Annotated in this window: 53 protein-coding genes and 2 pseudogenes (1 of these 55 cut by a window edge); 26 read left to right on the top strand and 29 right to left on the bottom strand. The window is 73.6% G+C overall.

Annotation, left to right across the window (positions count from 1 at the left end; all coding sequences use genetic code 11):
- Window positions 1-280, bottom strand: partial view of a GntR family transcriptional regulator gene (locus tag ACFYXU_RS13150; RefSeq protein ID WP_376516152.1) — the 5' end (the start) only. The gene continues 461 nt to the left of window position 1, outside the view; 280 of the gene's 741 nt are visible here — the first part of the coding sequence; it begins with the start codon at window positions 278-280; its stop codon lies beyond the left edge, outside the window.
- A 259-nt stretch (window positions 281-539) separates the two neighbouring features.
- Entirely contained in the window at window positions 540-1,439 is a 900-nt protein-coding gene (locus ACFYXU_RS13145; RefSeq protein WP_389457689.1) for an RNA polymerase sigma-70 factor, read from the bottom strand.
- A gap of 155 nt (window positions 1,440-1,594) precedes the next feature.
- Here ACFYXU_RS13145 and ACFYXU_RS13140 point away from each other — a divergent pair, with 155 nt between their 5' ends.
- Window positions 1,595-2,422 (top strand): alpha/beta fold hydrolase, encoded by an 828-nt coding sequence (locus ACFYXU_RS13140; protein WP_376516156.1) that lies wholly within the window; start codon window positions 1,595-1,597, stop codon window positions 2,420-2,422.
- A gap of 42 nt (window positions 2,423-2,464) precedes the next feature.
- Here the strand turns inward: ACFYXU_RS13140 and ACFYXU_RS13135 are convergent.
- A pseudogene (locus ACFYXU_RS13135) lies at window positions 2,465-3,301 on the bottom strand (EamA family transporter); the annotation flags it as partial.
- Window positions 3,302-3,492: 191 nt separating this feature from the next.
- Between ACFYXU_RS13135 and ACFYXU_RS13130 the strand changes: the two are divergent.
- The 5 genes from ACFYXU_RS13130 to ACFYXU_RS13110 all read left to right on the top strand — a co-directional run bounded on the left by ACFYXU_RS13130 (window position 3,493) and on the right by ACFYXU_RS13110 (window position 11,884).
- The gene (locus tag ACFYXU_RS13130; protein ID WP_376516158.1) at window positions 3,493-4,005 is read left to right on the top strand and encodes a GNAT family N-acetyltransferase; all 513 of its coding nucleotides are present in this window, start codon (window positions 3,493-3,495) and stop codon (window positions 4,003-4,005) included.
- A 122-nt stretch (window positions 4,006-4,127) separates the two neighbouring features.
- Window positions 4,128-5,534, top strand: a complete 1,407-nt coding sequence (locus ACFYXU_RS13125; RefSeq protein WP_376516160.1) for a PLP-dependent aminotransferase family protein — start codon at window positions 4,128-4,130, stop codon at window positions 5,532-5,534.
- A 201-nt stretch (window positions 5,535-5,735) separates the two neighbouring features.
- Entirely contained in the window at window positions 5,736-7,325 is a 1,590-nt protein-coding gene (locus ACFYXU_RS13120; protein ID WP_376516162.1) for an alkaline phosphatase D family protein, read from the top strand.
- Between the two features lie 304 nt (window positions 7,326-7,629).
- A complete protein-coding gene (locus ACFYXU_RS13115) occupies window positions 7,630-10,365 on the top strand; it encodes a DUF6493 family protein (RefSeq protein WP_389457686.1) in 2,736 nt (911 codons plus the stop codon).
- 88 nt (window positions 10,366-10,453) lie between these two features.
- Complete coding sequence (locus ACFYXU_RS13110; RefSeq protein WP_376516167.1) at window positions 10,454-11,884, top strand: GNAT family N-acetyltransferase; 1,431 nt, start codon at window positions 10,454-10,456, stop codon at window positions 11,882-11,884.
- Here the strand turns inward: ACFYXU_RS13110 and ACFYXU_RS13105 are convergent.
- The gene (locus ACFYXU_RS13105; protein ID WP_376516169.1) at window positions 11,799-13,022 is read right to left on the bottom strand and encodes a trans-sulfuration enzyme family protein; all 1,224 of its coding nucleotides are present in this window, start codon (window positions 13,020-13,022) and stop codon (window positions 11,799-11,801) included. The two genes, ACFYXU_RS13110 and ACFYXU_RS13105, sit on opposite strands and share 86 nt — an antisense overlap.
- Window positions 13,023-13,081: 59 nt before the next feature.
- On the opposite strand from ACFYXU_RS13105, the gene ACFYXU_RS13100 reads away from it, so the two are divergent.
- The 3 genes from ACFYXU_RS13100 to ACFYXU_RS13090 all read left to right on the top strand — a co-directional run bounded on the left by ACFYXU_RS13100 (window position 13,082) and on the right by ACFYXU_RS13090 (window position 15,997).
- Entirely contained in the window at window positions 13,082-13,579 is a 498-nt protein-coding gene (locus ACFYXU_RS13100) for an Lrp/AsnC family transcriptional regulator (protein WP_329852287.1), read from the top strand.
- A 49-nt stretch (window positions 13,580-13,628) separates the two neighbouring features.
- Entirely contained in the window at window positions 13,629-15,329 is a 1,701-nt protein-coding gene (locus ACFYXU_RS13095) for a DUF885 domain-containing protein (RefSeq protein WP_389457683.1), read from the top strand.
- Between the two features lie 218 nt (window positions 15,330-15,547).
- Window positions 15,548-15,997 carry an Lrp/AsnC family transcriptional regulator gene (locus tag ACFYXU_RS13090; protein WP_329852283.1) on the top strand — a complete coding sequence of 150 codons (450 nt, stop codon included), beginning with the start codon at window positions 15,548-15,550 and terminating at the stop codon, window positions 15,995-15,997.
- Here the strand turns inward: ACFYXU_RS13090 and ACFYXU_RS13085 are convergent.
- The 3 genes from ACFYXU_RS13085 to ACFYXU_RS13075 all read right to left on the bottom strand — a co-directional run bounded on the left by ACFYXU_RS13085 (window position 15,987) and on the right by ACFYXU_RS13075 (window position 21,067).
- Window positions 15,987-19,031 (bottom strand): AAA family ATPase, encoded by a 3,045-nt coding sequence (locus tag ACFYXU_RS13085; RefSeq protein WP_389457681.1) that lies wholly within the window; start codon window positions 19,029-19,031, stop codon window positions 15,987-15,989. The two genes, ACFYXU_RS13090 and ACFYXU_RS13085, sit on opposite strands and share 11 nt — an antisense overlap.
- Window positions 19,028-20,197, bottom strand: coding sequence for an exonuclease SbcCD subunit D (locus tag ACFYXU_RS13080; RefSeq protein ID WP_389457679.1), 1,170 nt, complete (start codon window positions 20,195-20,197; stop codon window positions 19,028-19,030). Before ACFYXU_RS13080 ends, ACFYXU_RS13085 begins: the two co-directional genes overlap by 4 nt.
- Window positions 20,198-20,440: 243 nt before the next feature.
- Window positions 20,441-21,067, bottom strand: a complete 627-nt coding sequence (locus ACFYXU_RS13075) for a YigZ family protein (RefSeq protein WP_329852279.1) — start codon at window positions 21,065-21,067, stop codon at window positions 20,441-20,443.
- Window positions 21,068-21,189: 122 nt separating this feature from the next.
- Here ACFYXU_RS13075 and ACFYXU_RS13070 point away from each other — a divergent pair, with 122 nt between their 5' ends.
- Window positions 21,190-21,630, top strand: a complete 441-nt coding sequence (locus ACFYXU_RS13070; RefSeq protein WP_389408957.1) for a CoA-binding protein — start codon at window positions 21,190-21,192, stop codon at window positions 21,628-21,630.
- Window positions 21,631-21,643: 13 nt separating this feature from the next.
- On the opposite strand, the gene ACFYXU_RS13065 is transcribed toward ACFYXU_RS13070, so the two are convergent.
- Both ACFYXU_RS13065 and ACFYXU_RS13060 read right to left on the bottom strand, forming a co-directional pair.
- A complete protein-coding gene (locus ACFYXU_RS13065; RefSeq protein WP_389457677.1) occupies window positions 21,644-22,207 on the bottom strand; it encodes a YbaK/EbsC family protein in 564 nt (187 codons plus the stop codon).
- A 155-nt stretch (window positions 22,208-22,362) separates the two neighbouring features.
- Window positions 22,363-22,935: an XRE family transcriptional regulator gene (locus ACFYXU_RS13060; RefSeq protein WP_361401021.1), complete on the bottom strand. Its 573-nt coding sequence runs from the start codon at window positions 22,933-22,935 to the stop codon at window positions 22,363-22,365.
- Window positions 22,936-23,039: 104 nt separating this feature from the next.
- On the opposite strand from ACFYXU_RS13060, the gene ACFYXU_RS13055 reads away from it, so the two are divergent.
- A complete protein-coding gene (locus ACFYXU_RS13055; protein WP_389457675.1) occupies window positions 23,040-23,903 on the top strand; it encodes an EamA family transporter in 864 nt (287 codons plus the stop codon).
- Between the two features lie 78 nt (window positions 23,904-23,981).
- Here ACFYXU_RS13055 and ACFYXU_RS13050 read toward each other — a convergent pair whose 3' ends face one another.
- On the bottom strand, window positions 23,982-24,749 hold the full coding sequence (locus tag ACFYXU_RS13050) for an acyltransferase (protein WP_376516186.1): 768 nt from the start codon (window positions 24,747-24,749) through the stop codon (window positions 23,982-23,984).
- 131 nt (window positions 24,750-24,880) lie between these two features.
- Between ACFYXU_RS13050 and ACFYXU_RS13045 the strand changes: the two genes are divergently transcribed.
- Complete coding sequence (locus ACFYXU_RS13045; RefSeq protein WP_376516188.1) at window positions 24,881-25,408, top strand: gamma carbonic anhydrase family protein; 528 nt, start codon at window positions 24,881-24,883, stop codon at window positions 25,406-25,408.
- Between the two features lie 166 nt (window positions 25,409-25,574).
- Here ACFYXU_RS13045 and ACFYXU_RS13040 read toward each other — a convergent pair whose 3' ends face one another.
- On the bottom strand, window positions 25,575-26,228 hold the full coding sequence (locus ACFYXU_RS13040) for a DedA family protein (RefSeq protein WP_361401010.1): 654 nt from the start codon (window positions 26,226-26,228) through the stop codon (window positions 25,575-25,577).
- 178 nt (window positions 26,229-26,406) lie between these two features.
- The gene (locus tag ACFYXU_RS13035; protein ID WP_329852265.1) at window positions 26,407-26,859 is read right to left on the bottom strand and encodes a DUF4442 domain-containing protein; all 453 of its coding nucleotides are present in this window, start codon (window positions 26,857-26,859) and stop codon (window positions 26,407-26,409) included.
- Between the two features lie 94 nt (window positions 26,860-26,953).
- On the opposite strand from ACFYXU_RS13035, the gene ACFYXU_RS13030 reads away from it, so the two are divergent.
- A complete protein-coding gene (locus tag ACFYXU_RS13030; protein ID WP_376513669.1) occupies window positions 26,954-28,102 on the top strand; it encodes a hypothetical protein in 1,149 nt (382 codons plus the stop codon).
- Between the two features lie 196 nt (window positions 28,103-28,298).
- A complete protein-coding gene (locus ACFYXU_RS13025) occupies window positions 28,299-29,624 on the top strand; it encodes an MFS transporter (protein WP_389408954.1) in 1,326 nt (441 codons plus the stop codon).
- Here the strand turns inward: ACFYXU_RS13025 and ACFYXU_RS13020 are convergent.
- Both ACFYXU_RS13020 and ACFYXU_RS13015 read right to left on the bottom strand, forming a co-directional pair.
- Complete coding sequence (locus ACFYXU_RS13020) at window positions 29,586-30,431, bottom strand: spermidine synthase (protein ID WP_389408953.1); 846 nt, start codon at window positions 30,429-30,431, stop codon at window positions 29,586-29,588. The two genes, ACFYXU_RS13025 and ACFYXU_RS13020, sit on opposite strands and share 39 nt — an antisense overlap.
- An 80-nt stretch (window positions 30,432-30,511) precedes the next feature.
- On the bottom strand, window positions 30,512-31,213 hold the full coding sequence (locus ACFYXU_RS13015) for a DNA alkylation repair protein (RefSeq protein ID WP_389408952.1): 702 nt from the start codon (window positions 31,211-31,213) through the stop codon (window positions 30,512-30,514).
- A gap of 95 nt (window positions 31,214-31,308) precedes the next feature.
- Here ACFYXU_RS13015 and ACFYXU_RS13010 point away from each other — a divergent pair, with 95 nt between their 5' ends.
- Together ACFYXU_RS13010 and ACFYXU_RS13005 are read left to right on the top strand one after the other, a co-directional pair.
- Window positions 31,309-32,064 (top strand): TVP38/TMEM64 family protein, encoded by a 756-nt coding sequence (locus ACFYXU_RS13010; protein ID WP_389408951.1) that lies wholly within the window; start codon window positions 31,309-31,311, stop codon window positions 32,062-32,064.
- Window positions 32,065-32,162: 98 nt separating this feature from the next.
- Window positions 32,163-33,038 carry an undecaprenyl-diphosphate phosphatase gene (locus ACFYXU_RS13005; RefSeq protein WP_376513679.1) on the top strand — a complete coding sequence of 292 codons (876 nt, stop codon included), beginning with the start codon at window positions 32,163-32,165 and terminating at the stop codon, window positions 33,036-33,038.
- Window positions 33,039-33,186: 148 nt separating this feature from the next.
- On the opposite strand, the gene ACFYXU_RS13000 is transcribed toward ACFYXU_RS13005, so the two are convergent.
- Complete coding sequence (locus ACFYXU_RS13000) at window positions 33,187-34,041, bottom strand: class I SAM-dependent methyltransferase (RefSeq protein ID WP_389408950.1); 855 nt, start codon at window positions 34,039-34,041, stop codon at window positions 33,187-33,189.
- A 135-nt stretch (window positions 34,042-34,176) separates the two neighbouring features.
- Between ACFYXU_RS13000 and ACFYXU_RS12995 the strand changes: the two genes are divergently transcribed.
- Together ACFYXU_RS12995 and ACFYXU_RS12990 are read left to right on the top strand one after the other, a co-directional pair.
- Window positions 34,177-34,761: a TetR/AcrR family transcriptional regulator gene (locus ACFYXU_RS12995; RefSeq protein ID WP_389408949.1), complete on the top strand. Its 585-nt coding sequence runs from the start codon at window positions 34,177-34,179 to the stop codon at window positions 34,759-34,761.
- Between the two features lie 102 nt (window positions 34,762-34,863).
- Window positions 34,864-35,448, top strand: coding sequence for a S1 RNA-binding domain-containing protein (locus ACFYXU_RS12990; protein WP_389408948.1), 585 nt, complete (start codon window positions 34,864-34,866; stop codon window positions 35,446-35,448).
- Between the two features lie 407 nt (window positions 35,449-35,855).
- On the opposite strand, the gene ACFYXU_RS12985 is transcribed toward ACFYXU_RS12990, so the two are convergent.
- Window positions 35,856-37,040 (bottom strand): FAD-dependent oxidoreductase, encoded by a 1,185-nt coding sequence (locus ACFYXU_RS12985; protein WP_389408947.1) that lies wholly within the window; start codon window positions 37,038-37,040, stop codon window positions 35,856-35,858.
- Between the two features lie 99 nt (window positions 37,041-37,139).
- Here ACFYXU_RS12985 and ACFYXU_RS12980 point away from each other — a divergent pair, with 99 nt between their 5' ends.
- The 3 genes and pseudogenes from ACFYXU_RS12980 to ACFYXU_RS12970 form a co-directional block, all read left to right on the top strand.
- Window positions 37,140-37,763, top strand: coding sequence for a TetR/AcrR family transcriptional regulator (locus ACFYXU_RS12980; protein WP_389408946.1), 624 nt, complete (start codon window positions 37,140-37,142; stop codon window positions 37,761-37,763).
- 195 nt (window positions 37,764-37,958) lie between these two features.
- The gene (locus ACFYXU_RS12975) at window positions 37,959-38,135 is read left to right on the top strand and encodes a CsbD family protein (RefSeq protein WP_376513697.1); all 177 of its coding nucleotides are present in this window, start codon (window positions 37,959-37,961) and stop codon (window positions 38,133-38,135) included.
- Between the two features lie 410 nt (window positions 38,136-38,545).
- Window positions 38,546-38,716: pseudogene (locus tag ACFYXU_RS12970) on the top strand (transposase family protein); the annotation flags it as partial.
- Window positions 38,717-39,519: 803 nt separating this feature from the next.
- Here the strand turns inward: ACFYXU_RS12970 and ACFYXU_RS12965 are convergent.
- From ACFYXU_RS12965 to ACFYXU_RS12955, 3 genes are all read right to left on the bottom strand, one after another.
- Window positions 39,520-39,909 (bottom strand): hypothetical protein, encoded by a 390-nt coding sequence (locus ACFYXU_RS12965; protein WP_389457673.1) that lies wholly within the window; start codon window positions 39,907-39,909, stop codon window positions 39,520-39,522.
- A gap of 112 nt (window positions 39,910-40,021) precedes the next feature.
- Window positions 40,022-40,672: an NAD(P)-dependent oxidoreductase gene (locus ACFYXU_RS12960; protein WP_384564061.1), complete on the bottom strand. Its 651-nt coding sequence runs from the start codon at window positions 40,670-40,672 to the stop codon at window positions 40,022-40,024.
- A gap of 407 nt (window positions 40,673-41,079) precedes the next feature.
- A complete protein-coding gene (locus tag ACFYXU_RS12955) occupies window positions 41,080-41,673 on the bottom strand; it encodes a flavin reductase family protein (protein WP_361405547.1) in 594 nt (197 codons plus the stop codon).
- Between the two features lie 306 nt (window positions 41,674-41,979).
- On the opposite strand from ACFYXU_RS12955, the gene ACFYXU_RS12950 reads away from it, so the two are divergent.
- A complete protein-coding gene (locus tag ACFYXU_RS12950) occupies window positions 41,980-42,423 on the top strand; it encodes a nuclear transport factor 2 family protein (protein ID WP_361405544.1) in 444 nt (147 codons plus the stop codon).
- 7 nt (window positions 42,424-42,430) lie between these two features.
- Here the strand turns inward: ACFYXU_RS12950 and ACFYXU_RS12945 are convergent, their stop codons facing one another.
- The gene (locus tag ACFYXU_RS12945) at window positions 42,431-43,336 is read right to left on the bottom strand and encodes a Gfo/Idh/MocA family protein (RefSeq protein ID WP_376513710.1); all 906 of its coding nucleotides are present in this window, start codon (window positions 43,334-43,336) and stop codon (window positions 42,431-42,433) included.
- 59 nt (window positions 43,337-43,395) lie between these two features.
- Window positions 43,396-44,622, bottom strand: a complete 1,227-nt coding sequence (locus tag ACFYXU_RS12940; RefSeq protein ID WP_389457671.1) for an FAD-dependent oxidoreductase — start codon at window positions 44,620-44,622, stop codon at window positions 43,396-43,398.
- Window positions 44,623-44,746: 124 nt separating this feature from the next.
- On the opposite strand from ACFYXU_RS12940, the gene ACFYXU_RS12935 reads away from it, so the two are divergent.
- The 3 genes from ACFYXU_RS12935 (at window position 44,747) to ACFYXU_RS12925 (ending at window position 46,873) form a co-directional block, all read left to right on the top strand.
- A complete protein-coding gene (locus ACFYXU_RS12935; protein ID WP_389408942.1) occupies window positions 44,747-45,364 on the top strand; it encodes a TetR/AcrR family transcriptional regulator in 618 nt (205 codons plus the stop codon).
- Between the two features lie 363 nt (window positions 45,365-45,727).
- Window positions 45,728-46,255 (top strand): DinB family protein, encoded by a 528-nt coding sequence (locus ACFYXU_RS12930; protein WP_376513716.1) that lies wholly within the window; start codon window positions 45,728-45,730, stop codon window positions 46,253-46,255.
- A gap of 129 nt (window positions 46,256-46,384) precedes the next feature.
- The gene (locus ACFYXU_RS12925; protein ID WP_389408941.1) at window positions 46,385-46,873 is read left to right on the top strand and encodes a hypothetical protein; all 489 of its coding nucleotides are present in this window, start codon (window positions 46,385-46,387) and stop codon (window positions 46,871-46,873) included.
- Between the two features lie 49 nt (window positions 46,874-46,922).
- Here ACFYXU_RS12925 and ACFYXU_RS12920 read toward each other — a convergent pair whose 3' ends face one another.
- The 8 genes from ACFYXU_RS12920 to ACFYXU_RS12885 all read right to left on the bottom strand — a co-directional run bounded on the left by ACFYXU_RS12920 (window position 46,923) and on the right by ACFYXU_RS12885 (window position 54,518).
- Window positions 46,923-47,396 carry a hypothetical protein gene (locus ACFYXU_RS12920; protein ID WP_329852235.1) on the bottom strand — a complete coding sequence of 158 codons (474 nt, stop codon included), beginning with the start codon at window positions 47,394-47,396 and terminating at the stop codon, window positions 46,923-46,925.
- A gap of 70 nt (window positions 47,397-47,466) precedes the next feature.
- A complete protein-coding gene (gene ung / locus ACFYXU_RS12915) occupies window positions 47,467-48,150 on the bottom strand; it encodes a uracil-DNA glycosylase (protein WP_329852234.1) in 684 nt (227 codons plus the stop codon).
- 81 nt (window positions 48,151-48,231) lie between these two features.
- Window positions 48,232-49,809: an ABC transporter substrate-binding protein gene (locus ACFYXU_RS12910; protein ID WP_376513720.1), complete on the bottom strand. Its 1,578-nt coding sequence runs from the start codon at window positions 49,807-49,809 to the stop codon at window positions 48,232-48,234.
- 148 nt (window positions 49,810-49,957) lie between these two features.
- Window positions 49,958-50,725 (bottom strand): SDR family oxidoreductase, encoded by a 768-nt coding sequence (locus ACFYXU_RS12905; RefSeq protein WP_329852232.1) that lies wholly within the window; start codon window positions 50,723-50,725, stop codon window positions 49,958-49,960.
- 31 nt (window positions 50,726-50,756) lie between these two features.
- Window positions 50,757-51,518: a 3-oxoacyl-ACP reductase FabG gene (gene fabG / locus ACFYXU_RS12900; RefSeq protein WP_329852231.1), complete on the bottom strand. Its 762-nt coding sequence runs from the start codon at window positions 51,516-51,518 to the stop codon at window positions 50,757-50,759.
- 168 nt (window positions 51,519-51,686) lie between these two features.
- Complete coding sequence (locus tag ACFYXU_RS12895) at window positions 51,687-52,070, bottom strand: DUF3037 domain-containing protein (protein ID WP_389457668.1); 384 nt, start codon at window positions 52,068-52,070, stop codon at window positions 51,687-51,689.
- Window positions 52,067-52,912 carry a HipA family kinase gene (locus tag ACFYXU_RS12890; RefSeq protein ID WP_389408939.1) on the bottom strand — a complete coding sequence of 282 codons (846 nt, stop codon included), beginning with the start codon at window positions 52,910-52,912 and terminating at the stop codon, window positions 52,067-52,069. The genes ACFYXU_RS12895 and ACFYXU_RS12890 overlap by 4 nt, the downstream gene beginning before the upstream one ends.
- A gap of 259 nt (window positions 52,913-53,171) precedes the next feature.
- Window positions 53,172-54,518, bottom strand: coding sequence for a DUF4157 domain-containing protein (locus tag ACFYXU_RS12885; RefSeq protein ID WP_389457666.1), 1,347 nt, complete (start codon window positions 54,516-54,518; stop codon window positions 53,172-53,174).
- Window positions 54,519-54,895: 377 nt separating this feature from the next.
- Between ACFYXU_RS12885 and ACFYXU_RS12880 the strand changes: the two genes are divergently transcribed.
- A complete protein-coding gene (locus tag ACFYXU_RS12880; protein WP_361392824.1) occupies window positions 54,896-55,057 on the top strand; it encodes a hydrophobic protein in 162 nt (53 codons plus the stop codon).
- The last annotated feature ends 70 nt before the right edge of the window (window positions 55,058-55,127 follow it).

The following is a 55,127-nucleotide window of genomic DNA, read 5'->3' as shown; positions in this document are numbered from 1 at the left end:
CACCGGGCCAGGCGTGCTGCGTGGTGGAGACGTCGACGCCGACGCGCGGCGGGGCGACCGTGGTGCCGACGCCGCGGCGTCGTTGCAGGCGGCCTTCCAGCTCGAGCTGCTCCAAGGCCTGGCGGAGCGTGGCGCGGGCCACGCCGAAGCGTGCCGCGAGCTCGCGCTCGTTGGGCAGGATCTCGCCGACGGCGAAGTCCGAGTCGAGCGCTTCACCGATGACTGTCTTGAGGTGCTGGTACTTCGGCTCCGGTACCGATGCCAGCTGCGTGGTCCCCACCCTGATCCTCCGCAATTCGCCGTGTCCCGCGGCGTTTTTCCGCGCCCTTGTTTATTAAAGGTTCCTGCACTAACTCTGCGACCATAAGGCGAGCCACCCCCTTGGTCAAGACCAATCCTCCGTCGAACGCCCCTGAATGTGACCCTCTGACCTAGATCGTTCACAGGACGTTCGCGCCCCCGTGAGCCCGGCGCAGCAAAACGCCCCGCGTCCGGGGAGGGGAGGCGGGGCGAGATCGCGCCGGATGGCGTGATCGCGGTCAGTCGTGGGCGGCGTCTTCGAGGCCTTGGAGCTTGTCGGGGTTGCGCACGATGTACAGGCGCTGGACGAGACCGTCGCGGATCTCGATCTGGAAGACGGAGTCGGGCTTCCCGCCGACGAGGACGAGCGCGGCCGGGGCGCCGTTGAGCTCCAGGAACCGCACCTCGTACAGGTCCTCCCCGCCCTGGGTGACGGCGGCGAGGAAGCGGCCGACCTTGTCGGCGCTCTCGATGATCCGCAGCGGGGCCTTGGACTTGCCGCCGCTGTCGCCGACGAGCCGCACGTCCGGCGCGAGCAGCGCCAGGAGCTCCCCGAGGTCGCCGCCCGCGGCGGCGGCGAGGAAGCGCTCGGTGAGGTCGCGGCGCTCGGCCGGGTCCACGTCGTAGCGCGGCCTGCCCTCGTCGACGTGGCGCCGGGCGCGTCCGGCGAGCTGGCGCACGGCCGCCTCGGAGCGGTCGAGGGCGGTGGCGATCTCGGCGAAGGGGAAGCCGAAGGCCTCGCGCAGCACGAAGACGGCCCGCTCCAGCGGGGAGAGCGATTCGAGCACCACGAGGACGGCGAGCGAGACCGAGTCCGCGAGCAGCGCGCGCTCGGCGGTGTCGGGGGCGGCGGGGCCGAAGTCGGTGACGAGCGGTTCGGGGAGCCAGGGGCCGACGTAGGACTCGCGGCGCGCCTGCGCCTGGCGGAGGCGGTCGATGGCGAGCCGGGTGGTGACGCGTACGAGGAAGGCACGGGGCTCCACGACGGCGGCCCGGTCCGCGGCGGTCCAGCGCAGCCAGGCCTCCTGGACGACGTCCTCGGCGTCGGCGGTGCCGCCGAGCATCCGGTAGGCGACGCCGAGGAGCATCGGCCGGTGGGCCTCGAAGAGTTCGGTGAGGGTGTCGGTGTCGGTGGGCACGCGCCCATCCCAGCCCACCCCACCGGCCCTGTCCAGTTTCCGGCTCCCGTCTTGAACTCGCGGCTACCGAACGGTAATTCTTGCTGACGAGACGTCTAAAAGCAGCTTCGGCATCGATGCTCACACCGCGCCCCACGAGGAACCGAGGAGTCCGCATGCCCGCACGGACCGCGTTCACGATCGAGACCCCCGCGGGTCCCCGCACCACGTCCCTGACGTACGAGCGCAGGGGCTCCGGCGAGCCCCTGCTGCTGCTCCACGGCATCGGCCACCACTGGCAGGCCTGGGAACCCGTCCTCGACGTCCTCGCGGCCGAACGCGACGTGATCGCCGTCGACCTGCCCGGCTTCGGGACCTCCGACGGGCTGCCGGAGGGCCTCCCGTACGACCTGTCCACGGTCGCCCCCGTGCTGGGCGCCTTCTGCCGGGCCGTCGGCCTCGACCGGCCGCACGTCGCGGGGAACTCGCTGGGCGGACTGCTCGCCCTGGAGCTCGGCCGGGAGCGGCTGGTGCGCTCGGTCACCGCCCTGTCCCCCGCCGGCTTCTGGTCCGAGGGCGAGCGGCGGTACGCCTTCGGGACGCTGCGGGCCATGCGCGGCGCCGCCCTGTCGCTGCCCGTGCCCCTGATCGAGCGCCTCTCGCGCACGGCCGCCGGGCGCACCGCCCTCACCAGCACCATCTACGCGCGGCCCGCCCGCCGGTCACCCGAGGCCGTCGTCGCCGAGACGCTCGCGCTGCGGGAGGCCACCGGCTTCCACCAGACCCTTGCCGCGGGCCGGACCGCCCTCTTCCGCGACGACGTGACGGTCCCCGTCACCGTCGCCTGGGGCACCCGGGACCGGCTGCTCCTGCGCCGCCAGGGCGTCCGCGCCAAGCACACCCTGCCCGCCGCGCGCCTGGTCCGGCTGCCCGGCTGCGGTCACGTGCCGATGAACGACGATCCGGCCCTGGTCGCGCGCGTGATCCTGGACGGCGCCCGCTGACCCCCGCCGCCGGGTGAAGAGACCGGTACCCAGGGCCGCGCCCGCGCCCACCAGGAGGCTGCCGGCCGCCTGCGGGACGCCGAAGACGGCCCCTCCGACCAGGGCGGCGCTGAGGGCGGCGGCGACCGGGATCGCCCCGGTGTAGAGCGTGGCCCGCTCCATGCCGACGCGCTGGACGCCCATGTAGAAGAGGACGAACCCGACGACGGTGGCCAGGGCCGCCTGCCAGACCAGGGCGCCCGCCTCCACCGCCGTCGGCATCCGTACGAGCCCGGCTCCGTCCACCACCAGGCCGACGAGCGCCGCCTCGGCCGCGCCGATCCCGCACACGACGGCCGTCAGCAGCTTCGGCCCGAGCAGCCGCAGGACCGGCACGGCGAGGACGGTGAAGCCCACCTCGCCCGCGAGCGCCGCCACCGACCAGCCGATCCCGGCCAGGTCCGTGCGCCCCCACCCCTGGACGGTGAAGGCGCCGGCGGCGACGAGCAGCGCCCCGTACAGCACGGCGGGGGCGGGCCTGCGGCCCTCGGTCAGCGGCACCAGGACGGCGACGACGACCGGGGCGCAGCCGACCAGGACGCCGGGCACGGCGGGCTCCGCGGTCCGCTCGGCTGCCAGCACGGCGAGGTTGAAGCCGACCATGCCGACGGCGGCGAGGGCCGCGAGCCGCATCCATTGGCGGGTGGACAGGAGCCGCAGCGGGGCGAACCCGCCGCGGCCGAGCAGGGGCAGGAGGAGCAGGCAGGCGGCACCGTAGCGGAGCGCCTGGCCGCCCGCGTACGGGTAGGAGCCGAGCAGGCTGTTGGCGGTGAAGGAGGCGCCGACGAGGGCGTAGGCCAGGGTCACCAGGAGGACCCCGCGCAGGGCGTTCGCGTTCATGCCTCCGACGTTAGGAAGCGGGGCGGTCCGCGTGGAGGTCCACTTCCGGCACGCCATCGGGGACCACTTCGGCGGGCGGTACGGGTCGTGGGGGCCGGGCGGGCGGCGCGGACCGGGCAGGCGGGGCTTGCGGTGCGGGCGGGGCGGGCCGGTGGTGCCTGCGGTGCGGGCCGCGCGGCAGACTCCGGCTCATGACGACCGACACCGTGCGCCCCTTCTCCGTGGTGCCGCTGACCGCCGACCACGCCGAGCGGGTCCTGGCGATCTACCGGGCCGGGATCGAGGAGGGCGACGCCACCTTCGAGACGGCCGTCCCGACCTGGGCGGAGTTCGACGCGGCCAAGTTGCCCGGACTCCGCTTCGGCGCCCTGGACGCCGACGGGACCCTGCTCGGCTGGGTCGCCGCGTCCCGGGTCTCCGAACGCCCCGCGTACGAGGGTGTGGTGGAGCACTCGGTCTACGTCCACCCCGACGCGCGCGGCCGGGGCGTCGCCACGGCCCTGCTCCACGCGTTGATCGAGTCCAGCGAGGCGGCGGGCGTCTGGACCGTCCAGTCCGGCATCTTCCCCGAGAACACGGCGAGTCTCGCCGTCCACGCGCGCGCGGGGTTCCGGGTCGTCGGCACCCGGGAGCGCGTCGGCCGGCACCACGGCGTCTGGCGCGACACCGTCCTGGTCGAACGCCGCAGCCCCCGCGTCGGCTGACGGACGCCGGGCTCCCGCGCCGAGTCCGGTGGACGGGGCACGGTCCCGGCCGGGCATCATGGACCGCGCACGGAGCCGGCCGGTGAACTCCCCTACCGGCGGCGCGAGAAGGGGCGGGCGACATGACGAGCCAGGGGCAGGCGGCCTGGGAGCTGCTCCTGCCGGCCGCCGCCGCTCCGGCGCGGCGGCGCGGGCGGGCGTTGCAGGAGGCCCTGCGGGAAGCGGTGCGCGCGGGGCGGCTCGCGGCCGGGACGCGGCTGCCGTCGACCCGCGCGCTCGCGGCGGACCTCGGCGTGTCACGGGGCCTCGTCACCGAGGCGTACGAACAGCTGACGGCCGAGGGGTACCTCCGCAGCGACCGGGGCTCCGGGACCTGGGTGAGCGGCGCGGCCCGGGCGGCCTTGCCCGGGGCCCGTCCGACGGTGGGGGCGCCCGGGGTGCGGGTGGACTTCCGCCCGGGGACCCCCGACCTGTCGCTGTTCCCGAGGAGCGCCTGGGCGGCCGCGCAGCGTTCCGTGCTCGCGCGGCTCCCCCACCCGGCGCTCGGCTACCCGGATCCGCGCGGGCTGCCCGTGCTGCGCGAGGCGCTCGCCGCGCTGCTGGCACGGCGGCGCGGCGTGGTCGCCGACCCCGGGCGGCTCGTCGTCTGCTCGGGTGTCGCCCAGGCGTCGACGCTCTTCGGATGCGTGCTGCACGCGCGCGGGCTGCGCCGGATCGGCATCGAGGATCCCGGCAGCCCCGAGCACGGGCGGCTGTTCGCCTCGGCCGGGGTGGAGACGGTGTGGCTGCCGCTGGACGAGGAGGGGCTCCGCCCCGGGCCGCTCGCCGCTTCCGGGGTGCGTGCGGTGGTGGTGACGCCCTCGCACCAGTTCCCCTCGGGGATCAGCTGGTCGGCGGAGCGCCGCGCCGCGCTCCTGGACTGGGCCCGCGCGGTGGACGGCTACGTCCTGGAGGACGACTACGACGGCGACTTCCGCTACGACCGGGCCCCGGTCGGCGCGCTCCAGGGCCTCGACCCGGAGCGGGTCGCGTACGCGGGCTCGGTCAGCAAGTCGCTGGCCCCGGGGATGCGGCTCGGCTGGATGCTGGTGCCGGAGGAGCTGCTCGACGAGGTCGTCGAACGCAAGCGGACGATGGACCTCGGCAATCCCGTGCTCGACCAGGCCGTCCTCGCCGAGTTCGTGACGCGCGGCGGGTACGACCGGCAGCTGCGCCGCTGCCAACGCGCCTACCGGGAGCGGCGGGACGCGCTCCTCGCCGCGTTCGACGAACACCTGCCGGGCACCCGGGTGAGCGGGATCGCGGCCGGGCTCCACGTCATCGCGCGCGTACCGGAACGGTTCGGGCCGCCGGCCCGGTTCCTGGCGCGGGCGGCGGAGGCGGGCGTGGGTCTGCGGCCCCTGGACGCGTACGGCACCGCGCGGCCCGCCGACGGGGACGTGCGGCTCGTCATCGGGTACGCGCACCTGACGCCGTCGGCCGTCGCGACGGGCATCCGGCTCGTGGCGGAGGCGCTCCGGCGGGAGTGAGGCGCGGCCGGGACCGCGATCTGTCCACGCGGGTTCACACGGTTCGCGCGGGAGTGGCGCGCGGCCGGGACCGCGATCTGTTCACGCGGGGTTCGCGCGGGCGCCGCACCCGGCCGCTAGGCATGGGGCGGCGCACCCGGCCGTGAGGCCCGGGAGGCGCACCGACCGCGACCTGAACGCCCCGACCCCGGAGGTCCTTTCATGTCCCTGCCCGTGCCCGGCTCCTCCTCCCCCACGCGCCGCGGCGTCCTGCGCGGCTCCCTGGCCGCGTCGGCGGCGCTCACCCTCGGCGGCACCGGCCTCGCCGCCCCGGCCTTCGCGCTCTCGGGACGGCCCCGAGCCGAGTGGGGCGTGCAGGCGGGTGACGTGTCGGCTTCCTCCGGCCTGGTGTGGGTGCGCGCGGACCGCCCGGCGCGGATGCTCGTGGAGACCTCGGCGACCGAGTCGTTCCGGCACGCCCGCCGCCACCTCGGGCCGCTGATCGGAGCGGGCACGGACTTCACCGGCACCACCACCCTGCGCGGCCTGCCCTCGGGCGAGCAGATCCACTACCGGGTCACGCTCGTCGACCCGGACGATCCGCGCCGGACGGGCGAGCCGGTCTCCGGCACCTTCCGCACGGCCCCGTCCCGGCGCCGGGACGGGGTGCGCTTCCTGTGGTCGGGGGACATCGCGGGGCAGGGCTGGGGCATCAACCCGGACATCGGGGGCTTTCGCGCGTACGAGGAGATGCGCCGGCTCGACCCGGACTTCTTCCTGTGCAGCGGCGACACGATCTACGCCGACGGGGTCATCCAGCCCAGCGTGACCCTGCCGGACGGGCGGATCTGGCGGAACGTCACGACGCCGGAGAAGGCGAAGGTCGCGGAGACCCTCGACGAGTACCGGGGCAACTTCCGCTACAACCTCCTCGACCACAACGTCCGGGCGTTCAACGCGCAGGTGCCGTCGGTGGTGCAGTGGGACGACCACGAGGTCCGGAACAACTGGTATCCCGGGCAGATCCTGGACGATCCCCGCTACACGGAGAAGGACGTGGACGTCCTCGCGGCCCGTGCCTCGCGCGCGTTCGGCGAGTACTTCCCGGTGTCCACGCTCCACGCGCGCGGTGACGGGCGCGAGCGGCGAGTGCACCGGGTGGTGCGGTACGGGCCACTGCTCGACGTGTTCGTGCTCGACATGCGCTCGTACCGGAACGCCAACTCGCCCGGCCGGCAGGCCGACGACACCACCGGCATCCTCGGCGCCGAGCAGCTCGCGTGGCTGAAGCGGGAGCTGGCCGCGTCCCGGGCGGTGTGGAAGGTGCTCGCGGCGGACATGCCCATCGGTCTGGTCGTCCCGGACGGCGCCGCGAACTTCGAGGCGATCGCCCAGGGCGACCCGGGTGCGCCGCTGGGCCGGGAGCTGCAGATCGCGGAGCTGCTGCGGTTCGTGAAGCACCGGCGGATCACCGGCACGGTGTGGCTGACGGCCGACGTCCACTACACGTCCGCGCAGCACTACGCGCCGGAGCGGGCGGCCTTCCAGGACTTCGCGCCGTTCTGGGAGTTCGTGTCCGGGCCGCTGGCGGCGGGCGGGTTCCCGGCGAACGCGCTGGACGCGACCTTCGGTCCGGAGCGGGTGTTCGTGCGGGCGCCGGAGCGGGCGAACCTGTCGCCGATGGAGAGCCCGCAGTACTTCGGCGAGGTCGACATCGACGGCCACAGCGGCGAGCTGACGGTGCGGCTCCGGGCCGAGGGCGGGACGGTGCTGTTCAGCAAGGTGCTCCAGCCGGGCCGCGTCGGGCAGTGAGACCGCGGGCGGGGGCGGTGCGCCGCCCGGATTCCGGCGCTTGTCAGTGGGGCGGCCTAACGTCGTTCCCATGACCAACGGGGGCGGCAGGACGCCAGGAGCAGAGGCCGGACACCGGGACGCGGACATCCGGACGGGGGGCGGTACGGGGGCGGGAGGCGGTACGGGGCCGGGGGCCGCAACGGGAACGGGAGGCGCTGGGGAGCCGGGAGGCGGTACGGGGGCGGGGAGCGGTTCCGGCGCGGGCGGCTCGCCCGTCGGCGTCCGGCCGCCCGGTTCCCCTGTCGACACCCTGCTCGCGGCCGTGCTCGCCGGTGCGAGCGGCGAGGTGCCCGCGCTCCTGGCGCCGCTCGACGCCGCCGGGCGCAAGGCCGCGCTCACGCGGCTGAGGGCGCTGCGCGCCGAGGTGCGCGACGGCAAGTGGGCCGAGCCTCCGCACGTACCGAGCCGCATCCGGAGCGCGCTGTACGTGGCGGGCGCGGGCTGCCTCACCACGCCGGAGTCGGCGGCGAGCTGGCTCGGGGCGCGGGACCTCTCCGCCCGGGAGGAGGACGGCCCCCTGGCGCTCGCGGCGCTCGGGGACCCGGACCCGGAGTGGGCGGCGGACCTGGCGCGGCGCCTGTCGAGACGGCGGGCCGTGGCGGAGGACAGCTATCCGCTGCTGCGCGGTCTCGTGGTCCGCTCCGGGTACGCGGTCCCCCCGACCGACGGCTACGTCATCGGCTGGACCCGGCACCTCACCGGCGACCGGCTCGTGGAGCGGCTCAGGGCGGACCCGCAGACTCCGGTCCTGGTGGCGCACGCCCTCGCGATGGCCGAGCCGCCCGAGCAGTTGACCCGGCCGGTCGACCGGCGGCCGGAGGCGCAGTGGCCCCCGGCGCTGCGGGCGCTCGTCGGCGAGGGGGTCCTGGAGCGCGCCGAGGTCCTGGACGCGTGCGTGTCCCGGCTGGTGCGCGGCGGGCCCCTGCGGAGCCTGCGCCTCGCGCTGGAGACGGTGCGGCTGCTCGCCCCGGGAGCGGCGGAGCTCCGGGCGCGGATCCCGGACTGGGTCGGCATCGCGGCCGACGCTCCGTCGCTGGTCGCCGGGTACGCCCAGGACCTCCTGGCGGAGCTCGCCTCGGCGGGTGCGCTGCCGGTCGGGGCCCTGGCGGAGCTGACGACCGGGGTGCTGTTCCGTACCGAGAAGAAGCTCGTACGCGCCCAGTTGGCGCTGGTCGGTCACGTGCTGGAGCGGGAGCCCGACGCGGCCGGGGAGCTGCTGCCCGCGCTGACGGAGGCCTTCGGGAACGAGGACACGGAGTTGCAGGAGCGGGCCCTCAGGCTGGTCGGGCGTCATCTGGCGGACGTGTCGCCCGAGGTGCGGCGCGAGCTGGGCGGGGCGGCGGCGCTGCTGAGCCCGGCGCACCGGCGGGCGGCCGAGGAGCTGTTCGGTGCGGACCTGATCCGGGAGGCGGCGCTTCCGTACGAGGAGATCCTGCCGCCGGTGCCCGAGACGCGACGGCCGGCGGCCCCGGCGACGACCGTCGAGGAGCTCGTCGCCGAGCTGGTGGGGCAGGGGCTCGCGGAGGATCCCGTCGCGTTCGAGCGGGCGCTCGACGGTCTGGTGCGGCTCGCCCACCGGGACCGGGCGGGCGTCGCGGCGGCGGTGCGGGAGGCCTTCCCGTCGCCCGGGTCGGAGCAGGAGACCCACTCCTTCGCCCATGAGGCGCAGGGGATCCACGTGGTGCTGGCGGGGCTCATCGGCCTGCTGGACCCGGCACTCGCCGACGTCCACCGGACGAAGGGACACGGCACGGACGCCTGTCTCCACCAGGCCCTGTCGGGCGTGCTCGACGCCCGGTTGCGGGAGACCGCCGTGCTCGTCGGCACGGACGCGCTGCCGTTCCTCCTCGCCGCGCCGACCCGGCTCACGGGGGCGATCGACCCGCCGGTCCTGGTGGAGCGGCTGCGGGAGTACCGGGACACGGACGTCGAGCCCGCTCCGGCCGATCTCGCCCAGGCCCTGCTCCGGGTGCTGCGGGGCGACCCGTCGGCGGGGCGGGCGGCCGAGGAGGCGGCGGCGCTCGGCACCCCGGCCGGCGACCGGCTCGCCGCCTGGCTGCGGGACGAGGCCGCCGTGGGGGTGAGCGTGCGTCTGCTCCGGCGGGACGACGAGGCCGCGCGGTACTCGTTGGAGGACCGGCTCGTGGTCGACGTGGGCGCGCACCAGGCGGTGCGGGCGGAGTTCCCGCCCGCGTTCCAGTGGCTCGGCGGCGTCCCGGAGGCGACGCCCCGCCGGTGTCACCACGGGATCGGGGGCCGCGCGCAGTGGGCTCCGGTGCTGCCGGCCGACCGTGAGCTGCTCGCGGCCTGCCTGCTGCCGACCCTCACGCACGGCGTCGACGGGGACGCGCGCGATGCGACGGAGCCGCTGACCGCGCTGGTGGAGGCGGGCGGCCCGGTCGGGCGGGCGGTCCTGCTGGCCCTGGCGTTCGGTCTCGGCTCTGTGGACGCGGACGACCGGCTGCGCGCGGTGGACGCCGTGCTGGTCCTGGCGGCGCGGGGCGAGTTGGACGCCCGGCGGCTCGGCGGGGAGCTGGCACGGCTGGTCGCGGAGGGCTCGGTCAAGCCGAACCGGCTGGCGGACGCGGCCCGGACGGCCGCCGCCACGGGGGCGTACGGGACGGTCTGGGCGATCCTCGCGGCGACGCTTCCGCGCCTGCTCGGCGCGGCGGAGCCGACGACGGGGGCGGAGGCGGCGGCGGAGACGAAGACGGCGCCGGAGACGAAGACTGCGATGGAGTCCGAGACGGAGGCAGAGTCGGAGACGGAGGAAAGGGCAGAGCCGAGGACGGCGGCTACCGCGCGGCCGGTGCGGGGGCTCGGTGAGGTCCTCTCGGTCGCGGCCGACTGCGTGGAGCGCTGTGGCGCCCGGGAGGAGGTCGCCGGGCTCGACGCGCTGGCCTCGGAGCGGTCGTCCACCCGGCTGGTGGTGCAGGCCAAGCGGCTGCGGAACGCACTCCGCCAGAGAGCCGATCAGCCTCCGACACAATCGGCCTGAATCGGTCACTAAGCCACCAGATCGGCGCTTAACCCGTCAGTCACAAAGCGTTCGTGATCACGCAACACCGCTGGGTCACAGTGAGGTCATGACTGATGTGACGTCTTCGAAGAGCACCCGCCGTCCGCACCACTGGCGGCACGACCTGATCGAGCTCGCCGCCCTGTTCACCGCCGTGGTGGTGGCCGACACGATCGCCAAGACCGTGGTCAAGGGCCCCGACGGGCCCTACCTCCTGGTCTTCTCGGCGATCGCGCTGGCCGCCACCGCCACGTTCCACACGTGGTGGGCGCGGAAGCACGGCCATGCCGGCCACGCACCACCCACCGACGACACCGGCGGGCATCCCGCTCCGGAGCCGGCGGCCACGGCCGCACCCGCGCGGGACGCGTCCGCGCCGCCCGCCGAGACGACGCTCTGGCGGATGCGGACCACCGTCGCCGACACCCCGGGCAGCCTCGCCGCGCTGTGCACCGCCCTCGCCCGTCTCCGGGTCGACATCCTCACCCTCCAGACCCATCCCCTCGGCGACGGCACCGTCGACGAGTTCCTGCTCCGCGCCCCGGCCGACCTCTCCGCGCGGGCCCTGGCCCGCGAGACGGCGGCGGCCGGCGGCCGCGACACCTGGACCGAGCGCGCCGACACCCACGACCTGGTGGACACCCCCACCCGCGTCCTCGGCCTCGCCACCCGCACAGCGCTCGACGCGGCCGAACTGCCCCTCGCGCTGCGCCAGCTCCTGGGCCGCTGCACGCTCCACTCCGTGCCGGCCGTCTCCCTCACCGGCCGTCCCGCCGGCGAACAGGCCCCGGTCGAAGGCGTCCTGGAGGAGACCGTGATGCGGCTGCGCGACCCGCACGGCGGCACCCTGATCATCGAGCGCCCGTACCTGCCCTTCACGCCGACCGAGTTCGCCCGGGCCCGCGCCCTCGTCGAGCTCGACGCCAGGCTCGGCCCGCGCGTCCCGCGCAGCCAGGACGTGCTGACCCTGCCCGAGGGCAACGAGATCACCGTCCGCCGCGCCGACCAGCGCGACCTGACCGCCGCGCGCGCCATGCACGACCGCTGCTCGCCGCGCACCCTCGGCCTGCGCTACCACGGCCCGGTCGGCGACGCCGACCGTTACCTCGACCATCTCCTCAGCCCCCGCTTCGGCCGGACCCTCGCCGTCCAGACCGCCTCCGGCCGTCTCGTCGCCCTCGGCCACCTGCTGTGGGACGGCGACGAGACGGAGGTCGCCCTCATGGTCGAGGACGACTGGCAGCGGCGCGGGATCGGCGCCGAGCTCCTCGGCCGACTCGTCGCGATGGCCGAGGAGGCCGGCTGCGACAGCGTGTACGCCGTGACGCAGGCCTCCAACACCGGGATGGTGGCCGCGATGCGGGCGCTGAACCTGCCGCTCGACTACCAGATCGAGGAGGGCACCCTCGTCATCACCGCACGGCTGGACCGGGGACCGCGGCCGGCCGACCGGACGCGGGAGCAGTCACCCGAAGGGGCCCGGCGGGCGGAGCGCTGAGCGCCTGCGTCAGGTCGCGCCACAGGTCCTCGACGTCCTCCAGACCGACGGACATCCGGAGCAGCCGGTCGCTGACGCCCGCCGAGCGCCGGTCCCCCTCGGCCACGATCCGGTGGCTGATGGACGCCGGGTGCTGGATCAGGGTGTCGACGCTGCCGAGACTGACCGCCGGGGTGATCAGGCGCACCCCGGCGATCACGTCGTGCGGGTCGCCGTACACCTCGAAGGCGATCATCGCGCCGCCGATCCGCGGGTAGTGGACGCGGGCGACGCGGGGGTCGGTGGCGAGCCGGCGGACCAGCTCCGCGGCCGTCGACGAGGCCGCCCTGACCCGGACCGGAAGGGTGGAGAGCCCGCGCAGGAGCAGGTAACCGGCGAGCGGGTGGAGCACCCCGCCGGTGGCGAAGCGGACCTGCCGGAGCGTACGGGCGAACTCCTCGTCGCAGGCGACGACCCCGCCCATGACGTCGCCGTGACCGCCCAGGTACTTGGTGGCGCTGTGCAGCACGATGCGGGCGCCCTGCTCGACCGGGCGCTGAAGCACCGGCGTGGCGAAGGTGTTGTCGACGAGCAGCGGGACGGAGCCGCAGGAGTGGGCGATCGCCCGGATGTCGGCCTCGGCGAGCGTCGGGTTGGCGGGCGACTCGACCATGACGAGCCCGGTGTCGGGGCGGAGGGCGTCGGCGATGCCCGCCGGGTCGGTCCAGGTCACCTCGGTGCCGAGCAGCCCGGCGTCGAGGAGGTGGTCGCTGCATCCGTACAGCGGGCGGACCGCGACGACGTGGCGCAGGCCCTGGCTCGCCCGGGCGAGGAGCACGGCGGTGAGGGCGGCCATCCCGCTGGCGAAGGCGACGCCGGCCTCGGCGCCCTCCAGACGGGCGAGGGCCTCCTCGAAGCGGGCCACGGTCGGGTTGTCGAGCCGGGCGTAGACGGGCGGGCCGTCCAGCCGGGCACCGGTGGTGGCGAACTCGTCGATCCGGGCGGCCTCGGCCCGGGCGTCGTACGAGGGGTAGGTGGTGGACAGGTCGAGCGGCGGGGCGTGCAGACCGAGTCCGGCGAGGTCTTCGCGGCCGGCGTGCACGGCTTCGGTGGCGAGGGCCCTCGGGGTGACCGAGCGGCCGTGATCCATGGCGTCCATGGCGGCACTGTGAACGGATACCGGGAAGTAGCGAGAAATCGCCGTGCTACGTTCGCCAGATGGCCGATTCTGTCGTACTGGACACGGTCGATCTGCACATTCTTCGCCTCTTGCAGAACGACGCCCGGAGCACGTACCGCGAACTCGCCGCCGAGGTCGGCGTCGCACCCTCCACCTGCCTCGACCGGGTGGCCCGGCTGCGCCGCACAGGTGTGATCCTCGGACACCAGCTACGACTGGATCCGGCCAAACTCGGGAGGGGGCTCGAAGCGCTGCTTCTCGTCCAGGTCCGCCCTCACCGGCGTGAACTGATCGGTCCGTTCGTCGACCGGATCCGTGCCCTTCCCGAGTCCCGGGCGCTCTTCCACCTCACGGGGCCCGACGACTACCTGGTGCACGTGGCCGTGGCGGACCCCGCCGACCTGCAACGTCTCGTCCTCGACGAGTTCACCTCGCGCCGCGAGGTGGCGCGCGTGGAGACCCGGCTGATCTTCCAGCAGTGGGAGTGCGGCCCGCTCCTGCCGCCTTCTCCCGGCCCTTCCTTGTCAGCCGACTGAGCCCCGACGAGGGTGACGCGGGCCCGCCGGAGACGCCAGGATGACATCCATGCCAGACACATCCAGCCCGCTGCCCCGCCAGGTCGCCGACGACCACGTCGACGCACTCATCGCCCTCGACCCGATCACCGGTACGTACCTGGGAGTCAAGGAGAGCGCCGGACGGCTGCCGGACTTCTCGCCCGCCGGACAGCGTGCGGTGGCCGACCTCGCCCGCCGCACGCTCGCCCGGCTCGACGCGGCGGAGCGCGTTCCGGGTGCGGACAGCGACGCCGAGCGGCGCTGCGCGCGGCTGCTGCGGGAGCGGCTCACGGCGGAACTCGCCATCCACGAGGCCGAGGAGAACCTCTGCGCGGTGAGCAACATGCGCTCGCCCGCGCACTCCGTCCGCATCGTGTTCACCGTGATGCCGACGGAGACCGAGGAGGACTGGACGGCGGTCGCCGCCCGGCTGCGCGCGGTTCCCGGGGCGTTCGAGGGGTACCGTGCCGCGCTCGCGCTCGGACTGGAGCGCAAGCTCTTCGGCGGGCCGCGCGCCACCGCCACCTTCGTCGAGCAGCTCACCGAGTGGGCGGGCGGGGAGAGCGGGAAGCCGGGCTGGTTCGAGGAGTTCGCCGCCGTCGGCCCGGGCACGCTGCCGGAGGCGCTGCGGGCCGAGCTCGCGGCGGCCGCGCGGGGCGCGACCTCGGCCGTCGCGGCCCTTCGGGACTGGATGCGGGACGCGTACGCCCCGGCGATCGTCGGCGCTCCGGACACGGTGGGCCGCGCGCGCTACCAGCGCTGGACCCGCTTCTTCAACGGCACCGACCTGGACCTCGACCAGGCGTACGCGTACGGCTGGGCCGAGTACCACCGCCTCCTCGCCGAGATGCGGTCCGAGGCCGAGCGGATCCTGCCCGGCGCAGGTCCCTGGGAGGCGCTCGCCCACCTCGACGAGCACGGTACGCACATCGAGGGCGTGGAGGCGGTCCGGGTCTGGCTCCAGGAGCTGATGGACGAGGCCATCGAGGCGCTCGACGGCCACCACTTCGAACTCGCCGACCGGGTACGCCGGGTGGAGTCCCGGATCGCCCCGCCGGGCGGCGCCGCAGCGCCGTACTACACCGGTCCGTCCGAGGACTTCTCGCGCCCCGGCCGCACCTGGCTGCCCGTCGACGGCACCACCCGCTTCCCGGTGTACGACCTGGTGTCGACCTGGTACCACGAGGGCGTGCCCGGCCATCACCTCCAGCTGGCGCAGTGGGTGCACGTCGCCGACCGGCTGTCCCGCTACCAGGCGACCATCGGCAAGGTCAGCGCGAACTCGGAGGGCTGGGCGCTCTACGCGGAGCGCCTGATGGACGAACTCGGCTTCCTGCCCGACGCGGAGCGCCGCCTCGGCTACCTGGACGGCCAGATGATGCGGGCCTGCCGGGTGATCGTCGACATCGGCATGCACCTCGGTCTGGAGATCCCCGCGGAGTCCCCCTTCCACCCCGGCGAGCGGTGGACGCCGGAGCTGGCCCAGGAGTTCTTCCAGCTGCACAGCAGCCGCCCGCCGTCGTTCGTGGAGAGCGAGATGACCCGCTACCTGTCGATGCCGGGGCAGGCGATCGGCTACAAGCTGGGCGAGCGCGCCTGGCTGCTCGGCCGCGCCAACGCGCGGGCCGCGCACGGCGAGACGTTCGACGCGAAGGCCTGGCACATGGCGGCCCTCTCCCAGGGGCCGCTGGGTCTGGACGACCTGGTGGACGAGATCTCCCGCCTCTGAGCCGTTCGGACGGCGGGAGTCCCCGGCGGGCGAGCCCCCGGCCCGGCCGACACCGCGATCGGACGGCGAGAGTCCCGGCCGACACCGTGACCGGACACCGAGAGTCCCGGCCGACACCGTGACCGGACGCCGGGAGTCCCGGCCGATACCGCGATCGGACGCCGGGAGTCCCGGCCGATGACTTGATCGGCCGGGGATTCCCCGCCAGGCTCTCCCCCATGAGCAGCGCATACACCCCCGACGCCACCGACTGGCGCATCCTCGAAGCCCTCCAGGCCGAGGGCCGTGCCAGCTTCGCCGAGCTCGCCCGCGCGGTGTCGATGTCACCGTCCGCGGTCACCGAGCGGGTGCGGCGCCTGGAGGAGGCCGGGGTGATCAGCGGGTACACGGCGATCGTCGACCAGGACCGTCTCGGCCTGCCCATCCTGGCCTTCGTACGGCTGCGCTACCCGCACGGCAACTACAAGCCGTTCCACGACCTGCTCGACACGACGCCGGAGGTCCTGGAGGCGCACCACGTCACCGGGGACGACTGCTTCGTGCTCAAGGTCGCCGCCCGCTCCATGCGGCACCTGGAGGAGATCACCGGCAAGATCTCCACGCTCGGCGCGGTGACCACCAGCGTCGTCTACTCCTCGCCGCTGCCCCGGCGCTCCCTCAGCCGCTGAGCGCGTCGCCCCCGGTGCGCAGCCGCACCGCCGAGCCCTGCCGCGCCTTGACGACCTCCAGCTGGGCCGGGATGCGGCGGCGCAGGTCGCCGACGTGGCTGACGATGCCCACGCTGCGGTCCCGCTCGCGCAGGGAGTCCAGCACGTCGAGGACCTCGTCGAGGGTCTGCTCGTCGAGGCTGCCGAAGCCCTCGTCGATGAAGAGGGTGTCGAGCCTGACCCCGCCGGCCTCGTCGGTGACGACGTCGGCGAGCCCGAGGGCGAGGGCGAGCGAGGCGAAGAAGGTCTCGCCCCCGGAGAGCGTGGCGGTGTCGCGCTCGTTGCCGGTCCAGGCGTCGACGACGTGCAGGCCGAGGCCGGACCGCTTGCCGCCGGAGCGCGCGTCGGAGTGGACGAGGGTGTAGCGGCCCGAGGACATCCGCTGGAGGCGGGCGCTCGCCGCGGCCGCCACCTGTTCGAGGCGGGCGGCGAGCACGTACGACTCCAGGCGCATCCGGCGCTCGTTCTCCGCGGAGGTGCCGGCGGTGAGGGCGGCGAGGCGGGCCACCCGGTCGTACTCCTCGCGCAGCGGCCCGAGCCGGCGGACCTCGGCGGCGGCCTGCCGGGAGAGTCCGGCGAGTCCCTCGGTCCGCTCGCGTGCGGCGGCGAGGGCCGCGTCGGCCTCGCGGAGCGCGCGTTCCGCCGCCGTGTGCGCGGCGTGCGCGCCGGCCGGATCGGCGGGCGGCAGGGCGGCGGCCTCGGCCGTGCCGGGTTCGGCGAGCCGGTCGGCGACGGCGGCGGCCTCGGCCCGCCAGGCGTCCACGCGCTGCTGGAGCGAGCGGCGTTCGCCCTCTCCGAGGAGGGCGCCGGCCGCCTCGGCGGGGGTGGTGAAGCCCGCCCGGTAGGCGGCGTCGGCGAGCCGGTCGTCGGCCTCCTTGAGGCGCTGGGCGGCGAGTTCGGCGGTGCGCGCGGTGCCGGCGGCGTCGACCAGGAGGGCGATCCGCCGCTCCAGGAGGGTGGCGTGTTCGGCCACGGTGGCGAACGCGCCGCGTCCCCGGGCGAGTTCCTCGTCGAGCGCGGCCCGCTCCCGCTCCAGGGCCTCGCGCCGGGAGGTCCGCGCGGCGACCCGCCGCTCGGCGGCGCGCTGCGCGTCCGTCCGCTCCTCGTGCTCCCGCTCGGCCCGGGCGAGCGCCTCCCGCGCGCCGTGCGTCTGCCCGGCGAGCGCCTGGGCCTCGGCGTGCAGGTGGGTCAACTCCTCGACCTCGGCGTCGAGTTCGGACACGGTGGGTGCCGTCTCCGGCTCCTCGTCGGCGGTGCCGGTCAGGACCTCCGCGCACGCTCCGGACCAGGACTCGCGGGTGACGGCGAGTTCGCGCTCGGCGGCGGTGCGGACCTCCTCGGCGCGGGTGTAGGCCGCGTAGGCGGCGTCCTCGGTGGCGCGGTCGACGTGGTCGGCGGTGGTACGGGCGGGGGCCGGGTGCGCGGTGGAGCCGCAGACCTGGCAGGGGTCGCCCGGGGCGAGGGTGACGGCGAGTTCGGCGGCGATGCCCTCCAGGCGGCGGGACTTGACGTCGAGCCAGCTCTCGTGGGCGTCGTTGCGCCGCTCCCTGGCCCGGGCGAGGCGGGTCTCGGCGAGGTCCGCCTCCTCGGCGAGGGAGTCGCGGCGGCGCGCCGCGGCGAGCCGGCGGCGGGCGGGCTCCAGACGCCCCGCGAGGTGCTCGGCGCGGGCGGCGGCGTCGCGGGCCGTCTCGACGCGGGCGGTGAGGTCCGCGCGGCGGGGTTCCCAGCCGGCGAGCCAGTCGGCGGCGTCGCGGAGGGCGTCGTCGTCGGCGCGCGCCTCGCGGGCGAGTACGGCGTGTTCCTCGGCGACCGAGGCGGCGCGGTGCTCGGCGCGGCGGGCCGCCTCGAGGCCGCCGAGCTCCTCGCGCAGCCGGTGTTCGAGCGTGGAGAGGTGGTCGGCGCCCGCGTCGACCAGCTCGGGCGGCAGCTGGGCGCGGGCCCGCTCCCGTGCCGTGTGCGCGGTGGTGTGCTCGCGCTCGGCGTCCCGGCGCAGCCCCAGCGCGGGGGCGACCCGGTCGGCCTTCAGGCTGCGGTCCAGGGAGTCCTGGAACCGGTCGCGCTCGGGCTCCTGCGCGGTGAGCCGCTCGCGGCGCCGGAGGGCGTCGGCGTGCCGGGACTGCCGGGCGGCGAGGTCGTTCTCGGCGTCGAGCGCGGCGCGGGCGGCGGCCCGGCCGCCCTCGGCCGCGGCGAGGCGCACGTCCGCGATGTCGAGGGCCTCACGGGCCTCGGTTCGGGCGACGGCGGCCCAGGTCAGGACGGACGCGGCGAGCCCGGGGTCGCCGGGCCGCCCCTCCACGGGGGTACGGGCGGCGGCGAGGCCGCCGGCGGCCTGGGTCATGCGGTGCGCGAGGGTGAGCAGCCGCGCGTCCCCGTCCTCGACCTCCTGCTGCGCGGCGCGGCGCAGCTCGGCGAGGCGGTCCTCGACGGCGGCGAAGCGGCGGGTGTCGAAGAGCCGCCCGAGGAGCTTGCCGCGGGCCTCGGCGTCGGCGCGCAGGAAGCGGGCGAAGTCGCCCTGCGGGAGGAGGACGACCTGGCAGAACTGCTCGCGGCTCATGCCGACGAGCTGGGTGACCTCCTCACCGATCTCCTGGTGGGAGCGGCTGAGCCCGGCCCACTCGCCGGTGGCGGGGTCCAGCTCGCGGAGCCACGTCTGGGCCTTCTCGGTCGTGAAGCCGCCGCCGCGCTTCTTGGGCCGCTGCTGGGCGGGACGCCGGGTGATCTCCAGGCGCCGGTCGCCCACGGTCAGTTCGAGGAGGACCTCGGTGGAGGTGCCGACGGGGGCGTGGTCGCTGCGCAGCGACGTGCCGGGGTTCTGGCGGACGCCGGGCACGCTCCCGTACAGGGCGAAGCAGACGGCGTCGAGGACGGAGGTCTTGCCGGCGCCGGTCGGCCCGTGGAGGAGGAACAGCCCCGCGGCGGACAGGGCGTCGAAGTCGACCGTCTGCGTGCCGCCGAAGGGCCCGAACGCGGTGATCTCCAGGCGGTGCAGCCTCATCGGCCCACCTCGCGCTCGACCGCGTCGACGCGGACGTCGTCGAAGGCGCCGTGCAGGACGGCCCGTTCGGCGCCGTCGAGGGCCGCTCCGCCGCGTACGTGGGCCACGAAGTCCTCCGCGATCTGCTGGTCGCTGCGGTCCCTGAGCCGCTGGGCGTAGGAGGCACCGGGGTCGTCCCCGGTCCGCTCGGGGTCGAAGACCAGGTTGAGGGTGTGCGGGAAGCGCTCGGTGAGCCGCGCCATGGGCTCGGCGGGCCGCACCGGGTCGGTGAGGGTGGCCTCCACCCAGGACTGTTCATGCGGGGCGAGCGCCGGGTCGGCGAGGAGGTCGTCGAGCCGGCCCCGGACGCGGGCGAGGGGACGCGGGACGGGGCAGTCGAGGCGGACCTCGCCGGTGATCGCCCCGTCCTCACCGAGGTCGATCAGCCACATGGTCTTGCGGTGGTCGGCCTCGGAGAAGGAGTACGCGAGCGGGGAGCCGGAGTAGCGGACGCGGGGGGTGAGGGTCTGGCTGCCGTGGAGGTGGCCGAGGGCGACGTAGTCGACGCCGTCGAAGACCGCGCAGGGGACGGCGGCGACACCGCCCACCGTGATGTCCCGCTCGCTGTCGCTGGGGGCGCCGCCCGCGACGAAGGCGTGGGCGAGGACGACGGAGCGGGTGCCGGCGGGCCGGCGGGCGAGGTCGGCGCGGACCCGGTCCATGGCGGCGCCGAGGACGGCCTCGTGTCCGGCGTTCCCGGCGCCGAGGCGCTCGCGGACGAGCGCGGGTTCCAGGTAGGGCAGCCCGTAGAGGGCGACCTCGCCGTGGGCGTCGGTGAGGACGACGGGGGTGCCGATGCCGTCGGGGTCGGTACGGAGGTGGATGCCGGCCCGGCCGATGAGCCCGGCGCCGACGCCGAGGCGGCGGGCCGAGTCGTGGTTGCCGGAGATCATGACGGTCGGCACCCCGGCCTCGGCGAGGCGGTGGAGGGCGGTGTCGAAGAGCTCGACGGCGGGCAGCGGGGGCACCGCCCGGTCGTAGACGTCTCCGGCGACGAGGACGGCGTCCACGTCGTGCGCGTGGACGGTGGCCACCAGGTGGTCGAGGAACGCGGCCTGGGCGTCGAGGAGGCCGACGCGGTGGAAGGACCGGCCGAGGTGCCAGTCCGAGGTGTGCAGGAGCCTCACGATGCCGTCCTACCCCGCATGTGTCCCGCTCCTCACCGCCGGTTCCCGTCCCTGTGCGCCCACCACGCTATCCCGAGCGGGCGGGTCGGCGGGGCGGGTCCGCGTGCCCGGACCCGCGGCCCCCCGGCGGGGGCACGGCCACCGGCGGGGCGGGTGAGACGCGTCACGCGCCGCGGAGCGCCTCGTGGTGGGGCCCCCGCTTACCGGCTCGGGCGCCACCGCCCGCCCACGCCGCCCCACCGGTCACGCGTCGCCGTACGCCTCGCCGCCGAGTTCGAACGTGGCCGTGCCCGCCGTCGCGTCGGCGAGCCAGCCGCGGAAGGCCGGGACGTCCGCGTCCGGGAGGCCGATCTCGAGGGTCACGGCCTCGGCGTACCGCACGTCACGGACGGTGCGGCCGGTGGCCCGCAGGTCGTTCTCCAGCTTGCCCGCGCGCTGGTGGTCGACGGTGACGGTGGCGAGCCGGAAGCGCTGCCGGGTGATCGTGCCGACCGCGTCGAGCGCCTCGCCGACCGACCCTCCGTAGGCACGGATCAGGCCGCCCGCGCCGAGCTTCACCCCGCCGTAGTAGCGGGTGACGACGGCGACGACGTAGCGCATCTCCCGGCGCAGCAGCATCTGGAGCATCGGAACGCCGGCCGTGCCGCCGGGCTCGCCGTCGTCGCTCGCCTTCTGCACGGAGGCGTCGGCGCCGAGGACGTACGCGAAGCAGTTGTGGCTGGCGGTCGGGTGCTCCCTGCGGATCCGCGCGACGAACTCCTGCGCCTCCCGCTCGTCGGCGACGGGGGCGAGCGCGCAGAGGAAGCGCGAGCGGTTGATCTCGGTCTCGTGCACGCCCTCGCGGGCGAGCGTGCGGTACTGCTCCTGCATCCGACCAGCCTACGTTCCCTTCCGGACTGCCCTCCCCGCCGATCCTCCCGCGCGGGAATCACGGCCCGGCGCGGCTCGTTCACGCAAGGGACGGGCCGCGCCGACGAGAGGCAGCAGAAGCGATGAGCACAGACAGCACGACGACGGACCCCGCCGCCTACCCGGCGTCGGAGGCGGTGCGGCGGATCCTGACCTCCACGGGCGACACCTGGGCGGTGGTGGGCCTCTCCAACAACCGGGCCCGCGCCGCGTACGGGGTGGCGGCGGTGCTCCAGCGCTTCGGCAAGCGGATCGTCCCGATCCACCCGAAGGCGGAGACGGTGCACGGCGAGCCGGGTTACGCGTCGCTCGCCGACGTCCCCTTCCCGGTCGACGTCGTGGACGTCTTCGTGAACAGCGACCTGGCGGGCGCCGTGGCCGACGAGGCCGTCGCGGTCGGCGCGAAGGCGGTCTGGTTCCAGCTGGACGTGATCGACGAGGACGCGTTCGCCCGGACCCGCGCGGCGGGCCTGGACATGGTCATGGACCGGTGCCCCGCCATCGAGATCCCCCGCCTGGGCTGAGCCCGGGGAGGGGTCAGCCGACGGGGACGCAGAGGCCCTCCAGGACGACGGCACCGGGGAGTTGCGCGAACGCCTTGCCGGGGAGGATGAGCTTGCCCCGGCGGCTGCCGCTGCCGACGAGGACCCACTCGGTGTCGACGACGGCGGCGTCGACGAGCAGGGGCCAGTCGGCGGGGAGGCCGACCGGGGTGATCCCGCCGTACTCCATGCCGGTCTCGCCGGTCGCGGTGTCCATCGGGGCGAAGGAGGCCTTGCGGGCGCCGAGGTGCTTGCGGACGACGCCGTTGACGTCGACGCGGGTCGCCGACTTCACGACGCACGCGGCGAGGGTCGTCGTCTCCCCGCGGCGGCCCGCGACGACCACGCAGTTCGCGGAGGCGTCGAGCAGACCGGGGCCGTGGTGCTCGACGAACACGGCGGTGTCGGCGATGGCCGGGTCGGTGTCCACGTACACCAGCCGGTCGGCCGGGACGGGCCCCGTCCAGGCGCGGATCGCCGCCGCGACGGGGCCGGTCAGCAGGTCGAGGCAGTCGGGGGCGGGCCGGGCTTCGTCGAAGGTTCCGATGGGTGCGCGCATGCGCCTCACGCTAACAACCGCCGCCGGGGGTACGTGGGTCCGTCTCGGCGACCGGGCGACGGCGGACATCGGTGGGCGTCGGCGACCGGGCGACGGCGAGCGGGCCTCGGCCGATCGGGGCAGGCCGGAGGCCGACGGGCCTCGGCCGACCCGTCTCACCGTGCCGGTGGGATCGACACCGCCATGGTCATCTCGGCCGGTTCGTCCCCGTCGTTGCGGTACGCGTGCGCGACGTGCGCCTCGAAGGCGGCCGAGGTGCCGGCCGGCAGGGGATGGTCCGCGCCGTCCACGACCAGCGTCAGCGTCCCCGCGGTGACGTGCAGCAGCTCGACCGTGCCCTCCGGGTGGGGGTCGGAGTCGCTGCCCTCGCCCGGCATGAGGGTCCAGGACCAGAGTTCCAGCGGGCCGCGGGCCTCGGCGCCGACGAGGAGCGTGGTGTGGCTGCCGGTGGAGGTGGACCACATGCGGACGGCCTGGCCGGGCGGGACGAGCCGGACCTGGGGGCCCTGCTCGTAGTCGAGGAGCGTCGTGATGGAGACGCCGAGGGCGTCGGCGAGCTTCACGGTGGTGCCGACGCTGGGGTTGGTACGGGCCTGCTCGATCTGGATGATCATCCCGCGGCTGACGCCCGCGCGGGCGGCGAGCGCGTCCAGGGTGAATCCCCGCTCCTTGCGCCAGCGTTTCAGGTTCCGGGCGAGCGACTGTGTGAGCTGGTCGAGGTCCGACACGTTCCGTCCAATATCCTGGATGACAGAGTCCAATGCACTGAACTACGGTGAGGTGCACCCGATGGTTCACCGCACTGTACTGCCGCACGCCCCTGCGAGGATTCATGACCGCCCTGTTCGCCCTGGCCACCAGCCTCCTGTGGGGCCTCGCCGACTTCGGCGGCGGGCTCCTCACCCGGCGGATCCCCGCGCTCACCGTGGTCGTGGTCTCCCAGACCCTCGCGGTCCTCGTCCTCGGCACGATCGTCCTCGCGACGGGCGCCTGGACCGAGGCGGGGCCCCAGCTCTGGTACGCGGTCGGGGCCGGAGTCGTCGGACCGGCAGCCATGCTCGCCTTCTACAAGGCGCTCGCGCTCGGCCCGATGGGCGTGGTCTCGCCGCTCGGCTCGCTCGGGGTCGTCGTCCCCGTCTCCGTCGGCCTCCTCGTCGGGGACCGGCCGGGCCTGCCGCAGTTCGCCGGGATCGGCGTGGCGGTCCTGGGCGTGGTGCTCGCGGGCGGACCGGAGCTGCGCGGGGCGCCGGTGCAGCGCCGGGCGGTCCTGCTGACCCTGGTCGCGGCCTTCGGCTTCGGCTCGGTGATGGCCCTGATCGCCGAGGCCTCCACGACCGTCACGGGCCTCTTCCTCGCCCTGTTCGTCCAGCGCGTGACCAACGTCCTGGTCGGCGGCGGCGCCCTGTACGCCTCGGTGCGGCGCGGGGGCGCCGCACTTCCCGAGGGCGGGCCCGGAGTCGTCCGCGCCGCCCTCCCGGCCCTCGCCTTCGTGGGCCTCGCGGACGTCGCCGCCAACGGCACGTACGCGATCGCGGCGCAGCAGGGCCCGGTCACCGTCGCGGCCGTCCTCGCCAGCCTCTACCCGATCGTCACGGCCCTGGCGGCCCGCGGCGTCCTGAAGGAACGGCTCCGCGCCGTCCAGGCGGCGGGCGCGGGGCTCGCCCTGGTGGGCACGGTCCTCCTGGCGACCGGTTAGGCCAGCCCTGGCGGCTCGGGCCGGGCTCCCCGGGTCACCCCTGGGGCCCGATCCCCCCGGTGGGCCCCGGACGTCGGTTCAGGACGGCACGGACTCGGAGCTGCCGGCGCGCTGGGCCTCCCAGGCCGCGAGCGCGGCGAGCTGCTCCGGGGTGACGTGGTCCGGGATCGGGACCGGGGCGGGCGTGCGCAGGGGCGGCTGCCAGCCGGTCTCGCGGGTCCAGCTGCGGACGACCTTCGCGGGCGCGCCCGCCACGACCGAGTGGTCCGGGACCTCGCCGCGCACCACCGCGCCCGCCGCCACGACGACGTTGCGGCCGAGGCGCGCGCCGGGCAGGACCACCGCGCCCGTGCCCAGCCAGCACCCGGGTCCGATGGAGACGGGTGCCGAGCGGGGCCACTGGCGGCCGACGGGCTCGTCCGGATCGTCGTAACTGTGGTTCGTCGAGGTGATGTAGACGTACGGACCGCAGTACGTGTCCGAGCCGATGGTCACCCGGGCGTCGGCGATGACGTGGCTGCCCCGCCCGAGGACGACGCCGTCCCCGAGGGTGAGGACCGTGTCCGTCCCCAGGTCCAGGTCGGGGAGCATCCCCGCCGTCAGCGTGACCTGCTCGGCGATGATGCAGCACTCGCCGATCTCGATCCACGGCTCGCCGAAGACCGTGCCCTGCGGGAACGCGAGCCGGGTGCCCGCCCCGAGGCGGCGGAACCGCAGCTTCCCGGGGTGCTCGGCGGTGACGGAACCGGCCTGCTGCACCCAGCGCCAGCCGCCCTGCACGGCACTCGCGACGACCCGGCGCCGCCAGGCGGCGAAGGAGGAGAACGTGTTTCTGTTCCTGGGCACCCGGCCACCGTAGTCGGCGCCGTCGTACCTGATCAGTGCGGTGCGCTGTGATGTCCGTCATGAGCACGGCATAGGCTGCGCCCGGGGGCACCCCCGGGCGTGACACGACGGCAGACGATCAGGAGCGAACCATGACAGAGGCGTTGATCAAGGCAGTGGGCGGCAAGGAGCCGCGGATCGATCCGGCCGCCTTCACCGCCCCGACCTCCGTGGTGCTCGGCGAGGTCACGCTCGGCGCCCGCGCCAGCGTCTGGTACCACGCGGTGCTGCGCGCGGACTGCGGTCCGATCGCGATCGGCGAGGACTCCAACATCCAGGACAACTGCACGGTCCACGTCGACCCCGGCTTCCCCGTCTCGATCGGCGACCGGGTGACCGTCGGCCACAACGCGACCGTGCACGGCTGCGTCATCGAGGACGACGTGCTCGTCGGCATGGGCGCGACGGTCCTCAACGGGGCCCGGATCGGGGCCGGCTCGCTCGTCGCCGCGCAGGCGCTCGTCCCCCAGGGCATGGAGATCCCGCCGGGCTCCCTCGTCGCGGGTGTGCCCGCGAAGGTGCGCCGCCCGCTCACCGAGGAGGAGCGGGCGGGCATCCGGCTGAACGCCGAGATGTACCTGGCGCTCGCCAAGGGGCACGCCGAGGCCTTCCAGGACTGAGCCGCACGCGGGGCAGGGCGGCGCTCGTCTCCCGCCTTCCAGGACTGAGCCGTACGCGAGGGAGGGCGGCACCCGTCCTCCACCTTCGAGGGCTGATGCCGTACGCGAGGGAGGGCGGCACCCGTCTTCCGGGTGCCGCCCTCCCTCGTGTCCGCCCGGGGCTCGCTCAGTCCGCCGCCGGGACCGGCTCCGGCTCGGGCGCCTCGGCCCGCTGCGCCGCCGCCTTCCTGGCGCGGTTCCTGACCACCAGCATCGAGGCGAGGCCGATCAGCACGGCGAGGACCAGGCCCAGCCAGGAGAAGCGCTTGAGCCAGGCCTCGGCGACGACGCCGACGGTGTAGATGACGGCCGTGGTGCCGCCGGCCCACAGGATGCCGCCCAGGACGTTGGCGATGAGGAACTTCCAGTACGGCATCTTCAGCACACCGGCGAGCGGACCCGCGAAGATGCGGAGCAGGGCGATGAAGCGGCCGAAGAAGACGGCCCACATGCCCCACTTCTGGAAGGAGCTCTCCGCGAGCGAGATGTTCGCCTCGCTGAAGTGCTTCGGGAACTTCCGGCCCAGCCAGGCGAGCAGCGGCCGTCCGCCCTTGCGTCCGATCGCGTAGCCGATCGAGTCGCCGATGATCGCGCCGGCGGTGGCGCAGGCCCCGAGCACGTACGGATTGATGTCGCCGTGCTGCGAGGCGAGCAGAGCCGAGCTCACGAGCACGATCTCGCCGGGGAGCGGGATGCCCAGGCTCTCCAGCCCGATCACCACTCCGACGAGGACGTAGACGGCGACCGCGGGGATCGTCTCCAGCCACTCCTGGACGTGCAACGCGCTTCCTCCCGTATCGGCTGCCCGGCCGCTCGACGGCCCGGCAGGCGGGTCGGCGGGCATGCCGGGGCAGCCTACCCGGTCGGGGCGGACGGACCACGAATCCGAGGGGCCGCCCCGGGGACGCGACCGCCCCCGCGCCCGGAGCGGGTGCGGGGGCGGTGCGCGGCGTTCCGGGTCAGGAGTTCGGGCGCAGGGTCCACACGACGGTCATCTCGCCGGTCACGGCGCCGTCCTCGCGGGTGATGTCGATCCGCACCGGGAACTCGGGGCGCTCCCCGGCGTCGAGTTCGGCGACGACCTCGGCGGCGGGGCGGCCGAGCGTGGCCGTGGCGGTGACGACGCCCTTGGCCAGCTTCTTGTAGCCGATCTCGGCCTTGACCGCGAGCGGCACGGCGCGGCCCAGCTGGTCGCCGAAGGCGGCGAGCACGATGGCGCCGCTGGCGGACTCGGCCAGCGTGAACATCGCTCCGGCGTGCGGGCCGCCGAGGTGGTTGTGGTAGGCGGGCTGGTCCGGGAGGCGCACGACGGCGCGCTCGGCGGTGGTCTCCAGGAACTCCAGCTTCAGGGTCCCGGCCATGGGGACCGTGGCGGCGAGCATCTCGCCGACGGACATCTGGTCTGCGCTCATGGACCGTGATGTTACCCGTGGGTAGTAGCCTTGGCCATCCCCGCGCGGGGGCGGGCGTGGTCGAGCGGCCCCCGCCCCTCTATGGTTACTGGCCATGTGGCCAGGACAGCAGCCGCCCGGGGGCGAGCAGAACCCGCAGGACCAGAGTCAGAACCCCTACCAGCAGTCGGGGTACCAGCAGCCGAACCCGTATCAGCAGCCGCCTGCCCAGCCCGGGTACCCGCAGCAGCCGCCGACACAGCCCGGCTACCCGCAACAGCCGCCCGCGCAGCCGGGCTACCCGCAGCAGCCACCGGCGCAGCCCGGGTACCCGCAGCAGGGGTACGCCCCGCAGCCAGGCCAGCCGAACCCGTACCAGCAGCCGACCGTGCCGCAGCAGTACGCGGTGCCGGGACACCCCGGCGGGCCCGACGGCGGGAAGAAGAAGCGGACGACGCTCGTGGCGGTCGTCGCCGCCACCGCCGTGGTCGTCGCGGCCGGCGTCACCGGCTTCCTGGTGCTCGGCAAGGACGACGACAAGAAGAACACCGCCGACGACCCCAAGCCGTCGGTGACGGCCACCCCGTCCGGGGACCCCTCGTCCGACCCGGCACCCGCCCCGAGCCAGTCCTCCGGGATCGCCAACCCGCGCGACGGCGCGGCGCAGCAGCCGACGGTCCCGGGCTGGAAGGTCGTCTACAACCCGAAGTACGGCACCCTCTTCGACGTACCGCCGGAGTGGGAGGTGCTGAAGCCGGGCGCGATCACCTTCTTCGAGGACGAGAAGAAGAACGACGGCAGCCCGCTCGTCACGATGTCCAGCCCCACCCACCTGAAGAGCGAGTGGTGCACGTACGACATCGACAAGAACGGCACCGACGAGACCTGGAGCCTGGCGACGGCCGGCACCAAGGGCGGCCAGGGCGCCAAGGACACCGCGTCCGCGGCGCGCGGCGAGGCGGGCACCTGGGTGTGGGGCGGCTACGCCCAGCACATGCCGCAGAGCACCATCAAGATCACCAAGCCCGTGCCGTACACGACGAAGTCCGGTCTGAACGGCAGCCTGGCGACCGCCACGGCGCCGGGCGTGAAGAAGCGCAACAAGTGCGAGACGGACGGCAAGTCCTACGCCTTCACCTTCAAGAACACCGCCGGCGACTTCTCGACCTGGGTGTTCTACGGGGCCAAGGGCGTCAAGGACGAGCTCCCCGACGCGACGATCCGGCAGATCCTCTCCACGGTCCGGCTCGCGCCCGCGGCCTGACCTTCCCCTGAGCCACCGGGCCCGGCCACGCCGGTCCCGGTGGCCCCTGGGATGCCGTGGGTCACCGGGGTAGGTGCTTCTGCTTCCAGAGGCGCGTCCGTGCCGGGAGTACGTCCGTCCGGCAGGCGCCACACCCCCTGACGGACCGTCCGAAATCGGGTTGGCGGCACGGGGAGGAGCCCGGGACAGTTCCGGGGTGACCACACCCGCCGCCTCTCCCCACCGGGCCACGCCCCGCTCCCGCCGCCCCGAGTGGGCCGGCCGCAACTACCTCCTGCTCACCGCCGCCACGGTCGTGACCAACCTCGGCACCCACGGCGCGCTGATCGCCACCACCTGGGCGGTCTTCGACTCTGGGGGCGACGCGGGCGACGTGGGTCTCGTGGCCATGGCGCGGTTCCTGCCGCTGGTCCTCTTCCTGCTGATCGGCGGCGCGGTGGCCGACCGGGTCCCCCGGCACCGGGTCATGGTCGCCGCCAACGCCCTCAACTGCGTCTCGCAGGCCGCCTTCGCCGTCCTCGTCCTCTCGGGCGAGGCCCGCCTCTGGCAGATGATGGTGCTCACCGCGCTGTGCGGCACCGGCCAGGCCTTCTTCAACCCGGCGGCCGAGGGCATGCTCATGGCCACCGTCAGCGGCGAACAGGCGAACCGCGCCTTCGCCGTCTTCCGGATGGCCATGCACGGCGCCGCCATCGGCGGAGCCGCGCTGGGCGGCGCGCTCGTCGCGTTCGTCGGACCGGGCTGGGTCCTGGCCGTCGACGCGGTCGCCTTCGCCGTCGCCGGCGGTCTGCGGGCCTTCCTCGACGTGAGCGGCCTTCCGGAGCGCTCCCCCGGCCGCGGGCTCTTCGCGGACCTGCGGGAGGGCTGGCAGGAGTTCGTCGGCCGGCCCTGGCTGTGGTCGATCGTCGCCCAGTTCTCGGTGGTGGTCGGGCTCATCGGCGCGGTCGAGGCGGTGTACGGACCGCTGGTCGCCCGGGACGAGCTGGGCGGCTCCCGCCCCTGGGGCGTCGCGCTCGCCGCGTACGGCGCGGGGACGGTCGCGGGCGCGGTCCTGATGACCCGGTGGAAGCCGCGCCGGATGCTCTTCGTCGGGACCCTCTGCGTCTTCCCGATCGCGCTGCCCTCGGCGGCGCTCGCGGTGCCGCTGGACGCGGCGGGCCTGACGGCCGCGATGTTCGTCAGCGGAGTCGCGATCGAGGTGTTCGGCGTCTCCTGGATGACGACCATGCACCAGGAGATCCCGGAGGAGAAGCTGTCCCGGGTCTCCGCGTACGACTGGTTCGGGTCGACGGCCCTGCTCCCGCTGTCCACGGCGCTCGCGGGCCCGGCGGAGAGCGCCTTCGGCCGGAGCGAGGCGCTGTGGGGCGCGGCGGCGCTGATGGTGCTCGTCACCGCGCTCGTCCTGTTCGTGCCGGACGTACGGAACCTGACGCGGCGCCCGCACACGAAGGAGGTCGCGGGCGCCCGGGGCGCCCCGGACCCGTCAGCCGATGCCGAAGGCGCCCTCGGGCGGAACGGGTGAGGGCACGGCCCCGGTGTCGAGGACCGGTTCCGCATCGCCGGTGAAGCGGTCGAGCGTCTCCCCGTGCTCCACGCGCGCGGGAAAGGCGTCGGCGGCCGCGCGCCGCGCGAGGTGGGCGATGTCGATCTCCCGGCCGGAGGCGACGAGGACCGCGTTCCCGAAGCGGCGGCCGCGCAGCACGCCGGGCTCGGCGACCAGCGCCAGCTCGGGGAAGACGGCGGCGAAGGTGGCGAGCTGCGAGCGGAGGAAGGGGAACGGCGCCCCGTCGGCGAGGTTGGCGGCGTAGAGCCCGCCGGGCCGCAGCACCCGCCGTACCTCGCGCGCGTACTCGACGGTGGTGAGGTGCGCGGGCACCCGCGAGCCGCCGAAGACGTCGCCCAGGATCAGGTCGGTCGAGGCGTCCGGCGCGGCCTCCAGCCAGGCACGGGCGTCCGCGCCGTGCACTCGGGTCCCCGAGCCCTCGGGCAGCGGCAGGTGCTCCTCGACCAGGGCGAGCAGACCCCGGTCCGCCTCGACGACGTCCTGACGGGAGCCGGGCCGGGTGACGGCGACGTACCGGGGCAGCGAGAGCGCGCCGCCGCCCAGGTGCAGGACGTCGAGGGGCGCGCCGGGCTCGGCGGCGCCGTCGACGACGTGGGCGAGTCGCCGCGCGTACTCGAACTCCAGGTACGCCGGATCGTCGAGGTCGACGTACGACTGGGGCGCGCCGTCGACCGTGAGCAGCCAGGCCCGCTCCCGGTCCACGTCGGGCATGAGGCGCGCGGTGCCCTGGTCGACCTCGCGGAGGACGGGGATGTGCTCGTTCACGCGTTCATTGTGCCGCCCCTCCCGTGACCGTTGACAGCGCGGCCGGGCGCCGCCGGACCGGCCTGATCGACACGACACCCCTAGAGGTTCTTGAGGGCCTCGCGGACCGAGAGCGGGGAGAGCCGGGAGTCGTGGGCGGCGACGAAGGCGCGGACCTCGGCGGGGGCCGTCTTCCCGTACTCGCGCAGGCTCCATCCGATGGCCTTGCGGACGAAGAAGTCGGGGTGGTCCGCGCGGCGCAGGCAGTAGGCGAAGAGCCGGTCGGCGTCGGTGGCGTCCTTGAAGCGGAGCTGGTGGAGGAGGGCGGTGCGGGCGACCCACAGGTCCTCGTCCTCGATCCACGTGTCCATCTCGGCGGCGAGGGCCGGGTCGGCCGCCACCAGACCGCCGACGACGTGGGCGGCGAGGTGGTCGACCGTGTCCCACCAGGACACGGTGGTGACGAGCCGGCGGGCGACCGGCAGGAAGGCGGAGGAGCAGCGCCCGACGTGCCGGCGCAGGTAGTCGACGGCGAAGTAGTGGTACTCGCGCTCGGGGAGGGCGAAGCAGCGCAGGGCGAGCGCCGCGCAGTCGGTCTCGTCGGGGCGCGGGGTGCCGTCGAGGACGGTCCGGGACAGCGCGCGGCGCTCGGGCGTGCGGATGCCGAGGAAGGGGGCCACGCCCTTCATGTAGGCGACCATCTCCTGGGCCCGGAAGGGGTTCCCGGCGGCCGGGTAGACCGTGGTGAGGCGGTCCAGGACGGTGTCGGCGAGGGCGCTCGCGGGCGGCGCGGTGTCGGTCATGGGGCCTCTCGGGCACGGCGCTCTCCGGGTGCGCGCCCGGACGGACATGACGCACATTACGGCGCTCCTACGGGCGCGTCCGTTACTCTCCCCGAATGCTCGCTCCCGCGCCCCGGCCGCCGGGCTCCCTCGCCGTCCGCTGCTCCCGGGCTCTGCTGTCCCCCCGCTCGCGGCTCTCGCTGCTCGCCGTGCTGCTGCTCTCGGCGGCGACCCTCGTGGTGCTGTACGAGCCGCAGCGGATGCTCTCCTCTGGCTGGCCGCCGCACTCGGGCGGCGCCGGGGCGGTGCTGCTCTTCGGGCTCGCGTACGGGGTGTGCGCGGCCGCCTTCGTGCCGCGTCCGGTGCTCAATCTGGCGGCGGGCGCGCTCTTCGGCTCCGCGGCCGGTCTGACGGGGGCGCTGGCGGGGACGGTGCTCGGGGCGGGCATCGCGTTCGCCCTCGGGCGGTTCCTGGGGCAGGACGCGCTGCGCCCGCTGGTGCGGGGGCGCTGGCTGACGGCGGCGGACGGGCAGTTGAGCCGGCACGGGTTCCGCTCGATGCTGGCGATCCGGCTGTTCCCGGGGGTACCGTTCGCGGCGGCCAACTACTGCGCGGCGGTCTCCCGGATGCGGTACGTGCCGTTCCTGGTGGCGACGGCGCTGGGTTCCGTCCCGAACACGGCGGCGTACGTGGTGGCGGGCGCCCAGGCCGGGGAGCCGGGCTCGCCGGCCTTCCTCTTCTCGGCGGGCTTCATCGTCCTGTCGGGCCTCGGCGGGGCGGTGGTGGCCTGGCGCAAGCGCCACGGGCTGCGGGCGGCGGCCCGGACCCCGGCCCCGGATCCCGAGCGAGTGCGGGAGCCGGCCCTTCCGTAGGGCGGTCCACCGGCTCGCCACGAGCACGTCATCTTCGGCATGTACCCTGCGCACGACCTTCTGACCGCACACGTACATAACGGGACGGCCCTAGCCCCATGAGTTGGTTCGAATCGTTCATCCTGGGACTCGTCCAGGGGCTGACGGAGTTCCTTCCCATCTCCTCCAGCGCGCACCTCCGCCTCACGGCGGCCTTCGCCGGCTGGGAGGACCCGGGTGCGGCCTTCACCGCGATCACGCAGATCGGCACGGAGACCGCGGTCCTGATCTACTTCCGGAAGGACATCGCGCGGATCGTCTCCGCCTGGTTCCGCTCGCTCACCGACCGGTCGATGCGGTCCGACCACGACGCCCAGATGGGCTGGCTGGTGATCGTCGGCTCCATCCCGATCGGTGTCCTCGGCGTGACGCTCAAGGACCAGATCGAGGGCCCGTTCCGCGATCTGCGGATCACGGCGGCCACGCTGATCGTGATGGGCGTCGTCCTCGGCATCGCCGACCGGATGGCCGCCCGGGACGAGATCGGCGGCCGGCACCGCGCGATGCGCGAGCGCAAGACGCTCAAGGACCTCGGTGTGAAGGACGGCCTGATCTTCGGCTTCTGCCAGGCGATGGCCCTGATCCCGGGCGTCTCCCGGTCCGGCGCGACGATCTCCGGCGGTCTGTTCATGGGCTACACCCGTGAGGCGGCGGCCCGGTACTCCTTCCTGCTCGCGATCCCCGCGGTGCTCGCCTCGGGCGTGTTCGAACTGAAGGACGCGGGCGAGAGCGGCCACATCTCGTGGGGCCCGACACTCTTCGCCACGATCGTCGCTTTCGCGGTGGGGTACGCGGTGATCGCCTGGTTCATGAAGTTCATCACGACGAAGTCCTTCATGCCGTTCGTGATCTACCGCATCCTGCTCGGCATCCTGCTCATCGTGCTGGTCAGCGCCGGTGTACTGAGCCCGCACGCGGGCGAGTCGGGCGGCTGAGACCCGGTTCACCACACGGGGCCGCGACCTGCACAGGATCAGCTGCACAGTGGCTCGCCGCGACGGGGCCCGCCTGCGGGGCTTCCGGGCCCCCAACACGTGACGGAACGCGAGGGAATCGGAGTACGAGAGGCTCGTCGCGGCCGATTCAGCGAGCCGCCGGGCGATCCGCGGTGACCAGCCAGGACGTGCTGCGCAGCCGGACCGTGCCGTCCGCCGCCTCATGGCCGCGGAGGCGGTGGGCGAGGGCGCGCTCGGCGCGGCCCCGTGCGGCCGGGTCGACCTGCCCCATCCAGTGGCCGCCGGGACCCGTACCCAGCAGGAACTCCGCCGCGTCATCGGCTCCCTGCCCCCACGCCCCGTACGCCTCGACCCGGTCGACGGCCGTGCCGGTGAACCCGGCCGCGGTGAGCACGGCGTGGATCCGCTCCGGGAACGACAGGGAGAACATGCCGGGCAGCCCCGGCGTACCGAAGTCGCCGACCGGCAGGATGTCGCGCAGTGACCGCATGGCGACCACCCAGTCGTTGAGGGAGGGCTCGGCGGGGCAGACGAACGCCAGGCGCCCGCCGGCGCGGAGCGCTCGGCCGATGTTGCCGAAGGCTTGCCCGGGGTCGGAGAAGAACATCACCCCGTAGCGACTGATCGCCGCGTCGAAGGTGCCCGTTCCGAACGGGTGCGTCTGCGCGTCTCCCTGCGTGAACGTGGCATTGCCGACGCCCTCCCGTGCCGCCTGCAACCGCGCCTCGGCCAGCATGGGGTCGGACAGGTCGAGACCCACGGCGCCGCCTCGGGGCGCCCGGAGGGCGGCGAGTCGCGTGGTCTGGCCGGAACCGCAGCCGAGGTCGAGGATCCGATGGCCCTCGGTGATTCCGGCGGCGTCGAGCAGCCGCTCGTTGAAGCCCTCGTTCACGGCGTTCCAGCGGTCCCGGTTGCGGGCCCACTGGACACCCTCGGGGCCGTTCCACGCGTGCGCCTGCTCGGTGTTGACGACGTTCGGCACGGGTTCCTCCTGACGGTACGACAAAGAATGGGCGTGCGCCCAAACAGTATGGGCGCGCGCCCATATGGGCAACAGGCTTACGATTCCAGCGGTCGCGCCACTCATGGCGCCGACCGTCGGAGGGAAGGAAGGCCGATGTCACCCCGTGGAGTGGCGACTCCGGACGTGCGCGAACGACTGTTCGCGGCCGCTGAACGGATCGTGGAGCGGGAGGGGCCGGGTGCGCTCACGAGTCGGGCCGTCACCACCGAGGCGGACTGCGCCAAGGGGCTGCTGCACGCGCACTTCGCCGGGCTCGACGATTTCGTGGGTCAACTCTGCCTCGACCGGTTCGCACGAACGGCGGCCCGGGCGCGAGCCCTTTCGGAGTCGGCCGGGAAGGGCACGGTGTCCGGAAACCTCAACGCCGTCGTCCTGGCGTTCTTCGACGGCGGCGGGCCGGCGCTTTCCGGCCTCGCCCTGACCCGCCCTGCCGCGGCGCAGCGCTTCCGCGAGGCCCTGGAGGCCGGCGCACCGGGCTTCGCCGCCATCCAGGAGGCGGTGGCCGACTACGTGGAGGCCGAGCGCACCCTGGGCCGGGTGGCGGCCACCGCCGACCCGCACACGGTGGCCCTCGCCGTCGTGGGCACGGCCCACCACCTCCTGATGACGACCTGGCCCGGGGCGCCCGACCCGCGCGCGGCGATGAGACGCCTGGTCGCCGCGCTGGTGGGTGACTAGGTCTCGTCCGGCCGATCATGGCCCTGGCCGCTGCGGCATGGCGAGGGCTCCAGCTCGTCGCGGGCATGGTCGGTCCACGACGCCGTGTGCCAGGGTGGCCGGATGGATTGGCAGTCCGAGAGCCCGGAACTCTGGGCGTTCCTGGAGTCCCTGCGCCGCGGCGAGATCGTGTCCGGCACCGTCGCGGCGATCGAACGGTTCGGGGTCTTCGTGGCCCTGGACAACGGGCCCGCCCATCCCCTGTTCCCGGGCGTCGGGTTCATCGTCGTCCCCGAACTGTCCTGGCGGCGCTTCGACGCTCCCACCGATGTCGTTCAGGTAGGGCAACGTGTCGCGTGCGAGTTCCTCCAGTTCGACACCTACAACGCGGAGGCCAGACTGTCCTTGAGGGCCCTTCAGCCCGACCCCCTCCAGGCCTTCACCGACCGCACAGAGGTGGGTCAGGAACTCCGCGGGACGGTGGAGAAGGTGCTTCCCTTCGGCGTCATCGTCGACCTCGGGGACGGGGTTGCCGGGCTGATCCCCTTCAGGGAAGCTCTCGGCCGGCCTGCGGTGAGTCCGGTGGAACACTTCGAGGTCGGGGAGAGAATCGCCGTCGTCGTCACGGAGATCGACCCGGCGCCCCGCCGGGTTCTCCTCTCCAGGCCGCAGGGCGGCCGGCACGAGGGCGCCACGCCTGCCACGTGACGGGCGGCGTACCCCACGCGTTGAGGCGAGGATGGCGCGGGGTGATCTGAACGATGCAGAGCGGCAACGACTCCGACCACTGCTGCCGGTCAGCAACGGGCGTCGCGGCAGGTGGCGGGACTACCGGCAGATGATCGACGGGACTTGACACCGGGTGCGGACCGGGGTGCCGACGGGCCCACTGCGCGGGGTCCTGGTCCGCCTTCGCGCGGATGCATCGGGCGGTGACCACGATCCGCGAGTCCGCGGCGGCCTGGTCGTTCGCGTACGCCTCCTGGCGCTCGGCCGTCCACCCCCAGACACCAGACGCGAGCGGCTCGGCCCGCTGTGGCCGTGGAGGCGCTGAGCGCCCAGGGGCTGCACTGGGCCCAGAGCAGTGATCCCGAAGGGAAGACCAACACAACGGGTCAGCGATCAGCAAGCCGTTCGCCCGCGTCCCGCACACCGGTCGGCAGGTCGCCGCAGTCGTAGGTGTAGAGCCAGGCCGTGGCCCTGGCGTAGAAGAGGCGGACACCCAGGGGCATCATCAGGTCACGCATCCACCGTCCGAGGGGCCCGGCCGTCTTCGCGTCGCGGTTGTCCGAAGCCGCCTTCAGCATTCTGGTGACCCGCGGGGCACGCTGGGCCGCGTACGTCGCGAGAGCGGCAACCGGCGGCGCGGCGGCCAAGGCGCGCGCCAGGGCCAGCGCGTCCTCCAGCGCCATGGAGGCTCCCTGCCCGGCGCCGACGGGGTGCGCCGCGTCGCCGATGAGCACCACGCGGTCGCTCTGTGCGCGCGGAATCGGAGCGAGGCGGTGCATCGGGGTGGGGCGGTGCAGCTCGACGGTGGCCGCCAGGATCTCGTGCGGGATCCGGTCGTGCCGGTAGAGCGTGGACAGGCGGTCGACCCACTCCTCGTCGGTTCCCTTGAGATCCGGCTGCGCGGGCGAGGCGACCTGGGCGGACCACCACACCCTGCCTCCGGGCGCGGCGAGGTGGAGGAAGGCCCCGTGACGGGCGAACGTCAGGTTGAACACGCCGGGATCGAGCGCGATGCCCTCGGACACACCGGAGACGCTGTAGAGCCCGGCGTACTCGGGGACCGGCGCTTCGGGGGCCAGGAGCTTCCGCGTCGTCGACCAGATGCCGTCCGCGCCGACGAGCAGCACCGCTTCCGCCGTGCGACCGCTCGCGAAGACTGCCCGGACACCGCTCGACGTGGTGACCGTTTCCACCAGGCGCTCGCCGGTGATCACCACCGCCCCGGCCTCCACCGCCCGCGTACGCAGGGCCTCGACCAGGTCGCCCCGCATCAGAGTCACGCTGTGGAGCTCGTCGTCGCGGAGCCGTCCTCGCGGCACGTCTCCCAGGAGCCTGCCGGAACCCGACCACATGCGCTGGCCCGGCACATCGATCCCGGCGGTCCGCACCTGCTCCAGGACGCCCAGGCTGCGGAGCACCCGCAGCCCGTTGGAGGCCAGGCTCAGGAAGGAGCCGACCTGGCCTGCGGGTTCCGCGTACGCCTCGTAGACCGTCACCTCGGCACCGATGCGCCGGAGCGCCAGTGCAGCCGCCGCGCCCGCCACTCCCCCGCCGATCACGATCACCTTCACGCTTCCCCCTGAATCCTTATTCACTGAATCTTAATTCACGGAACTGCGGTTCACTATGATGGGCGACGCAGGGGACGTCAAGCACAAGGAGCCCGCCCCATGGGCGTACGCAAGGAGCAGGCCGCCGAGACCGAGGCGGCCCTGAAGGCCGCGGCACGGCGACTGTTCGCCGAACGCGGCTTCCTCGACACGAAGATCACCGACATCACCCGGGAGGCGGGCCGCGCCACCGGCTCCTTCTACGCCCACTTCGCGGACAAGGAAGCCCTGCTCCAGGCGCTCCTCTGGGACATGAACGCGCAGGCCGACGCCGAGATCGCCTCGGCCGAACACCCCACCGACCACGACCTGACCGACCGCGCGCAACTGCGCGAGCACCTGGCCGTCACCTGGCACATGATCCGCGACCACCTGCCCGTGGTCGTCGCCCTGACGCAGACCACTCTGGCCGGGCCGCCGAGCGAGGGGCGGGCATGGGCCGGCATGACGGCCGAGACGGCGGTCCTACGGGAACACCTGGAGTGGCTGCGCCGGCAAGGCCACGAGCTTCCGGGCGATCCGGAGGTACTCGCCGCGGCCATCGGCGCCATGGTCTCGATGCTCGGCTACGCCGTGATCACCGCGGGCGAGAACAGACCGGCAACCACGGACGAGGACATCATCGACGCCCTGACCTCCCTGCTCCTGCACGGCCTGACCGGACCGACCACCGCCGAGGGCTAGATCGTCCACAGCGGAGGCAGACCCGCGACGGAAGAAAGGCGACCACGCACGATCGCCCCCGACGAGCCCTGACGACCACCCACCGGCGGGCACCCCGCACATGCGCGGCTGCGACCACTCCCGGCCCGACGGGCGGAATGCCCGACTTCGCCCTATGTTGTCATCGTCATTGCTTTCCACCCAGAAGGACGGGTCATGACTGACAAGGGCCGCACGGACAAGGTCAAGGGCAAGGCGAAGGAAACGGTCGGCAAGGTGACCGGCAACGACCGCATGAAGACCGAGGGACGGATGGACCAGGCCAAGGGCAAGGCGAAGGAAGCGGCGTCCGACGCCAAGGACGCGGTGCGCGGCAAGCGCGACGACCGCTGAACCATCGGCCGTGAGAAGGGTCCGCCCCTGAGGGGCGGACCCTTCTCACGCGACCGTCCGGGCGGAGGTACCCCATCGCCAAGCCGCCTCACGGCGCCCGTAGGGATCAGTGCGGAGGTGGACGAGAAACGCCCCTCCAGCGCAACCTCGCCCTCACCTACGCGACCGAGCCTTGACCGGCCGGCTCGGCGCCATACCCTCGCAGGGTCGGCCGGGCTCGCCAACCTGCACGGATCAACTTGCACCATGGGGATGAACCTCTGCCGCTGCCGTACGCCGAGCGCACGCCCGGCTGAGCCACCTGGACGGATGCCCGTCCACTCGTTGCGGTGGGTACGCGCCTGCCCTCACCCCCTCGGCTCCGCCGTCGGCGACACCGGCGCCGGTGTGGATAGGGATGAGACACGGGCTTGCGGATGGGCCGGTTCGCGGGGCTGGCGAAGGAGTGGGACCGGGTGCTACCAGTGGCCGACTACCACCGCACCAACCTCACCGATCGGCAGCTGGCACCACTGTTCGGCATCTCGCCCGCCACGGTCGAGCGGGTCATCCCGCGACTCCGCCCTCTACGGGCGCTCGAGCGGGCTCCGTGGCCAGCGGCTGGCAACTGGGCCGACGCCGACGTGTGGCGCGAGTCGGCGTTAGCCGCCTTGGCGGCGGGCACGACCGTGATCGCGGATGCGCCGACCTCGGCACCGGCCTGATCGTCTGCACCGCAAAAGAGCCGACCGTCCCCCTCCTGAACGGCAGAAGGGAGGACCACCCGAACACCGACGCCTTCGTGTTCTGCGTGCCCGAGCCAGACCTTCCGCAACACCCTTCAGGACCTGCCGCTGGGTCACGTGACGCTCAAGCTGTGGAATTTCGGTCTACCAGAGGGAGCGAGTATCGCGGAGTGCTTCCGGAGTCTGTTCGGGCAGGGGCCTGCCCCCGTCAGTGCCCCGCAGCACGCCCGGGTCGGGTGCGTAGTCCTCCGTGGGTGGTGCCGGCTGGTGAAAACGCTCGGTGCCCGGAATGGTGACTTCCAGCAGTCGGCCCTGCTGGAACATCCAGAGCCCGAAGCATTCGTCGTCCTGGTCGCGAAGCAGAACCTGCACCGACTCCGGATACGGCCACGCCAACGACTCCAGGTGCCCTGAGCAGGCCGTGGCGGTGGTGCACCTTGTCGAACTCCAGGGCCCACCCGAACTCGTAGCCGTGGTGTCCCGAGATCGGGACGAAGCGGCCTTGCCAGGTGCGTTCCGGGTCGTCCCGGGTCAGCGGCTCCATCACCTCGTCCGACCAGCGGGCCAGCACGATGGCCTCGGCGTCTCTACTCATGCCGGAGTATCACCGCACCAGCCCGATCCATCGCAACCGAATTCCTCAACCGGCCCCCTCCCGCTCACGCCGCCTCGACGACCGCGGGCCGGCCCGTCGTCATGTCGGAGTGGGACTTCAGCGCGGTGCGGGCGTCCACAAGCCGCGGGCCGCGCTCCAGCGTGCCCCAGAAGGGGTGCGTGGAGACCTGGTCGGAGAGGTCCCGCACGAGCGCGCGCAGCCGGGTGTCCTCGGCGATCTGCTCGGAGGTGTAGCCGGGCGACGGCTCCCGGCCGGGCTCGATGATGTCGCCGGTGTTGTCGTTGATCTTGGGGGCCCAGCCGGGCATCGGCTCGACCGACCACGGCAGGGTCCGCACCAGCGCCTCATGCTCGGCGCGGATCTGGTGGAGACGTGCCTGAAGGGCGGTGAGGTCCGCCGGGAAGGCGAAGGTGGGGGTGTCGTTCTGACTCACACCACAACCGTACGCCTGTTCGATTTACTGAAGCCAGTCTCGCGCGCCACCTGCGGCGACCATCACTCCACCAGCGCAATGCCTCCCGCAATGGCCCGGCCTCCGTGCCGGGTCAGTCGCCGACGGTGAAGCGTTCCCCCACATGGCGCGGGTCCTCGATCTCGTCGACCAGGGCCACCGCGTAGTCCTCCGCGGAGATCCGGCTCTGGCCGTCAGCGCCCACGATCAGGTCATCGACGGCGGTGCGGTACCTGCCGGTGCGCTCGCCCGGCTCGATCTGCGCGGCGGGGCTCAGACAGGTCCAGCGGACGTCGCCGACGGTCCGGTAGAAGTCCAGCGCGTCCCCGTGCGCGTGCATGATCTGGAGCACGAACTCGGGCAGCCCGTCGGCGTCCCACACCTGCGCACCGTCCGGCGTGCGCAGCGAGCCGGCGCCGCCGACGGCGATCAGCCGCGGGGCGTCGGTGCCGAGCGAACGCAGGCCTTCCACCAGCGCCTCGGCAGCGGGCTTGATCGTCGCCTGGTGGCCGGGACCGTCCCCGCCGCCGACCGCGCTGACGACAACGTCATGCCCCTCGGCCACGGCAGCCACCGAAGCGGCGTCCAGAACGTCCCCGGTCACGACCGTGAGGGCCGGGTGCTCCTCGGTGATCTTCCGGGGATCGCGGACGACGGCCGTGACCTGATGGCCCCGGTCCAGCGCCTCACGACGAACCCGGCTGCCGATCGTGCCGGAGGCACCGAAGAGAGCGATCTTGGACATGAACGGGGGTCTCCTCCGACTGCGCGTGAGCTGGAGAATCCACGCTAGACACGAAGAACCGCCGGGCCGGGCAGGCTCGCCCACGACGGCACCGAGCGCAGCACGAGCGGCCGTCGAACTCCCGCCGAGACGGGCAGCCGCCGGCGGAAGCGGTGACCCGAGGGCAGCGAGCGGCTACGGGGCGGGTGCGTAGTGCACGACGGTGACAAGCGGGTGCGTTGTGGGCGACGGTGACACGAGGTCTCCGGAGGTCGCCCTCGGCATCCGGCTCATCGTGCTGGTCGCGGCCGGCGTCCGGGCTCGGCACACCGGCAAGTCCGCAGGCTGACGAAGCCCGGCCCGGCGCACGCCGCCGGGGCGATCACAGCGGCGCCGGTCATCCGCACGGAAGCCCGGCGCCAGCGGCCTCAGGCCCCGTACGGCACCCTGGCGATCTCCTGGATGCCGCCCAGGGTGCCCCACTCGTTCTTGCCGAGCCGGGTCAGCGGGCGCATCAGGGTCATCTCGGGGTGGCCGTCGACCATGACGGACTCGGCGACGGCGGCGTGCACGACGCGGCCGAAGACGACCGTCGAGTCGCCGATCCGCAGCGTGCTGTGCAGCTCGCACTCCAGGGCGACCGGGGACTGGGCGACCCTCGGAGGCTTCACCCGCAGGCTCGGCTCCCGCTCGACGCCGCACGCGTCGAACTCGCTGACCCCCGGCGGGAAGTCGGTCGCGGTGGCGTTGATCCGCTCGAAGAGGCCCTCCGGGGCGAGGTTCACCACGAACTCCCCCGTCGCCTCCACGTTGCGCAGGGAGTCCTTGCGCCCGACCGAGGTGAACTGGACGACCGGCGGGGTCACCGAGGAGATGGTGAAGAAGGAGTGCGGGGCGAGGTTGTCCGTCCCGTCGGCCGACACCGTGGACACCCAGGCGATGGGCCGGGGGACGACGGTGGCGGTCAGCAGCCGGTAGAAGGAGGTGCGGTCGGTCAGTTCGGGATCGATGTTCACGCGCATGACGGCCAGTATGACCGGCGCCCGGGGGGTGTCGGCGCGGCGGCGGGTCCGTCCCCCGCCCGGCGCGCGGGACCCTCCCTACGACGGCAGGTCCGACCCGCATCGGCACGGGAACGTCCGGACGGCGACCGAGCGCGGGCCGATCTGCACCAGCGCGAGCGTCCGTACGAGGGGCCACCTGCCCGCCCGCGGTGAGCCTCGGCGGCGCCGCCCGACCGACCCGCGTCCGGGGAACGTCCCCGCGCCTGCCCACATCCGGGCCGCACGCCCCTTGGCTCCTGGCGGCCCGCGCCCGACACTGAGCCGATGACGCAGCGCGTGGACCTCGCGACCGTGATGGACCGATTCGCCCTCGACGACCTGATCACCGGCTACGCGGCCGCCGTGGACGAGGGGGACTGGAGTGCCTACCGGGGCCTGTTCACCCCGGACGGCAGGGCCGACTACCGCGGCTCGGGCGGGATCGAGGGGCCCGTGGCGGAGGTCGTGGAGTGGCTCGCCGCGACCCTGCCCCTCTTCCCCGTACGCCAGCACCTCATCGTCAACCGGCGGGTGCGGTTCGGGGAGCCGGGCGGCTACCGGGAGACCGGGGACCGGGCCGACATCGGCGCCGACTACGTCAACCCGATGCGGTTCGCCTCCGGCGAGGACTTCGTCTGCGGCGGGCGCTACGCCTTCGCGGCGCGCCGCACCACGGACGGCTGGCGGCTCGTGTCGGTCGTCGTCGACGAGCGCTGGCGCCGCTCCTGACGAGCGGTCAGCCCGCCTGGAGCAGCGCCTCGCGGACGACACGCTCGCAGAGCTCGTGGGTGAGCAGGGCGTCGCGGGCACTGAGCACCCGGCCCTCCCGTACCGCGTCGAGGAAGGCGAGGACCGCCTGCTCGATGCCGCGCTGCCGGGCGACGGGGACCCAGTCGCCGCGGCGGCGCACGGTCGGCTGCCCCTTGTGGTCGACGACCTCGGAGAGGTTGAGGACCTGGCGCTTGGCGTCCTGGCCGGACACCTCCAGGATCTCCTCCGTGGAGCCGTTCATCCGGTTCATCATGCCGATGGCGGTGAAGCCGTCGCCGGAGAGCTGAAGCACCACGTGGTGCATGAGCCCCTCGCGGATCCGGGCCCGGACGTCGACGTGCTCGATCTCGCCGGGGAGCAGGAAGCGCAGGGTGTCGACGACGTGGATGAAGTCGTCGAGGACGAAGGTGCGGGGGTCCTCGGGCAGGCCGATCCGGTTCTTCTGGAGGAGGATCAGCTCGCGCGGGTGCTCGGCGCACTGGGCGTAGCCGGGCGCGAGGCGCCGGTTGAAGCCGACCGCGAGGCTGACGGCGCGCTTCTCGGCGAGCTCCACGATCCGCTCGGAGTCGGCGTACTCGTACGCGAGGGGCTTGTCGACGTACGTGGGGACGCCGGCTTCGAGGAGCCGGCCGACGATCTCGGCGTGGACGGCGGTGGAGGCGTGCACGAAGGCCGCGTCGAGCCCCGCCGCGAGCAGCGAGTCGAGGTCGGTGTGGCGCTGTTCGGCGGGCAGGTGGAAGGTGTCCGCCACCCGCTCCAGGGTCGCGGGAGTGCGGGTCTGGACGTGCAGTTCGACCCCGGGGAGGGTGCTGAGGACGGGGAGGTAGGCCTTCTGCGCGATGTCGCCGAGTCCGATGCAGCCAACCTTCACGGGGTCTCCCTTGTCGTCGTTCGCCGGCCCCGGCCGTCCGGGCCTTCGCGCCGGTCAGCTTACGCGGGGTGGATCTTGCGCTCGGCCGGAGGGACCGTGGCGACGGGCGGCCGCCAGTCGCAGATGCCGTCGAAGCCGCGCAGGGCGAGGCCGGGACCGAAGCGGGAGACGGCGGTCACGGCCGCGTCGCGCAGGGCGACGGCGGGGCGGGCGGAGAGCATGGTGACCACACCGGTGCGGGCGGCCCTGCGGACGAGGGCGGTGGTGCGCGGCAGCCGGTCGGCGGTGTAGGCGGCGAGCGCGCGGCCGGGCTGGAATCCGGTGGCGTCGCCCGCGTGGTGGGCGAGGACGACGGCGTCCTCGATCGCCTGGTTCCCGCCCTGGCCGAGGCTCGGCGTCATCGCGTGCGCGGCGTCGCCGAGGAGGGCCACCCGGCCCCGGTGGAAGGCGGGCAGCGGGTCGGGCAGGTGATGGACGTCGTGCCGCAGGATCCGGTCGGGGGTGACGCCGGCGAGGATCTCGGGGACGGGGTGGTGCCAGTCCCCGAAGAGCCGGAGGAGTTCGGCCCTCTCGTCGTCGGGCGCGTGGGCGCCGGCGGGGGCGACGGCCATGGCGTACGCGTAGACCCGGCCGTCCTTGAGGGGCTGGCTGCCCCACAGCCGTCCGGCGCCCCAGGTCTCGTGTGGTGCGAAGGGCCGCGCGGGGGCGGGGACGACGACGCGCCAGCTGGTGCTGCCGGAGTAGCGGGGGCCGGGGTGGCCGGGGAAGAGCGTCCGACGGGTCGCCGAGTGGATGCCGTCGCAGCCGAGGACGAGTTCCGCCTCCCGTTCGCCGCCGGACGCCGTGTCCGCTCCGCCGAGCGTGACGCGGGCGGGGCGGTGGTCGTCGCCGGGGTCGACCAGGGTGGCGCGGACGCCGGTGCGGACGGCGCCCTCGGGCAGTGCCTCGGCGAGGAGGCCGACGAGCGTGGCGCGGTGCAGCAGGACGAGGGGGCCGCCGAAGCGGTCGGCGGCGGCCCGGGCGTCGGTGCGGGCGAGCCAGCGTCCGCCGGGGGTGCGGATGCCGGCGTCGCCCTGCCAGGCGGAGAGGTCGCGGACGCGGTCGCCGAGGCCGATGACGTCGAGGGCGCGCTGGGCGTTGGGGGCGAGGGCGATGCCGGCTCCGACGGGGGTGAGGTCGGCGGCGCGTTCGAGGACGGTGACCTGCCAGCCGCGCCGGTGCAGGGCGACGGCGGCGGCGAGTCCGCCGATACCGGCTCCGACGACGACGGCGCGGGGCTGTTCCATGGCTGCTCCTCGATTCGGGACGGGCGGATGAACCGGCACCTCACTACAGCTGTAGTGAGGTCGACACCGCGACCGTACTACAGCTGTAGTTCCCTTGGTAGGGGCCGGTAGTAGGTTGTCCCCCATGACCTCAGCCACCGCCGGGACCCCGGCCCCGGAGTCCTCCCCCTCCCGCGCCGACCGGATCGGCGACGCCGCCCTCGCCCTCCTGGTCGAACGCGGGATGCGGGGCCTGACCCACCGCGCCGTGGACGAGGTCGCGGGGCTGCCCCAGGGCTCGACGTCCAACCACGCCCGCACCCGGCAGGCGCTCCTGGAGGCGGCCGTGCGGCGCCAGGTCCAGCGGGAGGCGGCGGTCCTCGCCCCGCACGGGATGCCCGGCCCGGAGAGCGGCGGCGAGGCGCTCGTCGACGCTCTCGCCCTCGCCCTGCACCGGTATCTGACCGACCACCGCTCCCTGCTCGTCTCCCGCTACGAGCTGGCCCTGGAGGCGACCCGCCGGCCCGAGCTCCGGAGCTTCTTCGACACCGCGGGCGCGGCCTTCCACACCCCGCTGGTCGCGATGATGAGGGCGGCGGGCTCTCCGGAGCCGGAGCGGCACGCGCTCTCCCTCATCGCCTGGACCGAGGGAATGATGTTCTCCTGCGCGGCGGGCTCGTTCCACGCCTCGGTCCCGAGCCGCGCGGAACTGCGCACCGGCTTCGACGAACTGCTGCGCGGCATGCTCGGAGCCCGACCTTGAACGAGGCGGCCGACGCCCGCCGCGCCTCCACCACTCACGGAACGACCCTGAACTGACCGGCCCGCGCCCGCCGCGCCTCCACCACGGAACGACCCTGAACTGACCGGCCGACGGGAGCTCCGCCTTCCACCGCTCAGACCCTGACTCGCGCGGCCCGCCAGGGGCCGGCCCCCCTCCGCGTGGCAGCCCTGAGTCACGCGGCCGCCAAGGGCCCCGCCCTCCGTGGCTCAGCGCCCTGAGGCACGCGGCCCGCCAGCGGCCCCACCCTCCGCCGGCTCAGGCCCGGAATCGCGCGGCCACCAGGGGCCTCGCCCGCCCCTGACCCCCTGGCGCCGCCCGCGATCATGGGAGACGATGCCGCGCATGACCACCGAGAAGACCGCATCCGTCCCCCGCGTCGACCCGGGCACCACCACCGGCGAGCGCGAAGCGCTGGAACAGTGGCTCGACTTCCACCGCGTGACCCTCGCGATGAAGTGCGAGGGACTCGACGACGCCCAGCTGCGCACCCTGTCCGCCCCGCCGTCGGACCTCAACCTGCTGGGCCTGGTCCGGCACATGGCCGAGGTCGAGCGCGGCTGGTTCCGCCGTGTCCTGGTCGGTGAGGAGGCGCCGTGGATCTACGCGACGCAGGACGACAACGACCGGGACATCCACGCCACGGACGAGGACACCTACGCGGAGGCCCACGCCACCTGGCAGGCCGAGATCGCCCACGCGCGCACGCTGACCGCCGGACGTGACCTCGACGACCTGAGCGTGGGCGAGCACCGCAGCGGAGAACGCTTCAACCTCCGCTGGATCTACCTCCACATGATCGAGGAGTACGCCCGCCACAACGGCCACGCGGACCTCATCCGCGAGCGGATCGACGGCGCGACCGGCGACTGACCCCGCCGCGGGCGGAGCCGCTCCACCCGGCCGGCCGGTCAAGTCGGGGCCCCGCGCGCCTCACCCGTGCGGGGCATTCCCCGCCGGTAGGGGCGCGCAGATCACCGGCGGAGAAGCAGAGTTGCGCGGGTGCATGGAACCCGAACCACAGCGAAGATCCTGGTCGGGGCGGCGGTGGCCGCCCTGACGGGCTGCGTCTCGGTGGACGCCCCGCCGTCGGCGCCGACCCCGTCCCCCGCGCCGGCCGCCGGAGTCGTGGGCCCCGCGCGCGACGTGGCGCCGCAGATCATCGAGGGACCGGCCCGGGAGGCCCTCGAAGCGGCACTCCCCACCCGCCCGCCGTCCAGCCCGCCCCGCGCGGCGCCCCCTTCGGGGCAGCCCCGGCGCGCGGCCGCTCCTCCCCGGGCGCAGACACCGCACCCCTCGTCCGCACCGGAGCGGCGTGAGCCTCCGCGCCCGGCGGCCCGGCCGGACCTGTCCGGGCCGCCGCGACTCACGGGACTGACGCACGATCCGTCCGTCACCGACGTCGACGTCTGCGACCTGGGCGAGCGGTACGGGGGCTGGGCACCGGGCAGCGACCAGGCGAGGATCTGTCAGGGCGCATACGGCCGGTGAGCCCGTCCGGGAGGGCCGGGGAGGGGCACCGGGCGAGACACCGGCCGGGTCAGGCGCCCCGGAGCCGCAGCTCCAGGCGCTCGATCGCCGCCCGCACCCCGTTCCCGTAGCCGTCGTCGTCGAGGTGGTCCGAGGCCGCGCGCGCCCGGTCCAGATGGACGCGCGCGGCGTCGGGCCGCTGGAGCTTCACGTAGTCGGCGGCCAGGTTCAGCTGGAGCGAGGGGTACAGCGCCCGCAGGGCCACCGCCGAGTCGTGCGCGGCCAGCCGCTCCTCCGCGAGGCCCTCGGCCGCGCTCAGTGCCCTCAGGTCCCAGGCCAGTTCGGCGTCGGGATCGTCCTGCGCGTCCGCCATGTAGTGCGCGAGGGTGCAGCGGTGCAGGGGGTCGCCGTCCGGGCCGATCTGCTGCCACAGCACCCCGAAGCGGTTCCTGGCCTCCTCGCGGTCGCCGCCGTGCAGCAGCATCATGGCCTGCCCGATCCTGGTCATGACACCGTCGTCCGCCACCTGCTGCTGCTCGGTCACCGCGATCTCCACCCGCTCACCCACTGGGACTGACGACGCTAGCCGCCCCCGGCCCGGATCGGGCCGAGGCTCAGCCGAGGTCCGGGATGCGCCAGTCGATCGGCTCGTGACCCTGGGCCGCGACGGCCTCGTCGATCTGGGTGAAGGGCCGCGAACCGAAGAACTTCTTCGCCGACAGCGGCGAGGGGTGGGCGCCCTTCACCACGACGTGCCGCTCCTCGTCGATGAGCGGCAGCTTCTTCTGCGCGTAGTTGCCCCACAGGACGAAGACGGCGGGGTCGGGGCGGGAGGCGACGGCGGTGATGACCGCGTCGGTGAACTTCTCCCAGCCCTTGCTCTTGTGGGAGTTCGCCTCGCCCGAGCGGACCGTCAGGACCGCGTTGAGCAGGAGGACGCCCTGCTCGGCCCACGGCATCAGATAGCCGTTGTCCGGGACGGGGTGGCCGAGCTCCGCCTGCATCTCCTTGTAGATGTTCCGCAGGGAGGGCGGGGTCTTCACGCCGGGGCGGACCGAGAAGCAGAGGCCGTGGCCCTGCCCCTCGCCGTGGTACGGGTCCTGACCGAGGATCAGGACCTTGACCTTGTCGTACGGGGTGGCGTCGAGGGCGGCGAAGACCTCGTCCTTCGGCGGGAAGACCGGCCCCTTCGCGCGCTCCTCCTCGACGAACTCGGTGAGCTGGGCGAAGTACGGCTTCTGCAGCTCGTCGCCGAGGACACCCCGCCAGGACTCGGGCAGCATGCTGGTGTCGGTCACGGTCACAACCTCCGGTGGACGTTCCTGTATCTCCGTCCGAGAACCTATCGGGGGCCACTGACAGTGGCCCCCGCAGGTCTCCTACCAGCTGGCCCGGCGGCTCAGCTCCCACATCTGCATGACCGTCTGCGGGTCGAGGGCCCGCTCGCCGCCGCCGATGTCCTCGCCGGCCGCGATGTACAGCTTGCCCTGCCACAGGGGCAGCAGCCGGACGTCCTGGACCATGATCTCCTGGGCCTCCACGAACTCGTCCGTGACGGTCCCGCGGTCGCTCTCGCGACGGGACTTCGGGAGGAGCTCGTTGGTGATCCGGGGGCTCACGTACGGCGTGCCGAGGACGTTCTCCTTGCCCACGAAGGGCGCGACGAAGTTGTCCGGGTCCGGGAAGTCGGGGAACCAGCCTCGGCCGAAGACCGGGTACTCGCCCTTCTGGTAGCCCTCCTGGAACTCCTTCCACGGCTTGCCGTGCAGGGTGACCTTGAAGAGTCCGGACTCCTCCAGCTGGCGCTTCAGCTCGGCGAACTCGGCGGCCGTCGCGGAGCCGTACCGGTCGGTCGTGTACCAGAAGTCCAGCTCGACGGGGTCGGTGATGCCGGCCTCGCGGAGGATCCGCTCCGCCTTCTCCTTGCTCGGCGTGCCGAAGCGGTCGAAGAACTTGGTGGTGTGAGCGCCGATGCCCTTGGGCACCATCGAGTACAGGGGCTCGGCGGTGCCCTGGTAGACCTTGTTGACCAGTTCGTCGCGGTCGACGAGCTGGGCGATGGCCTTGCGGACGGGGAGCTTGGCGACGGACTTGTCCTGGGTGTTGAAGACCAGGTAGCGGATGTCGGCGCCCGTCGACTCGACGATCTGGAGGCCCTTGTTCTCGGGCTTGTCCTCCTGGAGGTTGACGACCTCCTCGGCGGTGAGGCCTCGGTAGGTGGCGTCGATCTCGTTCTTCCGGAGAGCCTTGACCATGGCTTCGGAGTCGTCGAAGTACTTGATGGTGACGCCGCCGTTCTTGCGGTCGGCGAAGCCCTTGTAGGTGGGGTTCTTCGTCAGCTCCGCCGTCTTGCGCTCGGTGTACGAGTCGAGGACGTACGGGCCGGAGCCCATGAGCTTGCCGTCCTTGCGGAGCTTGTCGGCCGGGTACTCGGCCGGGTCGACCAGCGACATGGCGGGGGTGGCCAGGACGAACGGGAACGTGGCGTCGGACTTGTTCAGCCGGAAGACGACCGTGCGGTCGCCGACGGTGTCGATCTTGTCGAGCGAGCCGAGCATCCCGTTGGGGCCGCCCTTGTAGTCGATCGTGCGGATGCGCTCGATCGAGTACCGCACGGCGTTGGCGTCCAGCTTGTGCCCGTTGGCGAAGGTCAGCCCCTCCACGAGCTTGCACTCGAAGACCCGGCTGGAGGTGTCCGTGAACTTGCAGTCGGCGGCGTCCGCCTGCGGGGTGGTGCTGCCCGTCGGGAAAGCGACCAGGGTCTGGAAGACATTCCGGAAGAGCTCCCAGGAATTGTCCCAGGCGGCGGCCGGATCAAGCGTGGTGGGAGAACTCATCGTGCCGACGACGATTCTCTGATCCCCGGCGGATTCACTGTCCGAGAAGACACCGCATCCGGTCACCAGGGATATGGACACAAGGGCTGCAGCGGCCTGCAGACTGGTCCGGTTGAACACGTGCACGCTCCTCGTTCAGCCATGGGTCGGCCGACGATACCGCAGCACCCCGTCAGGTCAATGTTCGAGTCTGACGGGGCACTTGAGGCATTCGGCGCACAACCGGGCTCAATCCGGACATGAAATCCGGAAAGTGTCCGATTATCGGTCAGCCGACTCCGGCGTTCAGGAAAATGCCGCCGTCCACGACGAGCGTCTGGCCGGTGATCCACTCCGACTGCGACGAGGTCAGGAAGGCCGCGGCGCCGCCGATGTCCTCGGGCACGCCGAGCCGGCCGAGCGGATAGGCCGCGGCCGCCTCCGCCTCACGGCCCTCGTAGAGCGCCTGGGCGAATTTCGTCTTCACCACGGCCGGGGCGATCGCGTTGACCCGCACGACCGGAGCGAATTCATGCGCCAGCTGAAGGGTCAGATTCACCATGGCGGCCTTGCTCATGCCGTACGCGCCGATGAAAGGCGAGGCGGAGACGCCGGCGATCGAGGCGATGTTGACGATCGCCCCGCCGTTCTCCTTCTGCCAGGCGTGCCAGGTCCGCTGGGCGAAGCCGAGCGCGGAGATCACGTTCGTCTCGAAGACCTTGCGGGCCACCCCGAGGTCCAGGTCCGCGATGGCCCCGAAGACGGGATTCGTGCCGGCGTTGTTCACCAGGAAGTCCACACGGCCGAAGCCGTCCATCGCGGCCTCGACCGCGGCGGCCTGGTGGACCTCGTCGTGCGCCTTGCCCGGGACGCCGATCGCCCGGTCGGCCCCGAGGCGCTCCACGGCCTCCTTGAGGGCCTCCTCGCCGCGCCCGGTGATGACGACCCGGTCGCCGCGGGCGACCAGGGCCTCCGCGATCCCGTAGCCGATGCCCCGACTGGCGCCGGTGACGAGGGCGACCTTGCCGGACAGCTCCGGCCGTTCCTGCGTGCTCATGTGCGTCTCCTCCTCGCGCTGCCGGACGTCGTCAGTTGAGCGGGCCACCGGCCACGTACATGACCTGGCCGGACACGAAGCCCGCGTCGTCACCGGTGAAGAACGCGATCGCGTTGGCGACGTCCTCGGGGCGGCCGACCCGCTGTACCGGGATCATCGAGGCGGCGGCGGCCTGGAACTCCTCGAAGCCCATGCCGACGCGCTCGGCGGTCTGCGCGGTCATCTCGGTGACGATGAAGCCGGGGGCGACGGCGTTGGCGGTGACGCCGAACTTGCCAAGCTCCTTGGCGAGGGTCTTCGTGAAGCCCTGGAGACCGGCCTTGACGGCCGAGTAGTTGGCCTGGCCGCGGTTGCCCAGCGCCGAGGAGGAGGAGAGGGAGACGATCCGGCCGAAGCCCGCGTCCACCATGTGCTTCTGGACGGCCTTCGCCATCAGGAAGGCGCCCTTGAGGTGGACGTTCATGACGAGGTCCCAGTCGGACTCGGACATCTTGAAGAGCAGGTTGTCCCGGAGCACGCCCGCGTTGTTCACGAGGATCGTCGGGGCGCCGAGCTCGGCGGCGATCCGCGCGACCGCGGCCTCCACCTGCGCGCTGTCCGAGACGTCGCAGCCGACGGCGAGAGCGGTGCCGCCCGCGGCGGTGATCTTCTCGACGGTGTCCTTGCAGGCCGCCTCGTCGAGGTCGAGTACGGCGACGGCGCGGCCCTCGGCCGCCAGGCGGAGCGCGGTCGCCGCGCCGATGCCCCGTGCGGCACCCGTGACGACGGCTACGCGCTGCTCGGTGGTGGACATGCTTGGTTCTCCTCGCCCTTGGATCGTCCCTGGTCGCGGCCGAACCGCCCGGCGCTCCTGCGTCCCGCACATGAGCGACCGCTTAGTATCGTCCGCAGACGAGACGCTAGAAGCCCTGGCACCCGGTGTCAACGGCCCACCGGGTGCACCAGGTCACTCCCCTCGCCCCTACCGGACGAGCAGGTCGAGCAGGCGTTCCACCTCGGCCTCGGGGTCCGTGGTCAGGCCCGTGTGGACGGGCCCCGGCTGCACCACCGTGGAGCGCGGCGCGATGAGCCAGCGGAAGCGCCGCCCGGCGTCGTCGCGCGCGGCCTGACCGGCCGCGTCGCCGCCCAGGCAGACCCCCTCGACGGCGCGCAGAGCGGCGCGTACCCCGGTCACGTCGGCGGCCGGGTCGAGCACGGTCAGCTTGGTCTCGTCCAGATGTGTACGGGCGGCCACGAAGGACCGGGCGCGGCAGTAGACGACCACTCCCGCGTTGAAGCACTCGCCGCGTTCCACCCGCGGGACGACGCGCAGCAGCGCGTACTCGAAGACATCGCGGTCGGTCACGTCGTGCTGTCCTTCTCGGTGGTGTGCGTCCGGGGCGCGAGGCGCTCGGCGAGCCAGCCGGGCGGCTGCTGCGGGCGGCTCTCGGTACGGGGGCCGAGCGTGATCCGCTCGTGGATGGTGGCGGCGCGCGGCAGCAGCGCCGAGACGTACGCGGCGCGGACCTCGTCGGTGCTGTCGAAGCCGGGCTCGTCGACGAGCCACGCGTCGGGGACGTCGGCGGCGACCTCCTCCAGGACCTCGCGGGTGACCAGCGGGGCGAGCTCGGCGGCCGCGGCGGCGATGTCGGGGGCGAAGGGGGCGAGCGCGTGGTCGGAGGCGTCGTACGGCTTCGCGGCCGAGGCCTGGGCGCCCGGCCAGTTGTGGTGCCAGATCATGGTGGCGCCGTGGTCGATGAGCCAGAGGTCGCCGTGCCAGACGAGCATGTTCGGGTTCCGCCAGGACCGGTCGACGTTGTTGATCACCGCGTCGAACCAGACCACCCGGCCGGCCTCCCGGGGGTCGACCTCGTACGCCAGCGGGTCGAAGCCGAGCGAGCCGGGCAGGAAGTCCATGCCGAGGTTCAGCCCGCCGCTCGCCTTGAGCAGCTCCTGCACCTCCTGGTCGGGCTCGGAGAGCCCGATGACGGGGTCGAGCTGGAGCGTGACGAGCTCGGGGACTCGCAGCCCGAGCCGACGGGCCAGCTGCCCACAGATCACCTCGGCGACGAGGGTCTTGCGGCCCTGGCCGGCGCCGGTGAACTTCATGACGTACGTGCCGAGGTCGTCGGCCTCGACGATCCCGGGGAGCGAGCCGCCCTCACGCAAGGGCGTGACATAGCGGGTCGCTACGACCTCGTTCAACACTTTCCCAGGCCACCCATCTCTTCAGCCATACGATCCACGATCGACGTCGCCGGAGCGCGGAGGCGGGAATCGCCGATCGACCGGCCTGGGGAGAACCTGGGGCGTTCCGGCTGCCGAGCCGCTCCCCCGCTCCCCGAGCAGCCCGTCGATGGTGCCGCGCCGCCTGGCGCACGCTTCCGGCATGAAGGGAGCATAGTAACCGAGGGTGATCGCGCGCGAAGAGCGCCCGAGCGACCGAGCCGGCTTCTTCGGCGACAGGCTAGGCGACGTTCGGGTTGGCAGGCTGTTCCGAGCCCGCCGCCACCCGGCGGCCCCTGCCGCGCTTGACGAGGACCACTGTCTTCATGGTGACCGCCGGGTAGTGCGGGGTGTAGTACTCGCCCGTCCAGTAGTCGTGGAAGGAGGACACATCGCCGATCGTGTACGTCATCGGGTTCGCGGCCGTCTGACCGCTTCCAGCGAAGGCCTCCATCGTCACCGTGTCCTGGCCGTCCATGCCCACCACCGCCGCGGCGTGGTACTGCGACATGATCTCCTCGCCGGGGTTCATGGCGAGCATCAGGTAGGACTGTCCCACCGTCGGACTGGCGTTGCGGTCCGTCGCCCCCTGGAAGTCGCCCGCGCGCTCGCGGTTCTGCTCGTCCGACATGCCGAAGGCCTTGAGCCCGGCGCTCGTACGGACGTTGCTGTTCGCGCCGTCCGCCAGCTCTCCGACGGCGTTGTGCATGATCTCCTCCGCCGTGTGGAGGCAGTCGTCCAGGATGTTCCGCGCCAGCTCGTGCTCCTGGTACATCTCCGTACCGCCGAAGAGGGCCTGCTGGGCGGTGCTCGTCGGGCGCAGGGCCGGGGAGTAGGACCCGGCGGGCGCGCTGACGCGGATCCAGATCGACGTGGCGTCGTCGTTCGGGACGGCGAAGACGCCGTTCGCCGAGACCGTCATGCCCTGCTGGTTCGGGCCGGCCTGTGCCGCCCAGCGCTGGACCGGCGCCTGGGCCGCGCCCTGGTCGGCCCGGCCCGCCTCCCCTGCGTGCTGCTCGGTCCTCGGCGCCGCCCCGCTCATGGCGCGGCGCGCGTTGCTCTCCGCCTCCCGCTCGAAGCGGTCGGAGGGGTCGGAGACCCGCAGGCCCGCTCCGTTGTCCGTACCCGCGACGGGGCCTTGGCGCTGCTGGATCACGTGGGTGAGTTCGTGGGCGAGGGTGAGCTTGTCCGCGCCGCCCTCCCCGATCACCACGTGGTTCCCGCTGGTGTACGCCCGTGCGCCCACCTGGGCCGCCGACGCCTTCGCCGCGCTGTTGTCGTGGATGCGGACGTCGGAGAAGTCGGCGCCCAGCCGGCTCTCCATGTCCGCGCGCGTGCTGCCGTCCAGCGGCCTGCCGCCGGCCCGCAGCACGTCGTGGACCGCCGAGCGCTGGACCGGAGCCTCCTCCGCGCCGTGGCCGCACCCCGCACCGTGCCGGTGCTGCTGCTGCACGCGCTGGACGACCGCCGCGTTCCCCACCGTCGCCTGGAGCCCGAGGAGCCCTGAGGCCGGTGCGGTGACCGGCCTGCGGGCCGTCGACCGAGCGTCCTCGGTGGAGTTCGACCTGACCTTCGCGTGGTCCTGCACTGGCGCTTCCTTCGTCGGAGAGTCGGAGCCGTACGTGATACCGGTGTCCCGCGTACGTCTCGCGCACGTCCCTGTCCTGGATACTCCGGGCGCCCCCGCGAACGCCAGGTACCCGAGGGCAGACTCGACCGGCCGTGAGGGCAGTCCCCGTTCCTCATCCAGCCTGATGGCGCTGGTGACGGCAACCGGTCCCGGCGGGTGTTCGGCCTGGCGGGTGCGGCCCTGCCGATCCCGTTCCGGGTCGGAACCGGTCGGGTCGCCTCCGACCGGACGAGGGCGGCGAATCCGTCTGCCCACCTGCGCGCGTAAAAAACACATAAGTTCGTACGCATGATCGAGGAAAGCTCGGGCAACCGGTGTCTCGGAGGTTGATAACTATGGTTCCCCTGCTTCTCGTTCTTCTGCTCATCCTGATCCTCTTCGGCGGCGGTTTCGCTGTACAGGCCCTGTGGTACGTCGCGATCGCGGTCCTGGTCCTGTGGCTGATCGGCTTCGTCGCCCGTCCGAAGGGCAGCAGTGGTCGCTGGTACCGCTGGTAGACGGGCCCTCGCGCCCACAACGCATGACGGCGGTGGCCCACCCCCACTCCGGGGGTGGGCCACCGCCGGT

This window comes from Streptomyces sp. NPDC002232, assembly GCF_042890295.1.
In the GTDB taxonomy this organism is placed as follows: Bacteria; Actinomycetota; Actinomycetes; order Streptomycetales; family Streptomycetaceae; genus Streptomyces.
The sequence above is the reverse complement of the archived record's forward strand: the minus strand, read 5'-3'. Positions and strand labels throughout refer to the sequence as shown.

Excerpts from the sequence above, each read along its gene's own strand:
- ACFYXU_RS12990 (WP_389408948.1), top strand. The coding sequence starts at position 34,864 with ATGGATTGGCAGTCCGAGAGCCCGGAACTCTGGGCGTTCCTGGAGTCC.
- ACFYXU_RS12950 (WP_361405544.1), top strand. The coding sequence starts at position 41,980 with ATGACGCAGCGCGTGGACCTCGCGACCGTGATGGACCGATTCGCCCTC.
- ACFYXU_RS13120 (WP_376516162.1), top strand. The coding sequence starts at position 5,736 with ATGTCCCTGCCCGTGCCCGGCTCCTCCTCCCCCACGCGCCGCGGCGTC.
- ACFYXU_RS13125 (WP_376516160.1), top strand. The coding sequence starts at position 4,128 with ATGACGAGCCAGGGGCAGGCGGCCTGGGAGCTGCTCCTGCCGGCCGCC.
- ACFYXU_RS12955 (WP_361405547.1), bottom strand. The coding sequence starts at position 41,673 with ATGCGCGTGAACATCGATCCCGAACTGACCGACCGCACCTCCTTCTAC.
- ACFYXU_RS12975 (WP_376513697.1), top strand. The coding sequence starts at position 37,959 with ATGACTGACAAGGGCCGCACGGACAAGGTCAAGGGCAAGGCGAAGGAA.
- ACFYXU_RS13065 (WP_389457677.1), bottom strand. The coding sequence starts at position 22,207 with ATGCGCGCACCCATCGGAACCTTCGACGAAGCCCGGCCCGCCCCCGAC.
- ACFYXU_RS13130 (WP_376516158.1), top strand. The coding sequence starts at position 3,493 with ATGACGACCGACACCGTGCGCCCCTTCTCCGTGGTGCCGCTGACCGCC.
- ACFYXU_RS13035 (WP_329852265.1), bottom strand. The coding sequence starts at position 26,859 with ATGAGCGCAGACCAGATGTCCGTCGGCGAGATGCTCGCCGCCACGGTC.
- ACFYXU_RS13070 (WP_389408957.1), top strand. The coding sequence starts at position 21,190 with ATGAGCACAGACAGCACGACGACGGACCCCGCCGCCTACCCGGCGTCG.
- ACFYXU_RS13085 (WP_389457681.1), bottom strand. The coding sequence starts at position 19,031 with ATGAGGCTGCACCGCCTGGAGATCACCGCGTTCGGGCCCTTCGGCGGC.
- ACFYXU_RS13015 (WP_389408952.1), bottom strand. The coding sequence starts at position 31,213 with ATGACCGACACCGCGCCGCCCGCGAGCGCCCTCGCCGACACCGTCCTG.
- ACFYXU_RS12940 (WP_389457671.1), bottom strand. The coding sequence starts at position 44,622 with ATGGAACAGCCCCGCGCCGTCGTCGTCGGAGCCGGTATCGGCGGACTC.
- ACFYXU_RS12930 (WP_376513716.1), top strand. The coding sequence starts at position 45,728 with ATGACCACCGAGAAGACCGCATCCGTCCCCCGCGTCGACCCGGGCACC.
- ACFYXU_RS12880 (WP_361392824.1), top strand. The coding sequence starts at position 54,896 with ATGGTTCCCCTGCTTCTCGTTCTTCTGCTCATCCTGATCCTCTTCGGC.
- fabG (WP_329852231.1), bottom strand. The coding sequence starts at position 51,518 with ATGTCCACCACCGAGCAGCGCGTAGCCGTCGTCACGGGTGCCGCACGG.
- ACFYXU_RS13010 (WP_389408951.1), top strand. The coding sequence starts at position 31,309 with ATGCTCGCTCCCGCGCCCCGGCCGCCGGGCTCCCTCGCCGTCCGCTGC.
- ACFYXU_RS13140 (WP_376516156.1), top strand. The coding sequence starts at position 1,595 with ATGCCCGCACGGACCGCGTTCACGATCGAGACCCCCGCGGGTCCCCGC.
- ACFYXU_RS13030 (WP_376513669.1), top strand. The coding sequence starts at position 26,954 with ATGTGGCCAGGACAGCAGCCGCCCGGGGGCGAGCAGAACCCGCAGGAC.
- ACFYXU_RS13090 (WP_329852283.1), top strand. The coding sequence starts at position 15,548 with ATGAGCAGCGCATACACCCCCGACGCCACCGACTGGCGCATCCTCGAA.
- ACFYXU_RS13100 (WP_329852287.1), top strand. The coding sequence starts at position 13,082 with ATGGCCGATTCTGTCGTACTGGACACGGTCGATCTGCACATTCTTCGC.
- ACFYXU_RS13095 (WP_389457683.1), top strand. The coding sequence starts at position 13,629 with ATGCCAGACACATCCAGCCCGCTGCCCCGCCAGGTCGCCGACGACCAC.
- ACFYXU_RS13005 (WP_376513679.1), top strand. The coding sequence starts at position 32,163 with ATGAGTTGGTTCGAATCGTTCATCCTGGGACTCGTCCAGGGGCTGACG.
- ACFYXU_RS12960 (WP_384564061.1), bottom strand. The coding sequence starts at position 40,672 with ATGTCCAAGATCGCTCTCTTCGGTGCCTCCGGCACGATCGGCAGCCGG.
- ACFYXU_RS13110 (WP_376516167.1), top strand. The coding sequence starts at position 10,454 with ATGACTGATGTGACGTCTTCGAAGAGCACCCGCCGTCCGCACCACTGG.
- ACFYXU_RS13045 (WP_376516188.1), top strand. The coding sequence starts at position 24,881 with ATGACAGAGGCGTTGATCAAGGCAGTGGGCGGCAAGGAGCCGCGGATC.
- ACFYXU_RS12935 (WP_389408942.1), top strand. The coding sequence starts at position 44,747 with ATGACCTCAGCCACCGCCGGGACCCCGGCCCCGGAGTCCTCCCCCTCC.
- ACFYXU_RS13075 (WP_329852279.1), bottom strand. The coding sequence starts at position 21,067 with ATGCAGGAGCAGTACCGCACGCTCGCCCGCGAGGGCGTGCACGAGACC.
- ACFYXU_RS13055 (WP_389457675.1), top strand. The coding sequence starts at position 23,040 with ATGACCGCCCTGTTCGCCCTGGCCACCAGCCTCCTGTGGGGCCTCGCC.
- ACFYXU_RS13105 (WP_376516169.1), bottom strand. The coding sequence starts at position 13,022 with ATGGACGCCATGGATCACGGCCGCTCGGTCACCCCGAGGGCCCTCGCC.
- ACFYXU_RS12995 (WP_389408949.1), top strand. The coding sequence starts at position 34,177 with ATGTCACCCCGTGGAGTGGCGACTCCGGACGTGCGCGAACGACTGTTC.
- ACFYXU_RS12980 (WP_389408946.1), top strand. The coding sequence starts at position 37,140 with ATGGGCGTACGCAAGGAGCAGGCCGCCGAGACCGAGGCGGCCCTGAAG.
- ACFYXU_RS12905 (WP_329852232.1), bottom strand. The coding sequence starts at position 50,725 with ATGAGCACGCAGGAACGGCCGGAGCTGTCCGGCAAGGTCGCCCTCGTC.